Below are 56193 nucleotides of genomic sequence, written 5' to 3'. Positions count from 1 at the left end.
GAAGTAGGAGGCGGCGTAGAGCAGTCCGTCGCGCAGCCGGCCCTTGAGCAGCACCGCGCGGAACCGCATCCGCGTGCGCGGGTGGAAGAGAAAGGCGAGGACGGTCACAGAGATCGCGTTGCCGACGAGATAGTAGACGGCCCAGGTCTCGGCATCGCCGCCGCCCGCAGCCCAGAACGCCACGGCGGCGGCGGCGCGAAAGCCCACGGGAAGCGACACCACCGTGGCCGCGGCGGCATAGCGGCCGAGCCCGTTATTGACTTGGACGAGGAGTTCGATCTGGCGCCAGAGCGCCACCTCGACCACGATGATCGCGAGATAGCCGGGCAGGGCGATCACGTCCCGGAACAGAAGCGCATAGAGGGCCAGCGAGAGGCCGAGCATGATCGGCAGGGCGAGCCCGAAACAGGCATAATAGACGGCGAGATATCCCCCCATCGACGAGCGCCGGCCGGCGGCCGAGCGCATCACGAAGGATTGGAAGCCGAAACCCGCCAGGCATCCGATCATCACGCCCGCCGCCGAGACGGAGGCGAAGACACCCATCTCCGCGAGGCTCAGCGTGTTGGCGAGAACCAGGAAGTAGACCATCTGGAGCGCGAGGCGCCCGCCCGCGCCGGCCAGGAGCTGGCCGTAGCCGATCAGCACGGTGCGGTGGGTCGACCACGCGCCGGCGACGAGGCGCATCGGCGCGAGGCGCCGGCTCCCGATGCGGTGCCCCGCGCCGGGTGTCGGATTTCGGGACGATTGGGCGGTCATGGCCGATGCATCCGCAGAGCCCGTGCCACGAAACGGGGCAGGAGGAGGGTCGGCCTCGCCCGAGACGGGCGGGCCGGAACGAGGCGCCATCGAGTCCCGGCGCAGGATGCATGTCTCGATCGCCGGGCGGCGGGAGGCATGCCACAACGATCGAACGTGTCGGGAACGTCACCAGGGACGTCTATCCTCTCATGTGCGGACCTGAACTTGCAAAACCGTTCGCCATGCCCCGGCGGAGTGTGCCGTTTTGGACGAATCCCACCCCTCTGGAGGTTCCGGCATGAGACAAGGCTTTCCCCATCGCCGGGCCATCCTCGAGGCAGCCCTGGGCGGCGTGTTCGGCGCGGGAGGCATCCTCCACGACCGTCCGGCCCTCGCCGCTCCGCGAAACAAGATCCCGTTCGGCGCCGCCGTCCGGGGGAACGCGCTCATGGCAGATGCCGGCTACGGTGCCGCACTCGTGGACAGATGCCGGCTGCTGGTGCCGGAGGGCGGCCTGAAATGGCCGGTCCTGCGGCCGAACCGGGAGACGTTCGATTTTGGCGAAGCCGACCGGATCGCCGCCTTCGCCCGCCGGAACGGGCTCGGCCTGCGCGGCCACACCCTGGCCTGGTATGGCGGAATGCCGGCCTGGGCGGAGGCGATCACCAGCCGCGTCGAGGCGGAATGGGTGCTGACCGGCCATATCGAGACGGTGGTGTCCCGCTATCGCGGCTTCATCGGTTCATGGGACGTGGTGAACGAGCCGATGCCCGACAATCCGGCCTCGCCGCAGGACCTGCGTCCCTTCGTCTGGACGAGGACTCTCGGGGCCGAATACATCCCGATCGCCTTCAAGGCCGCCCATGCGGCCGATCCCGCGGCCCGGCTCGTCCTCAACGAATACGACATCGAGTATGTCGGGCCACGCTTCGCCATGCGGCGCGCCGGCATCCTCGCCATCGCGCGCTCCCTCATCGACCGGGGCATCCCGATCCATGCCATCGGCCTGCAGGCTCACCTGTTCGCCGACCGGGAGATCGACCGCGACGGCCTCCAGGGCTTCCTGCGGGAGATCGCGGCGATGAAGCTCGACGTTCTGATCACCGAGCTCGACGTGATCGATGTCGGCCTGCCGACGGACATCGCCATCCGTGACGAGATCATCGCGCGCAAAGCGGCCGACTTCCTCCGCATTGTGGAAGAGGTGACACCGCCGAGCCAGATTCTTACCTGGGGCATTACGGATCGTTATACCTGGGTGCCGATATACTTCACCCGTCCCGACGGGACGGCGAACCGTCCGCTTCCCCTGGATTCCGACCTGAGGCCCAAGCCGCTCATGAGTGTGATCGAGCGCTTCACCGGAAGCGCGTCGTGAAGGCGCGCGCCAACCCGTTCGACGCGGTGGTCTGCATCCCGACCTTCAAACGGCCGGAGCACCTCGTCCAGACCCTCGCCTCCCTGGCGCGCCAGCGGACCGGCCTGCACTTCGCCGTGGTGGTGGTGGACAACGACGCCGCGTCGCAGGCCGGATTGGCGGCGGCCGAGGCGGTCTTCGCCAAGGGCCCGCTCCAGGGTCAATGCGTGGTGGAACAGCGCCAGGGCAATTGCTCGGCGATCAACCGCGCGTTCACGACTGCGCTCAGCGTTTATCCCGAGACCCGCTATTTCCTGATGATCGACGACGACGAGCTCGCGCGGCCCGATTGGCTGGAGCGCATGGTGGCCACGGCCCAGCGCACCGGGGTCGGCATCGTCGGCGGCCCGGTGATCCCACGCTTCGAGCCGGGCTCCCGATCCGGCCTCGACAGCCACCCCGCCTTCGCCCCCGCCTACGACAAGAGCGGGCCGGTGCCGGTGATCTACGGCAGCGGCAATTGCCTGATCACGCGGCGCACCTTCGCGCTGATGGGCGCGCCGCCCTTCGACACGGGCTACAATTTCCTCGGCGGCGGCGACACCGACTTCTTCGTCCGCGCCCGCCGGGCCGGCGTGACCTTCTATTGGGAGGCGGAGGCCGTCATCACCGAGACGGTGCCCCTGGCCCGCACGCGGACGGGATGGCTCGCCGCGCGGGGCCTGCGGATCGGCGCGGTCAATTACCGGATCGAGCGCAAGCACGTGCGCGGCAGCCTCGGCCTCGTGACCCTGGCCGGCAAGTCCTTCGCGGTCCTCGGGGTCTCGTTCGGACGCGCCATCCTCGATCTGGCGCGGACGCGGGAGCCGACCATCGCCCTGCACCCGATCCTCGTGGCCCTCGGACGCTGCCTCGCGGCCCTGGGCGTCGAGCCGCAGCCCTATCGCGCCAGCACGCCGCGCCTGCGGACGCGCGGGAGATGAGGGCGGGAAACCGATGAGGACGGGCGCGTCCGGATTGCCGGCATCGGGGACCGCCGCCGGGGGATGGCACCGCGTGCGGACGGCGCTCTCCGAGACGCCCGCCAGCCTCATCGCGCGCAAGGCCGCCTTCCTCGCCTTCCTGCTGCTGACCTGGATCTCCCTCAAACCCTTTCAGGATCTGAGCAATCCGGACGTCTCAGAGCTCGCCACGGGGCGCGAGGGCCTGACCTATGCAAGTTTCGGCCTCGTCGCGCTGCTGTGCCTCGCCCTGACGCTCCCAACGCATGCCAGGGCCCTGCGCACGTTCCTCACGCCCTGGTTCCTGGCACTCGGAGCCTGGTTCGCCGTGAGCGTCGTGCTGTCGCAGGATCCCGTCACCTCGGCCAAGCGTCTAACCCTGGCGGGCTCGGTGATGCTGGCGGCCGCCTGCCTGCCGCTGCTGGCGCGCTCGCGCAACGATCTGCGCAACCTCCTGGCGATCGCGTCCCTGGTGCTGCTCGGCGCCTGCTATCTCGGCATGATGCTGGCGCCGGACCTCGCCATCCATCAGGCGAAGGATGTGGTCGAACCCATGCTGGCGGGCAATTGGCGGGGCGTGTTCGGCCACAAGAACGGCGCGGCGGCGGTCATGGCCATGCTGGTCTTCATCGGCATCGCAGTGGCGCGTTCGGGGCTCGCGACGGCGGGCAGCGCCATCGTGATCCTGTCCGGGCTGTTCCTCATCGGCTCCGAGGGAAAGAGCGCCACGGCCCTCCTGGTGGCCGCGCTGGCGATCACGGGGCTGTTCACCGTCATCCGTTCGTTTGCGGGCCGCATCCTCCTCACCCTGGTTCCGCTCTTTGCAATCAACCTGTTCAGCGTCGGCACCGTGGTGAGCGAGCCCGTGGCCGCCCTCGTGCGGCTGCTGCCGGTGGATTCCACCTTCACCGGCCGGACCGACGTCTGGCAGTTCGCCATCGAGGCCCTCGGGTCGCGTCCGCTCACCGGCTACGGCTTCTCCGCGTTCTGGAACAACGTCACCGTGCGCGCGGCCTCCGATGACGGGTCGAGCTGGGCCGGATACGCCTCGCACAGCCACAACAGCTACCTCGATACCGCCGTGACCCTCGGTCTGCCCGGGCTGGTCCTGGTGCTCGCGATCGTCGTCGTGGCTCCCTTGCGCGACGTGATGAAGATCGAGGCGCAGGGCCGGGCCGATCCGCTGGCGACGATGTTCGTCCAGATCTGGCTGTTCGGCCTACTTCTCTCCTGCATGGAAAGCTTCTTCTTCGATGGCGGAGACCCGGTCTGGGTCACCTTCCTCGTCTCCGTCTTCGGCCTGCACTACCTCGCCCGGTTCCGCAGCGCCTGACGCGCCCCAGGTTCGGGATCGCGCCGTCAGAACTCGATGATGCCGACCGCCCAGCCGCCGAGGGTCATCAGCAGGCCGCACCAGAGCACGGTCGCGACGCAGCCGGCGACCAGTCCGCCGACCGCCCAGTGTCCGGACCAGCCGGACCTGCCCATTTCCGGAACGTCGCTTGGGTCAGATTGGGTCATGACGCGTCTCCTTGCCCTTCGATCGCTGCAAAAGGGCAAGGTTCGCACCCTCGGACCGTCAGCCGAGGGCGTCCCTCAGGCTGCGGGCAGCATCAGCGAACCAGACCCGGCGGTCGAGGGCGGGGGGCAGGGTCGGTCGCGCCGAGGCGGCCAGGGCGAGATCGGCATAGGTCTCCGGTCCGGCGCCGCCCGGGGCGAGGATGATGGCCCCGCCGGTCAGGAGCGCCCGGAAGCGCGGATGGTGATCGAACTCGTCCGCACGCGCCGGCTCGGTGACGATGACCGGGCATCCGGCCTGGACGCAGGCGAGGATGCTGGCGCGCCGCGCGGTGAGGCCCTCGGGGAGCACGTAGACGAAGGCGTCGACCTCATCGAACAGACCGAAGAGGTCTTCGGGCGAGGCGACGTAGCCGGAGACCACGACGGTCTCGGCGAGGCCGAGCGCCGCGACCTTGGCTTGGAAGATCTCCTCGATCCCGTCGGAGGCACGGATGAACGAACCGATAAAGACGACGAGCGGATCGGCGCCGCGCGCCTTCAGGCTGGCCGCGATGTCGAGGATCGCCTCCGGCTGCTTGCCTGGATAGATCGAACCGAAATGACCGATGACGAGGCGCCCCTCCTCACGGGCGGCACGCATCCGCTCGGACAGAGCGCTCGGCACGGTGGTTTCGGGGCGCGTGATGTTCGGGGGCAGGGGCATCATCACCGCCCGCCGGGCGAGGCGGCCGATCACGGGGTCGGCGGCGAGTTCGTCCCGGACCTGGGGTGACAGGAGGACGATCGTGTCCGCGAGGAGGAGGAGCGGCCTCAGGACGAGGCGGCGCAGGCGGTGCATGCCGCCCCATTCGTGCAGGATCGCGATGCGCCGCCGCCGCCGCAGGAGCGCCACGGCAAAGGCGGAAGGCGGCCCGGAGAGGGCCCGCTTCCAGGCGACCACGGGCAGGTTGGCGATGACCGCGCGGCTCCTCCCCACGGCGCGCCAGACCTCGCCGAGCGGCACGCGGCCCGGCGCGAGGACGAGGGTCTCCTGAGGCTGTCCCTGAAGCCTGAGCGCCTCCACCAGCTGGCCCGCGAAATCGCCGACGCCGCAGGGCGGATGGCCCGCTCCCATGAGATGGAGGCAGAGGGAAGGCGCCTTCGTGTCTCCCGGTCCAGGGCGTTGCGTCATGCGGCGGGATTCCGGAAGAGGACGTGACCCGCCGTTCCTACCCCGCCGTGGATTGCGAAAGACTTTCGCACACGCATCCCGGCACAGACTTTCTCGGCAAATGCTTCCCCAGCAAGTGCTTCTCCGGCAAGCGCCTTTCTCGCGAAGGCTCTTTCCTGCCGGCACCATGAATGCAACGCTCACGACATCATCGGACAGCATGTCCGGAAATGGATCGATCCTATCCCGCAGGGGGACGATCCGCCTCCTTATGGCGCGGCGGGACACGATACGGATTGGCCGTCATCATGAGCGACCCGATCTTCACCTCCTGGGACGAGACCCACAGCGCCCTCTGGGGCCACCAGCCCCTGCGGCTCGAGCATCGGCTGCACCAATCCCCCCTGTTCTCGCGGGAGGCCCTGGCCGATCTGATCGATACCTATCCGCGCGACCAGTACAGCCTCGTCCATATGGGCGCGGCCGGTCAGCGCAAGTTCTGGCGCGAGGGCGAGACCGGGGGACTTCCCGGCGCACAGGTGATCGAGTCCATCACGCAGGGGCGGATGTGGCTCAACCTGCGCAATGTCGAGACCGTCGACCGGCGCTACCGCGACACGCTCGACGCCATGTTCGAGGAGCTGGCCCAACGCGTCCCCGGCTTCTCCCCGGCGAAATCCACCTGCGGCATCCTGATCTCGTCGCCCAACGCCCAGGTCTATTACCACGCCGACCTGCCGGGGCAGCACCTGTGGCAGATCATCGGCGCCAAGCGGGTCTACGTCTATCCCTCGACCCCGCCCTTCGTGACGCCGAGGCATCTCGAGGACATCGCCCTGTTCGATGTGGAAGTCGATATGCCCTACGCACCCTGGTACGATTCCCATGCCCAGGTGATGGAGCTGTCGCCCGGCCAGATGCTGAGCTGGCCCCTCAACGCCCCGCACCGGGTCGAGAATCTCGACTGCCTGAACGTGTCGATGACGGTCTCCTTCGTGGACGAGCCGATCCGCCGCAAGCAGATCGTCAACCTCGCCAACGGCATGCTGCGCCATCGCTTCGGCCGGGAGCCGGCGAGCCACGCCATCACCGGGCCGGGCTATTGGTCGAAGGCGGTGATGCAGAAGCTACTGCGCGACGGCGCCTGGGTGAAGAAGGAGCGCGCGGCCCGCCGTGCCGTCGATTTCCGCCTCGACGCAGCTCATCCGGGCCAGATCCTCGAACTCCCCGCTCCGGCGTGAGGAATACGGCGCCGGCGGCAGATCGCCGGAGCACCGCGAGTTCGGACACACCGGAGTTCGGCACCCGGGGCTATGCCGTGGCGATCACCTCCGATTGGACGGAGCAGGTCCCCGGATGGACGGGCGCGTCGACGCCCTTCCAGGATCCGGTCTGGATCGAGACCTGGTATGAATCGCTTCGAGGCCGGGCGGGTCTGACGCCCCTCCTGGTGACGGTGCGGGACGAGGCGACAGGCGCGCTCGCGCTGCATCTCCCCCTGGTGATCGACGAGACCGGGCGCCACCGCATCATCGCTTTCGCCGATCTCGGCCTCACCGACTATAACGCGCCGCTCCTCGGCCCCGCGGCCCCGAGGGACCATGCCGGCGCTCTGGCGCTCTGGCGGGCGGTCCGCCATGCCCTGCCCCGCGCCGATCTTCTCTCCCTGCGCAAGATGCCGGTGACTTTCGCCGACCGACCAAATCCGCTGTCCCTCCTCGGGGGCGCGTGCCCGTGTCCGCTCAACGGCAACGAGGTCAGGACGGGCGAGGATTGGGACGCCTACCATCGCCGCCTCGCCAAGACCGTGCGCAAGGAGTTGGAGCGAAGCTGGCGGGTGTTCTCCCGCGAGCCCGAGACGGCCTTCCGCATCGTCACGGACCAGGACGAGGCCCAGCGGGTGCTGGAGGTGATGGCACGCCAGCAGGAGGCGCGGATGCGCAGCATCGGCGCCGATTACCGCCTCGACGAGACCGAGTTCGACGCCTTCTACCGTCGCCTCGTCGGACGAGGCCTCGGCCGCGGCTACGCCGTCGTCAGCGCCCTGATGGCGGGAAACGAGGTCGTCGCCGCGCTGCTCGGCATCCGCGATGCCGACACCTATGTCATGATCCGCATCAGCAATGCCGGAGAGGGGTGGTCGAACTGCTCGCCGGGCCGCCTCGTGATCGACAAGACCATGGAGGCGCTGCATCGAAAGGGCTGCCGCTCGTTCGATTTCAGCATCGGCGACTACGATTACAAACGCCGTTTCGGGGTCGAGCCCCTGCTGCTGGTGGATCTCATCGTGCCCCTCGGCTGGCGCGGCCTGAAGGGCGCGGCACGGGCAAGGCTGGTCGCGACCCTGCGCCGCTATCCCGCCCTCGACAGCCGGGTCCGTGCCGTCGCCTGCCGGACCATCCTGCTCTGGCGGGAGCGCCGTTCATGACTGAGCGGCGTCCCAGCACGTTAATTGCCTGTCCCGGTTAAAACGAGAACCCTTTTCTCCCGCCGCTGCTGTATTCCAACGCCGTGCTTTCATCTGCCGGACGGAGATAGCCCCGCATGAGCCAACCTCGTCGCCTGCATCTTGGCGCCTTCATGCGGCCGATCGGCATCCACACCGCGTGGTGGCGCTATCCCGGCGGATATCCGGACGCGAATTTCAGCTTTCCCCATCTCAAGCGCTTCGCCCAGCGCCTGGAGGCGGCCAAGTTCGACGCGTTCTTCATGGCCGACCATCTGGCGGTGATGAACATGCCCATGGCCGCGCTGAAGCGCAGCGCCACCGTGACCTCCTTCGACCCGATGACCCTGCTGCCGGCGCTGGCCGCCGTCACCGAGCGGATCGGGCTCATCGCCACGGCCTCCACCACCCATAACGAGCCCTATCATGTGGCCCGGAAGTTCGCCTCCCTCGACCACATCTCGAACGGCCGCGCCGGCTGGAACCTCGTCACCTCGGGCAACCCGGACGAGGCCCTGAATTTCGGCCGCGACGCCCATCTCGACCACGCGGTCCGCTACGCCCGCGCCCGCGAGTTCTTCGACGTGGTTACCGGCCTGTGGGATTCCTGGGCCGACGACGCCTTCATCCGCGACGTGGAGGAGGGGGTGTATTTCGACCCCGACAAGCTCCACGTCCTCGACCATACCGGCGAGTTCCTGAAGGTGAAGGGGCCGCTCAACATAGCCCGCCCCGTCCAGGGCTGGCCGGTGATCGTGCAGGCCGGCGCGTCGGAGGCCGGGCGCCAGATCGCCGCCGCGACCGCCGAGGTGGTGTTCGGCTCCGGCTCGAAACTCGCCGCCGCCCAGGACTTCTACGCCGACGTGAAAGGCAGGATGCCGGCCCTCGGCCGCGACCCCGACCATCTCAAGATCCTGCCTGGCGCCTTCATCGTCCTCGGCGCGACGCGGGAGGAGGCCGAAGCCAAGAAGGCGCGGCTCGACGCCCTGGTGCCCACCGATAGCGGGATCGCGAACCTCTCCGTGCGCCTCGGCGTCGATGCCTCGGGCTTCGACCTCGACGCGCCCCTGCCCGAGATCCCAGAGACTAACGCCAGCAAGAGCTCCCAGGCCCAGATCGTCGGCTATGCCCGCAAGACCGGGGCGACGGTACGGGAACTCGCCCAGCGGGTCGGCGGCTATGGCGGGCTCACCATGGTGGGCACGCCCGCGCAGGTGGCGGACGAGATGGAGGAATGGCTCCACGGCCGCGCCTGCGACGGCTTCAACGTCATGTTCCCGTTCGTTCCGGAAGGGCTCGACGACGTGGTCGATACCCTGGTGCCCGAACTCCAGCGCCGGGGCCTGTTTCGCACCGACTACGAGGGAACGACCCTGCGCGATCATCTCGGCCTGCCGCGCCCGGCCAACCGGTTCTTCCCGGCCTGACGAAGGGCCACCCTCCGACCGGGGAGGGCGGCTTTATCGGCTCAGGCGGCGCGGCGGTTGACTTGGCTCTCGGCCAGACGGGTCAGGCGCTCGTCGGTGGCACGCTCCTCGTCCAGGGTCTGCTGCAGCACGCCGGCGCAATCGTCCCGGCCGAGCTGCTTGGCCCAGGCCACGAGGGTACCGTAGCGGGTGATCTCGTAATGCTCCACCGCCTGGGCGGAGGCGATGAGGGCGGCATCGAGCACGGTCTTATCGCCGATCTCGCCGGAGACTTCGTTGGTCTCCTTGATGATGCCGTCGATGGCCGGACAGGTCACCGCCTTCGGTTCCTGGCCATGCATCTTGAAGACCCTCTCCAGGCGCTCGATCTGGCCTTCCGTTTCCTTAAGGTGCTTCTCGAACCCGCTCTTGAGTTCCGGATCGGTTGCCTTGGCGATCATCTTCGGAAGCGCTTTGGTGATCTGGTTCTCGGCGTAATAGATGTCCTGCAGGGTGTGCACGAACAGGTCGTCGAGGGTCTGGATGTCCTTGGTGAAAATGCCCATGGCTCGTTGCTCCGCAGATGAATTCGTGACGTATCCGACAGCAGCGGCGCGCTTTCATCCAAAGTAACCCAGATCGTCATCCCGCGACCATTCGTACACGGCAAAGCTTGACCCAAGTGACGTCGTGATATCGGCGCGCGCTTGCTAGGCCAGATCAAGAGATTCACGCCGTGATGGTTCCGGACGACATGAGGCGGCAGAGGTCGAGATTCATCTCGTCGCCGTGACGGGCGGCACCCCTCTCACGATGTACAGGCGTCGTGCCGGAGAAGTGATCGGCACAGGGCAGGGGATTCCCTGGGGAGCCTGACTGCGGCAACGCACCATGGTTCGATGCGTGAAACAAATTAAGGCATGCTCTAATTACCGGCATGTACTGTTTTTCGCGCGTTTAGCCGATGCAAATATCAGACACGGCTCATATCATCACGAGACGTCGGGGGCATGAACGCCCAGCAGCCATCGGAGACGTCGGATCATGACTTTGAGCTCACCTCGGAATTCGGCCGAAATCTTTGCTTTTGTGCCCAGAAAGGACGCATCATCCGCACGTGCCTATTCGACGGGCACGCGGAAGGGTGTCAACGCCGTGGTTGACCTCGCAGGGCGCATCGCGCAGCCGATGGCGTTGCCGAGGATGGATTTCGGCGACAGCTGGTATCATGCCCAGGCAATCCTGGACGACGGGCGCAACCGGAAGGTCTGACGGGCGCGACGCATCACGGGACATGGTATCGCTCCGGTGCCGGAACGCGGGATGAACTCGCCTCCGGCCAGCCGGAGACCGCGATGAAGCCGCCGATCGGACGCGAGACCACCCTGTGCATGTCCCTGTCGGGACGACCGGGACATTTCGGCTCGCGTTTCCACAATCGGCTCTACGAGCTCATAGGGCTCGACTACGTCTACAAGGCCTTCACCACCACCGACCTGCCCGCCGCGATCGGCGGCATACGGGCCTTGGGCATCCGCGGCTGCGCCGTCTCGATGCCGTTCAAGGAGGCCGTGATCCCGCTTCTCGATCGCCTCGAAGCCTCGGCGGCGGCGATCGACAGCGTCAACACGGTGGTGAATGAGGCCGGGCGCCTCACCGGCTACAACACCGATTACATCGCCATCCGCCTGCTCCTCGAGAAGCACGGCATCGATCCGAGGACGCCGTTCCTCCTGCGCGGGTCCGGCGGCATGGCCAAGGCGGTGGTCGCGGCCCTGCGCGATGCGGGCTTTGCAGAAGGCACGCTCGTCGCCCGCAACGAAACGGCCGGACGGACCCTGGCAGAAAGCCATGGTTATGGCTGGCGCGCCGAGATCGGCGAGGCGCAGGCCCCGCTCCTCATCAACGTCACGCCTCTGGGCATGGAAGGACCGGAGGCCGACGCCCTCGCCTTCCCCGCCCCTCAGATCGCCGCCTGCGCCATTGCCTTCGACGTGGTGGCGCTGCCCTCGACGACGCCCTTCCTGCGCGTGGCCCAAGACCTGGGAAAGCGGCTTGTCACCGGCTACGAGGTCGTAGTGCTGCAGGCCCTGGAACAGTTCGTTCTCTATACGGGCCAGGTTCCCGGCGAGGATCAGGTGGCCGACGCTGCGGCCTTCGCCCGAACCTGACGCGTCCTCTGCTCATGAGGGCTCATGCCCCGTTCCATGAGAGAAAACTAAGGGAATCCTGCAGGATATTTCCGTCTTTTGGCTTGCTTTGGTGGGTGGCGGGCAATAGGTATCTCTCAAGCGCGGTGACCCCGCGCAACCGAAATGTCTTCTAAAGAAGACTTGCAACGCAGGAGAAACATCATGGCTTGGACTGCCCCCGTCGTTCAGGAAGTGTGTGTCGGTATGGAAGTCACCAGCTACGAGTCGGCTGAGATCGACACCTTCAACTGAGGTGGCTGGAAGCCTTCGGGCTTCCTCCGCATGACATGAGACTCACCTCTCCGCGACGAGCCGCCTCCGGGCGGCTTTTTGCGTTTTCGATACGCAAGTGACGCTCGCGCCGCTTAGCGCTGCGTGTCGGCCTCGCGCTCCCGCCGCTGGCTCAGGATGGCGTCCAGGCGAGCGACGATGATGGCGAGTTCGCTCTGGCGCCTAAGACCGAGCCGGCCGAAGATCGCCTTCAGGTGAACCCGCACGGTGCCCTCCCGGATCGCGAGCGATTCCGCCGCCTCCCGGGGCGAGTTTCCCCGGCCGATGGCCATCGCCACCAGAGCCTGCATCCGCGTCAGGCCCAGTTGCTCGAGCTGCGGAGCGATGGAGATGAGGTCCGGCGGCGTCATGTGATGGAGCAGGAGCAGGGCACCGCCCTTGGCCGAGCCGATCAGCTCGAGGCCGGGCTCCCCGGCCCGCAGGGGCATCGCCTCCGCCAGGAGGCGGGGGGACCCGTCCGACGAACGCAGGATAATGGGTTCGGCGGCGCATGGCCTGTCCTCCGCCAGGGCGGAGGCGACGAGACGGTCGAGTCTTGGGCCATCGGCCGCCACGATGGTTCTCACGGGCTGGCCCGGGGCGATCTTCAGGCAGCCGGCGACCATCCTCTCGGAACCGGGATTGACGAACCGCACGGCGCCGCCCCGATCGAGCAGGACGACGCCGATCTCCGCTCGCGCCAGGGCCGAGCCTAGATCCGCCGCCGCCCGGTGGGCGACACCGAGCCGCGCCGTCAGGTCGAAGGCCCGGGCGACATGCGGCCCCAACAGCGTGAGAAGGGCGATCTCCCCGGCTTCGAAATACCCTTTGCCGGCCTCGCGCAAGGCGCTCACCGTCATCAGCCCGCCACCCGGATCGGGAGCGAAGAAGGCCACGAGTTCGTCGAGCCCGTGCTTGGCGCAGAAATCCTGGAAGAAGGGATCCTTGCGCTTGTCCTCCGGCGTGAACAGCATCGCATCCGCCACGACGAGGCCGGGCCTCATCCCGAGCGCCCGCGCGCGCGCGATGCGGCTGTCATATTCCCACCAGCCGCCGCTATACGCGTCATGCACCTCCCGCAGGCTGTCCGAATGCAGGGTGTCGGCCGTCCGGCGAGGATCGTAGGAGACGATCACCGTCCCCCGCGCTCCGAGGCAGGCGCTCACCTGATCGAGAACCCGCGGCCAGAGCGAGGCATCGAGGGCGGCCGCGTAGCAGGCATCGACGAGGCGCAGCGGATCAGGAATGGTCATGGCGATCCGGCACAATCGAGCAGGCGACGCGCTTCATGCATGCATCTCCACGGATCGGCTCGCCTGATCCCTACGGTGCCGGCCAGTCCCCCGGGGTCGTTCCCGCGAGGAGCCCGACGAGTTCGGCTTGGCGGTTGGTTCCGGTCTTGGACAGGACGGATCGCAGCTGCGTCCGGACCGTGCTGATGGCGACGCCGGTCCGCAGGGCGATATCCTCCACCGTCCTGCACAGCGCGATCTCCCGCGCCACCCGCGCCTCGGCCACGGTGAGGTCGAATAGGCCCGACAGGACGGTGAGGTCCGGTGCGGCCCCTTGCGCGACGGGTGTGAAGATCGCGATGGCGGAGGCGGCGTTGAACAGGTCCGCCGCCGCCCGCCGGATCGGCAGCAGATGCAGGATCACCGGGCCGCGCTCGTCGGTGGCCGGGATCGGGATGGACCGGGTCGAGGTCCGCCGCTCCGTCGCCAGTCCTTCGAGGGACCGCTCCAGCAGGCGGTCCGCCTCCGGGTTGGACAGGGTCAGGCGATGCGCCTCCCGGATGGTGGCTCCGAGGAACGCCTCACAACCGGCATTGACCGCCAGGATCTGAGCCTGCTTGCCGAGGATCGCGGCGGGAATGTCGACGACATCGAGCACCTGAGCCGCCACCCTGACGGTCTGCAGCCGCAGCCTCGCCGACATGGTGGCCGCCCGGGCGAGGTGAGGGCGCAGGGCATCGAGGCGCGCCACGATCTCGCCGGTGACGGGACCGCGCGCGAATTCCCGCTCCACGTTGAAGATGAGCCGATCCCCGCTCGGAACCGCGATGGCGCTGGCGACGCCCCAGCCCAGGCCCCGCGGCCGCAGGAAGTCGCGGAAGACCGGCTCCACCGCCATCTCCGCTTCGGTGTAGACGTCGAGGTCGGTGAGGAAGCCAGCATGTTCCCTGGCGAACAACCGCGCCGGCCTGTCGGTCCGCTCCGGCCAGCCCCCGGCGACATACTCGGCGATTCCCTCCTCGAAGCCCGGGGACGTGACGTAGCGGAACTCACTGCCGACCGTCGTGAACAAAAGCGCGCCATTTCCCTCGCCGACCCGCACCAGTTCGGCCAATACACTGGGCCACATCTCGGGAATGACTGCGGCTTCGTAGATATGATCGATCAAGCTTTCGGAATTGACTGCCGCTGACATGATCCGAACTACCTCCGATACGGCAAAAAACACGGATTGACATCATTCTACAGCCTGCGACGAGGGCCGAATCGAGACCATCGGGGAATTAATGCCGAGAGGTACAATCCTTTGGCCTTGCCTATCATGACTAGAGCAATCCATCCCACTCCGCCTGCGAGTCAATGACTCGGCATACTCCATTTGGGGGATGCGCTGCATTTGATCGGGTGCTCTAACCGCGCCGGGGCAGACGAATGACCGCCGTGATGTTTTGAGCTCCGAGACGGTCACGACGCTTTTTCCAGGGAAAGACGACCATCATGGCGACGCGCAACGTTCCGGGTACCTACGCAACGATCGCCGATGCCATCGCGGCGGCGAACCCAGGCGATACGATCGCGGTCTCGGCGGCATATGGCGGGAATGAAACGGCGACGGTGACGGTCGACGACCTTCGTTTCAGCGCCCCTTCCAGCGTCACCGGCATCACGCTCCAGGCAGACGGGGTGGTCACGAAGATCACCGCCCTCGGCGCATCGCCGATCTCGATTTCGGGGGCTGAGGGCAACGAGACCCTCATCGGCAATACGGGCGCCAACACCCTCACCGGCGGTTCCGGCGACGACACCCTCAGCGGTGGTGCAGGCAACGACATCCTTGACGGCGGCGACGGCAGCGACACCCTCACCGGCGGCGACGGCAACGACACCATCGTCATGAGCACATCCGCCACCGGCACCGCCGATGGCGGATCGGGCATCGACACCGTCTAGGCGATCGCTGGTGACCTCGGCTCGGTTGCCTTCAGCAATGTCGAGGTTCTCGATCTGCAGAACAGCTATACCTACGGGAGCGTCGCACAGCTGAACGCATTCGGGTCCATCACCTCGACCACCACCGCCGCCGATGCTCAGCTCGCTTTCTATCTTGGCTCCCGCGATGAAGCGGGCGGGACGCTCGACTTCTCGAACCGAGGCCTCGGCGCACACGGCGTCAGCGTTCAGACCTCGGGCAGCGCCCTCAGCGCGGCGTTGACACTCATTGGCACGGCCAATGCCGACGCGCTCTACGGCTCGACTTACGACGACACCCTCACCGGTGGGGCCGGCAACGATACCCTTGACGGCGGCGACGGCAACGACGCCCTCGATGGCGGCGACGGCGACGACACTCTCAGCGGCAGAGCCGGCAATGATACCCTCAGCGGCGGAGCCGGCAACGACATCCTCGACGGCGGCGACGGCAGCGACACCCTCACCGGGGGTGACGGCAACGACACCATCGTCATGAGCGCATCCGCCGCCGGTACGGCCGATGGCGGATCGGGCATCGACACCGTCCAGCTGACCAGTGGCGACCTCGGCTCGGTCGCCTTCAACAATGTCGAGATTCTTGATCTGCAGAACGGCTACACCTCTGGGAGCGTCGCGCAGCTGAACGCATTCGGGTCCATCAAATCGACCACCTACGCCGCCGATGCCCAGCTCGCTTTCTATCTTGGCTCCCGCGATGAAGCGGGCGGGACGCTCGACTTCTCGAACCGAGGCCTCGGCGCACACGGCGTCAGCGTTCAGATCGCGGGCGGCGGCCTCAGTTCGGCATTGACGCTCATTGGCACCGCCAATGCCGACGCGCTCTACGGCTCGGCCTATGACGATAGTCTCACCGGGGGGGCCGGCAACGATACCTTCGACGCCGGCGCCGGCAATGACACCCTGATCGGTGGCGCCGGCAACGATACTCTCAACGGCGGAGCCGGCGACGACATCCTCGACGGCGGAGCCGGCAACGACATCCTCGACGGCGGCGACGGCAGCGACACCCTCACCGGCGGCGACGGCAACGACACCATCGTCATGAGTGCATCCGCCGCCGCCGCCAGCTCCGCCGATGGCGGATCGGGCATCGACACCGTCCAGGTGACCGGTGGCGACCTCGGCTCGGTGGCCTTCAGCAATGTCGAGGTTCTCGATCTGCAGAACAGCTATACCTACGGGAGCGTCGCACAGCTGAACGCATTCGGGTCCATCACCTCGACCACCTACGCCGCTGACACGCAGCTCGGTTTCTATCTCGGCTATTACGATGACGCGGGTGGCACGCTCGACTTCTCGAACCGAGGCCTCGGCGCACACGGCGTCAACGTTCAGATCGCGGGCAGCGGCCTCAGCGCGGCATTGACGCTCATCGGCACAGCCAATGCCGACGCGCTCTACGGCTCGGACTATGACGACAGTCTCACCGGCGGGGCCGGCAACGATACCCTCAGCGGAGGCGACGGCAACGACGCCCTCAATGGCGGAGCCGGCAACGACATCCTCTACGCCAGCCAGGGCAACGATGCCCTCGATGGCGGCGACGGCAACGATACTCTCAACGGCGGTTCCGGCGACGACAGCCTCAGCGGCGGAGCCGGCAACGACATCCTCGACGGCGGCGACGGCAGCGACACCCTCACCGGCGGCGACGGCAACGACACCTTCGTCATGAGCGCATCCGCCGCCGCCGCTAGCTCCGCCGATGGCGGATCGGGCGTCGACACCGTCCAGGTGATCGGTGCAGACCTCGGCTTGGTCACCTTCAGCAATGTCGAGATTCTCGATCTGCAGAACAGCTATACCTACGGGAGCGTCGCGCAGCTGAACGCATTCGGGTCCATCATCTCGACCACCGCCGCCGCCAACGCTCAGCTCGGTTTCTATCTCGGCTATCACGGCGAAGCGGGCGGGACGCTCGACTTCTCGAACCGAGGCCTCGGCGCACACGGCGTCAACGTTCAGATCTCGGGCGGTGCCCTCAGCGCGCCGTTGACGCTCATCGGCACGGCCAATGCCGATGCGCTCTCCGGCTCGGCCTACGACGACGTTCTCACCGGGGGGGCCGGCAACGATACCCTCAACACTGGCGAGGGCAACGATATCGTCTCCGGCGGTGACGGCAACGATTCGATCACGGTCTACGATGACGGCGTGGACAGCCTTGATGGCGGAGCCGGCAACGACACGTTCCGGATCATGACCGGCTATGGCGGCGTCGTGACCGTCGAGGGTGGCATCGGAACGGACACACTTACCCAAGTCTACGACTTGGGAAATGCCAGCTTCACAGGGGTCGAGGTACTGGACACCACGTCCGTCACCGCCACGACAGCCCAGCTCTCATCCTTCACCAGCCTCATCGACAGCACGGCCAAGACCACGCAGTTCGGAATCTCGCTGCAAGGGGCAGGCGGCACGATCGACTTCACCAGCCGCGTCACCGGCACGGATTCGGTGCTGGTGTCCAATGCCGGCCTGACCGCCGGTGTCACGATCATCGGATCGGCCAGGAACGACAGCCTCAACGGTTCGGATTTCGACGACACGCTGATCGGCGGCGCCGGCAATGACCGGCTCAATGGCGGCCTCGGCAGCGACACCCTGGAAGGCGGTCTCGGGAACGACGTAATCGTCGGAGACGATGAGGGAGATACCGTCTCCTATGCGGGAGCGACGTCCGCCGTCACGGTGAACCTGGCGACGACATCGGCGCAGAACACCGTGGGTGCCGGTACGGACACGATCAAGGACATCCCCAACCTGATCGGCTCGGCCTTCAACGACACCCTCACGGGTGACGCACTCTCGAATGTCATCGACGGCGGTGCGGGTAACGATCTCATCTACGGCTCCGGCGGAACCGACATCCTGAAGGGGAACGACGGCAACGACACCTTCACGAATTCGAGTTCGCAGAACCGGACCGGGTTGATCGATGGGGGCGCAGGCACAGATACCGTCGTTTTGGGCACATTTGGAGACTTTACATTCACAAACGTAGAGATCCTAGATTATAAGCTCTCCAGCGGTCTACTCGGAACAATTGCGCAATTTTCTGCTTTTTCGACTATCCTCGATAGCGACGTAGACAACATCGAGATCTTGGCGACTCTTAAAGGATCCGGTGGAACGCTCGATTTTTCCAGCACAATCACTGGCGACCATACGCTGAATGTCGATGCATATGGATTGACGTCTCGCGCGATAATCACCGGCTCCAAGAATTCAGACACAATATATGGCACGAATTTTAATGACATCCTGAGCGGAGATGCGGGAATCGATTACCTGGAAGGTTATGACGGCAAGGACACCTTAATTGGCGGAGACGGCAATGATTATCTCTATGGATACGATGGAGAGAAGCTATACGCCGATATTCTGCAAGGCGGAAACGGCAATGATATCTTGACGGGAGACGGATCGAAAGACACGGCCTCCTACTCCGACGCGTCTTCTGCCGTCACCGTAAGCTTGCTGAAGCAGAGCAGCGCGCAGAATACCGGCGGCGGCGGTTCGGATACTCTGCGCAGCATCACCAACCTCATCGGCTCGGCCTTCGGCGATACCCTTACCGGTAACGCCAACGCCAACCGTCTCGACGGCGGCGCCGGCAACGACATCCTGGATGGCAATGAGGGGATTGATACCCTCGCCGGGGGCGCGGGCGACGATACGTATCTCGTGAACACCACGACCGACCTCATCGTCGAGGCGACGGGCGGGGGCTTCGATACCGTCAAAACGACGCTCACCTACACCCTGGCCGCCGATCAGGAGATCGAAGCGCTCCAGACCACGAGCGACGCCGGAACCAAGGGCATCTCGCTCACCGGCAATGCCCTCGCCAACACCCTGCGCGGCAATGCCGGGGTGAACACCCTGAACGGAGGAGCGGGGGCCGACAGCCTGTCGGGCCTCGGCGGCAACGACACCTACATCGTCGACAACGCCGGAGATCAGGTCTTCGAGGCGACGGGCGCCGGCACCGACGTCGTGCAGGCGAGCGTCAGCTTCACCCTGACGGCGGGACAGGCGATCGAGACCCTGACCCTAACGGGAACGGCCGCCCTCGACGGCACCGGCAATGTCCTGGCCAACACGATCACCGGCACTTCCGGCGCCAACCGCCTCAACGGCGGCGGGGGCGCCGACATCCTCATCGGCGGCCTCGGCGACGACACCTACGTCACCGATGGCGGAGACACGATCACCGAGGCGGCGGATGCCGGCATCGACCTCGTGGAAAGCTCGGTCTCCCTGACCCTCGGCGACAATGTCGAAAACCTCACCTTGACGGGAACGGGGGCCATCGACGGCACCGGCAACGGCCTGGCCAACACGCTTCAGGGCAATGCCGGGGCCAACGTCCTCGATGGTGTCAGCGGCGCCGACATCCTCATCGGCGGTCTCGGCGACGACAGCTACGTCACCGATGGCGGAGACACGATCACCGAAGCGGCCTCCGCGGGCACCGACACCGTCCTGAGTTCGGCCACCCTGACCCTCGGACTGAACCTGGAGAACCTGACCCTCATCGGCTCGTCCGCGATCAACGGCACCGGCAACACCCTCGCCAACACGATCCGGGGCAACGCCGCCGCCAACATGCTCAACGGCGGCAAGGGCAGCGACACCCTCGTCGGCGGGCTGGGCAACGACATCTACGTCACCGATGGCGGCGACACGATCGTCGAGGCGGCCGATGGCGGCACCGACCTCGTCCAGAGCTCGGTCAGCCTGACCCTCGGCGACGACCTCGAAAACCTGACCCTGACGGGCAAGGCCGTCATCAGCGGTACCGGCAACGCCCTGGCCAACCGGATCACCGGCAATGCCGCCGCCAACATCCTCGATGGCGGCACCGGGGTCGACGTCCTCATCGGCGGGCTCGGCAACGACACCTACGTCACCGATGGCGGCGACACGATCGCCGAAGCGGCTTCCGCGGGCACCGACACCGTGCGGAGTTCGGCCTCCCTCACCCTCAGCAAGAACGTCGAGAACCTGATCCTGACCGGCATCCAGGCCATCGATGGCACCGGCAACGGCCTCGACAACGTGCTGACGGGCAACGACGCGGCCAATATTCTCAACGGCAACGGGGGCAGGGACACGCTGATCGGCGGGCTCGACGACGACACCTACGTCACCGATGGCGACGACACCCTCGTCGAGGCGTCCGGCGCCGGCACCGACCTCGTCCAGAGCGCGGTGAGCTTCACCTTGGCCGACAACTTCGAAAACCTGACCCTGACGGGGACGAGCGCCCTCGCCGGCACCGGCAACACCGCCGCCAACACCATCAGGGGCAACAGTGCCGCCAACCGTCTCGACGGCGGCACCGGCACCGACACCCTCATCGGTGGCCTCGGCAACGATACCTACGTCACCGATGGCGGCGACACGATGGTCGAGGCCCTCGATGGCGGCACCGACCTCGTCGAGACATCGGTAAGCCTGACCCTCGGCGACAACATCGAGAACCTGACCCTGACGGGGGCAACTGCCCTCGACGGCACTGGCAACGCCCTGGCCAACCGGATCACCGGCAACGCCGGCGCCAACCTCCTCGACGGCGGCACCGGCAGCGACACCCTCATCGGCGGCCTCGGCAACGACATCTACGTCACCGACGGCGGCGACACGATCGTCGAGGCCCTCGGCGCCGGAACCGATCTCGTCCGGAGTTCGGTCACCCTGACCCTCGGCGACAATCTGGAGAACCTCACCCTCACGGGAACGGCGGCGATCAAGGCGACAGGCAATGCCCTCGACAACACCCTCCTGGGCAACGATGCCGCCAACGTTCTCAATGGCGGGACCGGTGCCGACAGGCTCGTCGGCGGCCTCGGCGACGACACTTACGTCACCAATGGCGGGGACAAGATCGTCGAGGCGTCGGCGGGCGGCATCGATCTCGTCCGAAGTTCGGTGGCGTTCAACCTCGGCAGCGAGATCGAGAACCTGCTTCTCACCGGCAGCGCCGACATCAACGGCAAGGGCAACGATCTCGGCAACACGCTGACCGGCAACGGCAGCGCCAACATGCTCAATGGCGGTCTGGGCGACGACATCCTGAAGGGCGGGGCCGGGGCCGACATCTTCTTCTTCAACACGGCGCTGGGCGCCGGCAACGTCGATCGCATCGTCGATTTCGCCGCCATCGACGACACGCTCCGGCTCGAGAACGGGATCTTCACGGCACTGACCAAGGCCGGAACCCTGGCGGCGGGCGCCTTCAAGGACCTCGGAGCGGCCGGTGCCGTCCTGGATGCGGACGACCGGGTTCTCTACGATTCGCGGACGGGCGCGGTCTCCTACGACGCGGATGGCAGCGGATCGGCCGATGCCCTCCAGTTCGCCCTCCTCACCACACGCCCCGTCATCACCTTCCAGGACATCCTCGTGGTCTAAGCGATTGGGATCATAACGAACGGGGCGCTGGTCACGGGCGGGAGCCCCGTTCCCGCATGCGGCGCGCCGACACCCCGGCGGCCTGAACCCGCCCGGTGCGAGGGCTCCCCGGGGGGAGGCGGGGACCGACGCGCCATGGCACCGGAACGGATCCTCACGTTCGGCGGCGGTCCATCGCGCTCGGCGTCTTGGCCATGGCGGCACCGCCGCTGACGCTGGCGCCATCCTGGGGCGGCAGAGCCGATGTGCGCACCGGCACAGCGAAACGGATCGCGGCCAGCCATGAAGCATTCAGCCGTCATAGGCGCATGATTTCAAGGTGACGATCCGACCGCGACTCAGGCCAGGAACCCGACATGACCGTTGCACGTCCCTTCCGCTGGCTGCTCGCCCTCGTTACGCTGGTCATGCCGGCATCCCTGATCCAGAGCCGCCCCACGGTCGACGCATGCGAGCGCGGCAAGACGAAGGAACCCCAGAGCCAGGTCGTCTTCCGGCACTACATCTGATCCCGATGTGAGACCGGCAAGGGCGCCGGTCGCCCTTCAGCTACGGTTCAACCAATACGGTCTAGCTTGAGCGGCCTTACGAGACAGGCCGCCGCGGACGCCCGGCGGCGGGATTGCGCAAGGCGCGTCGCGCACCCCCGTGGAAGTCATGCTCGCTCTACCCACAACCACCCTCGGCACGCCCACCCTGCACATCCCGTCCACGATGTCGGCCCCGCCCCGCCCCGGCGCGGAGGCGTCCCACGCCTTCCTGCGCAGCACGATGCCAGCCCTCGACCGCGCCTTCGGCCTCGACTGCGCCGCCGACTTGCCCGAAGACATGGCACGGCTGATCGCCCGGCTTCATGCCGGCCCCTTGGGTGCCCCATCGCAGGACACGGCTTCGGACACCACCGGACTGTCGGCGACGGCCTACGAGCCGGCCTGATCGCGGTGACAGGACGGCAAGGCGAGGCGCTGCCCTTGGCCCGATCCCCTCGACGACGGCGGAGCGCGCGGCATGGATGGGGGCGGATGGATTCCGTTCGACGCGTTTGCCCGCGCCTTCGCGTGCATCGCTCGTCGATCGCACGATGAGACATCTCACCGAACGACGATCCGGCAGTCGATCCGGACAGGGTCCCGGCTCAATGAGGAATGCCGGGCGACCGATAGAGCCGATCGACTTATACTTTCCTGTCGAACGATCTCTGCTTTGGCATGACGACAAGACATATCGGTCTTTCAAATCCGATCCGAGCGGGTTAGTCCTGCCTTGGCCGATAATGTGCGGCGTTACGCGGGAACGTTCCGTATCGCTAAAGGACCGAAATGGACCTCGACGGCGATGTCCTCAAGACATCGTACGGGCTCACGCCTCGGGAAGCCGAGCTGTGCCACAACCTGCTGGCCGGCACAGCACCAGGGAATCAGCCGACAGGCTCGGCATGTCGATCCAAACGACACGGACGCATCTAAAGAAGATCTTCGTCAAAACCGATACGGACAGTCAGACCGAACCGATGATCGTCCTGAGCCGGCATTTCGGGCTTTAGGCTGAAGACAAACCGCCCCTTGATCTTGGCGGACGAGATGCTTTGGCCAATGGGGGATCTTGCGAGGCTGCGATGGCATCCTGCGACTCGTTCGCCCCGTCGCCGCGCCCCGTGCGGATGGGGCGTATTACCACGCGGATCACGAGGTTCTACACTCCCGCCCCTCACACGGGAGCGAGATGCATGACCGATATCGCACGAGCCGGGACCTACGCCCTCGGAGACCGCACGGTGAAGCGCCTGGGCTACGGCGCGATGCAATTGGCGGGGCCCGGTGTCTTCGGCCCACCGAAGGATCGGGCCGGGGCCATCGCGGTGCTGCGCGAAGCGGTGGCGCGCGGCGTCGACCATATCGACACCAGCGACTTCTACGGACCGCACATCACCAACGAGATCATCCGCGAAGCGCTCCACCCCTATCCCGACGACCTCGTGATCGTCACCAAGATCGGGGCCCGGCGCGGTGCCGACGCGTCCTGGAACCCGGCCTTCTCCGCCGAGGACCTCACGGGTGCCGTCCACGACAACCTGCGCAACCTCGGCGTCGAGGCTCTCGACGTCGTCAACCTGCGGATCATGCTCGACGTGCACGGGCCGGCCGAAGGATCCATCGAAGCGCCGCTCTCCGTCCTCGCCGATCTCCAGCGCCAGGGGCTCGTCCGCCGGATCGGGCTGAGCAACGTGACGGCGCGGCAGGTGGCGGAGAGCCGGTCCATCGCGACGATCGTCTGCGTCCAGAACCAGTACAATCTGGTGCATCGGGCCGATGACGCCCTGATCGACGACCTGGCGGCATCCGGCACCGCCTATGTCCCGTTCTTCCCCCTGGGCGGCTTCAGCCCGATCCAGTCGGCGGCCCTGAACGAGATCGCCGAAGGGCTCGGCGCGACGCCCATGCAGGTGGCGCTGGCCTGGCTGCTGCGCCGTTCTCCCAACATCCTGCTGATCCCCGGCACGTCGTCGGTGGAGCACCTGCGCGAGAACCTGGCCGCGGCGGACCTCAACCTGTCCGACGACACGATGGCGGCGCTCGACCGCATCGCCCCGCGGCCCGAGAAAGGCTGACGCGGCGGGGAAGGGAAGGCACTTGGGAATTGAGCGTCCCGGATCGAGGCGACCGGGGCGGCCTGTCTCGATATCGGGCCGTCGGCACAGGCCCTTCCGTCACGAATGGCCCTGCGACACTCATTCCCGAGAAGGGCCGGGATTATAAGAACAACACCCCGCCATATGCTTGTCGAACCAAAGCACATGGCGCTGGCATTTGTTATAATTTATCCCCCTGACCTATCCGGCATCTTTAATCCACGGCGCCATGTGCGTGCCAGCACGCCGGAGATGACATTATTACTTCATATTGGCTTCAAGCAGAAGAAGCAGCCAAGACGCGGCGGCTTCACGAGACAAGAAAGCTGTTGCTCACATGAAGACTTACATTGCCGCCCTTTCGACCGCCCTCGTCATGGGCTTGGCCTCGATCGCGCCCACGACGGCGATGGAGCGCCCTTCGCGTTACACCACGTTCAACCCCTATGACGTCGACACCACGAACTCGATCCAGGCCGATCGTCGGGCACCCTCGTCGTTCGGTTGTCCGATGAGTTCGGCAGCCGAGGGCAACGCCAACCAGCAGACCCGCGAGGTCATGCAATATGGCCAAACGTCGGGCGGAAGCCGCTGCTGAACCAGTCAGGACAGCGCCTTGGCATCGATGCTGAAAATCTTTTCTTACTTCATGGTCGGCATTGCGTCGGTGATGTTCGCAGCAACCATCGTTGGCTCCGCCAACATACTGATGAGCTCGTAGCGCGTCGTCCCGGATCACGATCCGGATCGGCTTCTTCCCATGCAGCGACATCCGCTGTGGGGAAGGAGCCGATTCTTCGTTCGCTCGAATGAACCGCGCGGGAAGCCAGTCCCGGCAGACCTTCGCCGTCCGGCCTCAGGGCCGGCGCATCTGCTTGCCGGCGTAGGCCACGAGCTGGGAAAAGGCCAAGGCCGCCGCCGAGGCCTGGACCCGGCTCGGATACGGCATCGGAGAATGGGCGACCTCCTGGCCGTAGGCATCGCGCAGGGACCAGCCCCAGCGCCCGACCCGTTCCTCCAGCACGTCGAAATGCATGGTCCGGTCTCCGCTCGTGCGGGGCGACGGCGCGCTTGCCGCCGAACCGGCACTGCTGGCCCGCCTCGCCATGCCCGAGGGCAGGCCGGCGGGAGCGAGATTCCCCGATATCCACAGGTCGGCCGTCTGCATCTTGACCTCCGCGCTTGAACTCTATGTTCACTCTATGTTCTTATTCACGGAGTGTCCACCATGCTAGCGAACCCTGAGGCGCGGATCGCCGTCATGAGAGGACCCAGTGTGCCGGGCGTTGCCTATGACGTGGTGGCCGGCAGCAACGCCACCCGTGCCTCTCGCTCGTCCGCCGAGGGCGTGCCATGGGGCTCCGTCAGGGGCGCATCGCTCCTTTCGGCAGCCTGACATGGAGCGCCTCTGTGACGTGAGGGCCTCGCACCTCGTCATCGCCTGCGGCCCCTGCGAACGTCGGGGCGTCTACCGTGTCGCCCGCCTGCGCGAGCGTTTCGGCGATCACGCCTCGGCCCTGGACGTCTATCTGCAGCTGACGCAAACCTGCCGCTGGCAGCGCGAAGTCGGCAGCCGGCCGCCCAATGTCTATGCGGCAGGATGCCGGGCCAAGCTCGACACGTCGGGCGGGGCCGTCGCGAACGGCCTGCCCTCGCGGACATAGGCGAAGGGCGATCTCCCGACGCCACCGGGAGGGGGCGGGCGGATTCAGGCGTCGTCCTCGCGGCCGAACACCTCGCCCTGTTCGGCGAGCCGGGCATCCGCCTCGTCCGTCCGCAACTCCCGCAGGGCGCGGTACTCCTGCAGCCGCTGCCGAAGCTGCGTGCCCGCCTCCGTGCCATCGGCCGGCTCATCCGTCTCGAGGGCGCCCCTCTCGATCGCCTCCGAGGTCTGCCGGTCGAGCGCTGCGCGGTCCGCCTCGCTCAATCCAGCCGGGTCGCCGAGGCCGAGCTCCGCCGCGATCAGGGCCGCGATCTCCTCGCGCTTCTCAACCAGCTTCGACATCGCCACCCCCATCCCATCGAATCCGATGCCCCGATGATCGGGCACCTTGCCGCCGGGGAGCAAGGGGAGGGGCGCCGGAAGACGGGTGGGGCGCTGGTCAATCCGCCAAGGCCCTGTCATGGCTGGCCGGTGACCGATGATCCCAGCAACGCCCATCCCCTGCGGCCCTCCCGTCTCGGATGGTCCGATTTCTTCGAGGAGCAACGTGAACCGGCCGAGGCCGGTCTCGTGCCCATGCGGATTGCGACGGTCCACCGCTCCCGCCTGACCGCCCTGTCCCTCACGGGGCCGGTGGGGCTCGTGCTCCCGGTCCATACCCAGACCGGCGATTTCGCCGTGGGGGATTGGGTCCTGGTCGAGCCCGAAACTGGGACGATGCGCCGCCGCCTGCCGCGCAGGAGCGTGCTGCAGCGGCGCAACGAAGGCGGAGGCCCGCTGCAGCTGGCCGCGGCCAATGTCGATACCCTCTTCGTCGTCACGTCCTGCAACGCGGATTTCAACATCGCCCGGCTGGAGCGCTATCTGGCACTCGCCAATCAGGGTGGGACGAACCCGGTGATCGTCCTGACCAAGGCCGACATGGCGCCCGATGCCGAAACCTATCGGCGGCAGGCCGCGGGCCTGCAGCGCGACCTCGCCGTCGTCACGGTCAACCCGCGCCTTCCGGACGCCGTGACGCGCCTCGCCCCCTGGTGCGGCGAGGGTCTGACCGTGGCGGTCGTCGGCTCCTCGGGGGTGGGGAAATCGACCCTGGTCAACACGCTCGCCGGCCCGGGCCAGGACCTCCCCCAGGAGACCGGCGGGATCCGCGAACACGACGCCAAAGGGCGCCACACCACCACGTCACGATCCCTCCACGCCATCGCGGGCGGGGGCTGGGTCATCGATACGCCGGGGATGCGCACGCTGCATGTGAGCGACGCGGCGGAGGGCATCGACACCCTGTTCGCCGAGATCGTCGAGCTGGCACCTTCGTGCCGGTTCCGCGACTGCACCCATGCCCACGAGCCCGGCTGCGCGGTTCAGGCGGCCGTCGCGGAGGGGGCACTCGATCCCGAACGTCTGACCCGGTGGCGCAAGCTCCTCGACGAGAACCGGACCAACACCCCGGTGGTCACCGGGCCGCGCAGCAACCGTCGACGCTGACCCGCACCCCGCCTTCACCCAACCTCCTGCGGACACCGCTCCCCGAATGCCCTTTCCCGACCAAACCCTCGTCATCGTCCGCCACGGGCAGAGCCTCGACAACGAGCGCGACCTCTTCTCCGGCATCCGTGATCCCGATCTGACGGAACAGGGCGTCGGCGAGGCGCTGAGCTGCGGGCGCCGAATGAAAGAGGTCGGGCTCTCCTTCGACCTCGCCTTTACCAGCGAGCTGACGCGGGCCCGACGTACTCTCAGCCTCATCCTGTCGGAACTCGGGCAGCCCGACCTTGCCGTCCACCGGAGCGCGGCGCTGAACGAGCGCGATTATGGCGAGCTCGCCGGGTTGAACAAGCGGGAATCCCAGGAGCGCTGGGGGGTCGCGCAGGTCCGCGCCTGGCGAAAATCCTACGATGCGGTGCCGCCGGGCGGCGAGAGCCTGGCGATGACCGCCGACCGGCTGCTTCCCTACTATCGGGACGAGATCGAATCCCGGGTTCGCGGGGGCCAGCGGGTTCTCTTGGTGGCGCACGGCAATTCGTTGCGGGCGCTGATCATGCATCTCGACGGGATCAGTGCCGACGCGGTCGCCGACGTGCATCTCGCGACGGCCCAGACCCTGGCCTATCGCCTCGACGAGCAGGGCAGGGTGGTGGAGAAACGGTCGATCTCCGCCTGAGCCCGGAGGTAGACCGGAAGGCGCGCCTGTGAATCAGCGTCAGCGGGCTCTCACGGCGTCCCGGTCCCGCGCGAGCTGGCGCCGCGTCCGCATCGGCTCCAGGTTCGAAAGGGACATCAGTCGATACCCGAAGGCGAACAGACCGAGCGCCACGGCGGCAAAGGCGCCGCCCACGATCAGCGACGCGATCGCCTCCGAACCGATGAGGAGCCCCAGCCCTTTGACGATCGCCACCAGGAGCACGAACAATCCGATCAGGACGAAGAGGGCCGCCATCAGGAACAGGATCAGCGGACGCGCCACCTGCCCGACCGCCGATCCGACCTCGGCCTGGAACAGGGCGAGGTGCTTGGAGAGGAGGATCTGGGTTTGCCCGATCGCATCGCCGACGAGGAGCAGAAGGCTCTTGTCATCCCGGCGGCTCATGCATCCCCTCTCATCGACGTGTTCCGATCAGACCCGGCCGGTCCCTGCGCAGACAAGCCAGATAGGGCCGCCGGGGTTGCGCGGCAATCGCCGCACATTCCTGCCCGGTACCTGCATCAGATCGCGAGGCCGAGCTGGCGCGGTCCCTCAGCCTCGCCCTGCTGCAGGCCCGACAGGGAGACACCGAGCAGGCGAACGCTGCGGCGGAGCGGGAACACCGTGCGGAGCAATCCCAGCACCGACTGCATCATCGCATCGCGGCCGGCCACCGGGACCTCGAAGGACTGCGCCCGGGTGATCTGGACGAAATCCGAGAACTTCACCTTCAGCGTGACGGTGCGTCCGAAGACGCCCTTGGCGGTGCAGGAGGTCCAGACCTTGTCGATCAGCGGCGCCAATCGCGCCGCCATGGTGTCGAACTCGGTGAGATCCTCCGAGAAGGTGGTCTCCGCCCCCACCGATTTGCGGATGCGGTGGGCGCGCACCTGCCGCTCGTCGATGCCGCGCGCCACCGAATGATAATAGGCCGCCGAGCTGCCGAAGGCCGCCTGCAGCTCCTCGAGCGAGCGGGCCTTCAAGTCGCGGCCGGTGAGGATGCCGAGGCGCTTCATCTTCGCCTCGGTGACGGGACCGACGCCGTGGAACCGGCCGATGGCCAGATCCTCGACGAAGCCCGGCCCCATCACCGGCGTGATCACGAACAGAGCATCGGGCTTGCGGAAGTCCGAGGCGACCTTGGCGAGGAACTTGTTGTAGGAGACGCCCGCCGAGGCGACGAGGCCGGTGCGCGCGAGGATCTCCGCCCGGATCACCCGCGCCACCTCGGTAGCGGTGGCCAGCCCCTGCAGGTTCTCGGTGACGTCGAGATAGGCCTCATCGAGGGCCACCGGCTCGATGATCGCAGTATGCTCGGCAAACACCGCGCGGATCTCCTCGGAGATCGCCCGGTAGACCTCGAAGCGCGGCTTGACGAAGACGAGGTCGGGGCACAGGCGCCGCGCCGTGACCGAGGGCATGGCCGAGCGGACCCCGAAGACCCGCGCCTCGTAGCTGGCGGCGGCCACCACGCCGCGCTCGCGCGACCCGCCGACCGCGAGGGGCCGCCCCCGCAGGGCCGGATCGTCGCGCTGCTCGACGGAGGCGTAGAACGCATCCATGTCGATATGGATGATCTTGCGGACAGGGCTATCGTCGCCGGAACTCGACATCGGATCGGGCTGTCACATCGGTGCGTGGGCAATGAGCGGGCGTCGTTCAGCAATCATCGTGGGGAAGGCGCTATGTTCGGTTTTTGTTCCTCGCGGTTTCAGGGGTTCCGGTCAACCCGGCTGCGGCTGGCCAGGGCGATCGCTCGCAGCCGTGTGAGCGGCTTCGCGGCGCGAAAGCCTGAGCCCGCGGAGGCGGGCGCCGGCGACTGAGGCCAGCGAGCCAGAGCAATCGCTTCAAGCGATTGCCCTGATCGAATGGCACCGCAGTCTGGACTTTCCCATGATGGGGCGCATGATGATCCCCCCCCGGCTCGCCGGTTCTCCCGTGCCTTGCGGGGAACGACCACCCTGATGGAGGAGGACGCCATTCCCCTGCACCCTGGCGCTGCCTCTCTCGAACCGGGCACGGGAGACCGACGATGCCGAGTGATTCACGAAGTGTCTCTCCCGGAGCTCCCGCTGCGCCGTCGTCCTTCGAGCGAGAGCCGACCGTGACGGGGCGTCTCGTAAGGCCCTCCAGGCGGGCCCTCCGGGGACGGCGCATCCTGGTGGTGGAGGACGAGTACTTCCTGGCCGATGAACTGGCGCGGGGCCTGGCCGAGGCCGAGGCCGAGGTGATCGGTCCCATCGCCACCGCGGAAGGCGCCCTTGACCTCCTCGAAGGCCCGGCTCCCCCCGACGCGGCCATCCTGGATGTGAATCTCGGAGGCGAGGACGTGTACCCGGTGGCCGATGCGCTCCTCGCCCTCGGCGTCCCGTTCCTGTTCACCACCGGCTACGATCAGGCGACGATCCTCGGCCGCTACGCATCGGTCCGGCTGCTGGAGAAGCCGATGGATACCGCGATGGTGTTGCGCGAACTCGACCTCATCCTCGACGATCGGGCATCACGGACGGGCGCGGCCGGATAGAGTTCGCTCGGCCCCGGAAAAGACATCGGCGGTCATCGGCGCAGGAATTTGATCGAAACCTTGCGCGAGAGTAGGCTTCATGACGCCGTCGGTCCGCCTGACTGCCGCGACTTCAAGCGAACGGCGAGCATCAGAGACATGACACCGACGGTGCTGCCGGATGTGTTCGCGGGCCTGGATGAGGTCTTGATCACCGACGCGCTGGCGACGCGTCCCGTACGTCCTCCCGACTACGAGGCGGAAGCCCGCGCGCTGGCCGAACTGGCCCGGGAGCTCGCCGTCAGCCCGGCCACGGTCCTGCAACGCCTCGTGGACATCCTCGTCGGGATGGGCATGGCCGGATCGGCCGGTATCAGCATTCTCACATCGGGGAAGACATCGGGGGAGGGGGCGAAGTGTGTCCGCGGCCGGGCGATCGCAGGATCGTGGGCCGCGCATCCCGGCGGCGTCATCCCCTTCGATGCAAGCCTCTTCGATGAGAGCCTTTCCGGCCTCGCGGTCACCCGCGACACCCCCCTGCTGTTCTCGCGCCCGCATGCTCGCTTCCCGGCGGCCAAGGTCGAGCCGCTCATCCGGGAACTCCTGCTGGTGCCGTTTCATGCCGGCGACGAGCCGGTCGGCACGCTCTGGGCGATCGCGCATGACCGCGATCGCGCCTTCGACGGCGAAGACCTCCGCCTGTTCACGGAGCTGGCGCGCTTTGCCTCCGCCGCCTACGTCATGACCGGCGCCCTCGATGAGGCGCAGGCCGCCAGGACGGAGCTGGGCGAAATCGAGGCCCGGCATCGCGCCGAACTCGAGCGGGAAGTGGTGGAGCGCACGGCCGGGCTGCGGCTGAGCTGTGACCTGGTCCAGGCCACGCTGGACAGTTCCGCGGACATGATCCAGGTCTTCGAGGCCGTCCGGGATGCCTCGGGCGAGATCGTCGATTTCCGCTGCCGGCTGAACAACCACACCTCCGAGTGCCGCTTCGGCGAGATGCGCGGACAAAGCCTTCTCGCATGCGATCCAGGCGTGGTCCGGGACGGCATCTTCGACGCCTTCCGGCGGGTCGTGGAGACAGGCCGGCCCGCAGTGGCCGAGCGCCGCCATGCTTATGGGCAGTGCGACGGCTGGTTCCATCAATCGGTGGTGAAGCTCGGCGACGGCGTGGCGACCACCACCAAGGAGATGACCGCCTGGAAGGAGGCGCAGGAGGAGATCCTGCGTTTGCGCGACGCGGTCGCGCAAGTAAGGCTGGAGGAGAGCGAGGCGAAGTACCGCCACCTGTTCAACTCCATCGTCGAGGGCTTCTGCATCGTCGAGCTGATGTTCGACGACCGGCAGCAGCCGGTCGACTACCGGTTCCTCTCCGTCAACCCTGCCTTCGATCAGCAAACCGGGCTCGGCGACGTCACCGGCCGGACGATGCGGGACCTGCTCCCCGGGCTGGAAGCGAACTGGTTCGAGACGTTCGGCCGGATCGCTCTGAACGGCGTGGCGGAACGGTTCGAACGCCGGTCCATCGCTCTCGGATCCTGGTACGAGGTCTACGCCTTCCGCCTCGGCACCGCCGAGCAGCGGCAGGTCGCCATCCTGTTCAAGGACATCCAGCCTCGCAAGCGCACCGAGGCGGCGCTGCGCGAGAGCGAGGAGCGGTTCCGTGCCTTCGTCACGGCCAGCTCGGACGTAGTCTATCGGATGACCGCGGACTGGTCCGAGTTGCAGCGGCTGGAGGGGCGCGCCTTCGAAAACGCCCCGGACCAGCCGAACGGGACTTGGCTGGACCGCTACATCCGTCCCGACGATCAGGCGGAGGTCCGTGCCGCCATCGACCGGGCGACCGCGACGAGATCGATCTTCGAGCTGGAACACGCGGTGATCCGCAGCGACGGTTCGCTCGGCTGGAGCGTGTCACGGGCGGTCCCGATCCTCACCGAGACGGGCGAGATCAAGGAATGGCTGGGGGCGGCCAGCGACGTGACGGCACGCAGGAAAGCCGAGGCGGCTTTGCGCGAGAGCGAGGAGCGCCTCAGCCAATTCGGTGAGGCCTCGTCCGACGTCCTCTGGATGCGCGATGCCGCGACCTTCCAGTGGATCTATCTCACCCCGGCCTTCGAAACGATCTACGGCCTCGACCGCACCACGGCCCTCTCCGGCGACCACATGGTGAGCTGGGTCGAATTGATCGTGACGGACGATCGCGAACGGGCGGTGGAGAGCCTGCATCGCGTCCGGGCGGGCGAGCGCATCACCTTCGAGTATCGCGTCAGGCGGCCCCGCGACGGCGGTATCCGCTGGATACGGGACACCGGCTTCCCCATGCGCGACGCCGACGGCGCGGTGTGCTGGATCGGCGGCCTGGGCCGGGACATCACCGAGGAGCGGGAGATCGCCGAGCATATGAGCGTGCTCGTGGCGGAGTTGCAGCACCGCACCCGCAACCTCATGGCGGTGGTGCGCGCCACGGCCGACCAGACCCTGCGGAACAGCAGCGGTCTCGCCGACTTCCGGGAGCGCTACGGCACGCGTCTGGCGGCCCTCGCCCGCGTGCAGGGATTGCTGTCCCGCCTCGCGGAGGGCGAGCGGGTCAGCTTCGACGAGTTGATCCGAAGCGAAGTGGCGGCGCTCGACGGCGAGGCGTCGCGGGTCAGTCTGAGCGGACCGAAGGCGGTGGCGCTGCGCTCGTCGACGGTCCAGATCTTCGCGCTGGCCCTGCACGAACTAGCGACGAACGCACTAAAATACGGGGCCCTGGCACAACCGCAGGCGCATCTCGAGATCCGCTGGCACGTGGAGCATGCGGAACCGGAGCGGGCTCCCTGGCTGCATGTGGATTGGCGTGAGCGCGGCGTGCGGATGCCGGCGCGGGATGGCCTGCCACAGGGGAACGGCTCCGGCCGCGAACTGATCGAGCGGGCGTTGCCCTACCAGCTCGGCGCCAGAACGACCTTCGCGATGGAGCCCGACGGCGTTCACTGCACCATCGCACTGCCCGTGTCGGGACATACGATCCGGGAGAGAGCCAAAGCCGCTGCACGGCGGAGGCCGGGGCCGGCCGATCCCGATCGCGGAGGATGAGGAAGCCTGCCCGATCGCATGCGCCGCCGGGAGACGCCCCGAAAGTGAAGCCCCGGACGGGGCGGCGGCGATCGAGACACAGCGCGACGGCGGGCACCGCGCTCCGCAAGGTATTACCCCTCCATCCGATGAGGTTAACCGACGACGATCGAGACTTTGATGCAGGTGAATGACCATACGCTGGCAATTCCCTATTCGTCTCATGTGTGCGATAAAGAATGCATGCCGCACTACTTCCTCCGCAAGCTTGATCAGTTCACGAAGCTCTCGCATGACGACCGGCAGGCCCTGGAAAGCGCGGCCGGCAAGCGGCGGACCATTGCGAAGCACTCAGACCTCATCAATGAGGGCGACAATCCTCATCACGTCAACCTGATCCTGGACGGATGGGCATGCCGCTACAAGCAGCTCGACGATGGCCGGCGCCAGATCATCTCCGTCTTCGTGCCCGGCGATCTCTGCGACAGCCATGTCTACATCCTGCGCGAGATGGACCATTCCATCGTGGCCCCCACCCCGTCAGGCTGGCCGAGATCTCGCGCGCCACGCTGGAACGGATGGCCGACGACAACGGGCGGGTGATGAGGGCGTTATGGTGGGACACCCTGGTGACGGTGGCAGTTCAGCGCGAGTGGACGGTCAATCTCGGCCAACGCACCGCCCTGGAGCGTCTCGGCCACCTCTTCTGCGAATTGTTTCTGCGTCTGCGCGGGGTCGGCCTGACGGATGGCGCCACCAGCGACCTCCCCCTGACCCAGGTGGAACTGGCGGATGCGCTCGGTCTCTTGAACGTGCACATCAACCGCACGCTTCAGGAATTGCGGCGTGCCGGCCTGATCGTGCTCAGGGGTGGGCGCCTGACCATTCCCGACTTCGATGCCCTGCAGGGGGTATCGCTGTTCAACCCGAACTACCTGCACCTCGACCACGAGGGTCGTCAGTTCGATGCCGACGGATCGGTGTGATGCCGAACCGGTCTTCTCTCCAGCACGCCGTGGAACTGCGATGACGATGGGATCCGACCCGACGGGCGCCGAGGAACGGGTGGTGCTGCTGGCCGAGTTGCAGCACAGGGTGCGCAACACCCTGGCGACGATGCGGCTGATCGCGCGGCGCTCGGCGGAATTCAGCGAGAGTCTGGAGGACTACACCGCGCATCTCGACGGGCGGCTGGCCGCCCTGGCACGGGTGCAGAACGTCATCATCCAGAATCCCACGGCCGGGGTCGATCTCGACCGCCTCGTTACCGATGAGCTCACGAGCGCGCTCGCCTACCAGGATGGGCGCACGCGCGTGGACGGACCGGATCTGAGGCTGCATCTGCGTGCCGCCGAGCCCCTCGCGCTCGCCCTGCACGAACTCTCGACGAACGCCCTCAAGTTCGGAGCCCTGGCCACGCCGACGGGCCGCATGACGGTGATCTGGCGGATCGAGGAGCGGGACGGCGGCCCCCACCTCGTCTTCGATTGGTTGGAGCGTGGCGTGCCCCTGGACGAGCAGGCGTCTCGGCGCAGGGGGTTCGGCACGGTCGTGCTGGAGGAGATGCTGGCGTACAGCCTGCAGGCCGCGACGAGCCTCACCTTCGCGCCCGACGGCTTGCACTTTCGCCTGACGCTGCCCCTCACCAGCCGGACCTTGCACGACGGGACCGGCGACCCCTCGCCCCTCCTCCACCCCCTTGACGGCCAACTCTGAGCAGGTTTCGCAGAAGTACCTCCCCCGGTTCTGGGATCAAACCCTGCTGAGCGGGCCATGGAACGATGCCTCGCGCCGGGAAGGCGCGGTGTTCTTCCCCTCCTCGAGAGCGCGCCCCTGGGCCATCATGACAGACCCAGAGCCGTCGCGAGGCGTTCGCGAGCCCGGCTGACCCGGCTCTTCACGGTGCCGACAGGACAGCCGAGGATGGCGGCCGCCTCCTCGTGCCTGAGCCCGTCCACCGCCACCAGCAGCAGGGTCTCCCGCTGCTCCGAGGGGAGGGCATCCAGGGCGCCCTGCAACGCGACGAGCGCGACCCGGTGCTCCTGGTCGGGGGCCGAGGACAACGCTCCCGCGATGACCCCGTCGACGTCCTCGATCTCGCGTCGCAGGCGCTTGCGCTGGTTCAAATGGGTGTTGCGCAGGATCGTGAACAACCATGCGACGAGGTTGGTGCCGTCCTTGAAGCGGGACCGGTGCTCCCAGGCCCGCATCAAGGTCGCCTGGACCATGTCGTCGGCCTCCGCGGCGTTGCCGGTACGCAGGAGGGCGAAGCGGCGCAGGCGCGGCACGAGGGCGATGAGGTCGTCGCCGAACGCCTTCGTAACCTGTCGTTCCGCTTCCGCGTCGAGGAGGGCGGCCCTCAATCGAAGCAGGACCCGGCCGAGCCGCGTATCGGCATTGACCGCGTCGACTTTTGGAATGAGTTCGTCCAGTCGCTGTCCGATCCGGTCCTGGACATGACGGGGCAATCCCTCACCCGGCGAAGGTTCCTCGGAGATTATGTTGACGTGCATAGGGAGAATGCGCCCTTCTTCCGGGCAATGACCGGGCGTGTCCGCCCCTCTACGGTGGAACATGCGAGGCTGGTTGTGGCTGATCGCTCGCGCTCACGTCAATGATACAGATATACCAGACATGATCTTGTCCGGCCCGGAACCCGTCGGGTCACTGCACCTGCTACGGCTTGGCTTCACCCAAACGGCAACCCGAGCTGCCTCGCCCTCATCCTGAAGGACGTATCGGGGCGGTTCGAGGCCGAGGAGCGGTTCGAGGCCACCTTCAACGCCGACCCCGCGCCGGCCGTGATCTGCCGGCTCTCGGACCTGCGCCACGTCAAGCAGTTCGGCCGAATGCGGGCTGCGATGGGACATGATCCCATCTGAAAACTACGATTTGACCGGGTTCTCGATAGCGTAAGCTCGGAATGGGGCGGGGTCATACGTCGAGGCCGCTCCACAACCCGGGATGGGGGTTAGTCAGTCCGCAGGAATCGCTCGGCACAGGGCGAGACCGACCTCGGCGCACCCGAGGGGGCAGCCTGGATGAGCGTCCCTGGGCATCCGCACTACCGGGTCGAACGGTCGGCCCGGACGACGCCATGGGTCTGGTGCGGATGCGTGACCATGTCGAGACGGACGTTGCCGATCAACGGCCCGTGTCCTGTGCCGCCTCCATCACGAGGCGGGTCGCGAGGTAGAGCCGCGGCGTGATGCTGGCGAGGACCGCGAACTCATCGGTGCTGTGATAATGGCCGCCGACGATGCCGAGCGATTCGAGGATGGCGGGTTTTGCCGGGCTGTCGGGCTGGAAGGCATAGCCCGCATCGGTGCCGCCGCCGATTTCGGCCAGCGCGAGGTCGCCGCCGATCTCGGCGTAGATCGCCTTCGCGCGGTCGCCGAGCGACGTCGTTGCGGGATTGCGCGGCAGCGGCGGACGGCCTTTGGCGAGATCGAAGGTCACCTGCGTGTCGGGAACGCGATGCACGCCGACGATCCTGCGGGCGTCAGTCAGGATGCGGTCGTACTCGCTCGGCACGAAGTAGCGCATATCGCCCTCCGCCTTGGCGGTCTCGGGGATGATGTTCGGCTTGGTGCCGCCCTGGATCATGGTCCAATGCAGGCTGGTCCCTTTGCTCGGGTCACCGAGGTCCTGCAGTTGGAGGATCTGGTGGGCGAGTTCGACCACCGCGTTGCGGCCGGCTTCCGGCGCGCCCCCGGCATGGGATGCGCGTCCCTTCACCGTCAGGCTCACGTAGTTGATGCCCTTGGTTGACACCGTGACGGCGTCGACGCCGGCCTCGGCGAACGAAGGCTCGAAGGACAGGACCACGTCCTGCTCGCGGGCGATCCTGGCGATCTCGTCACGTGACCCGCGCGAGCCGCGCTCCTGTCCGGATTGAACACCACCGTGAGGGTGCCGTAGCCGTCGAACCGCAATGTCTCCAACGCATTGAGGACATGCAGGATCATCGCGACGCCGCCCTTGGCATCGGCAACGCCCGGTCCGTAGGCGCGGCCGTCGCGCTCGGTATAGGGGCGCCTGGCCGCGTCCCCTGTGCCGAACACGGTGTCGTAATGCACCAGCAGCAGGATTTTGCGCGTGCCCTTGCCGGATCGTGTGCCGATCAGGGTGTTGCCGCCGAAAGCCGGGGCGGTCCGGGTGCTCACGGTCAGCCCCGACGCTTCGAGGCGCGCCGTCAGAACCGCTTCGACCTTGGACAGACCGGGCACATCGCCGGTTCCGGTATCGACGTCGACGAGCCCCTTCAGAGTCTCGCGATACGGGCCATTCTGGGCCTCGGCCGCTGCCAGCACGGCCTTGTCCGGCGCGGACAGGGCGGGAACGGGCGCCAGGGCCGCGAACAGCGTGAAGGCGAGCGAGGAAGCAAGCGTGCGCATGGAGATCCTGGTCATCGGCGGCCAACCCAGCGCGGCCCGTCATGCAGCACGCGCCGGGTCCGCGTTCCTCGGAAGGTGGCGTATCAATGCTCGCAAAACGCCGACGCATCAATTCGACGCCCGGGATCGATCGGCGCGCGCTCGACGCGGAACCTGAGCAGGTTCAGCAAAAGTGGTCACCGGTTTTGCGTCCTAAAACCTGCGACACTTCAAAAAGCCCAAGCGGAGTGAAGCGTTGGCTTGCCAATGCGAACCCGCTGGGCATCGGGCGCTCCCCGTCTCATTCCTCGCCCGCGGACAGCGTCACCACGAAGACTGCGCCCCCCTGCGTCGCGGGCTCGCACCGCACCGCGGCACCCATGCGGTCGGCGAGGGTCGCGACGATGAACAGCCCCATGCCCGTGCTCGGCGCCCCTTCGGATCGCGCCCCGGCGGCCTGATGGAATTTCTTGAACAGGAGATCATACCCGGCCGGATCGATGCCCGGTCCGCGATCCCGGACCTCGATCGCCACGGATCCGCCATCCCGGGTGGCGCCGATCGTCAGGATGCCGCCCGTCGGGCTGAACCGAACGCCGTTGCTGAGCAGGTTATCGAGGATTTGTGAGAGGGCGCCCGTGTCGAGGGTGGCGATCAACGGCCGGTCCGGCAGATCCGCCTCGATCCGGACGTCGGCGGATTGGGCGAGCGGCTGGATCCGGTCGACGGCGGCCAGCACATGCCTGCGCACATCCTCATTCGCGAGGCGCGCGAGGGGCCGGTGCTCGGCGGCATGCGCCTCGAGCAGACGCGTGGCGAGACCGAGCATCGCGTCGATGCTCGCTTTCGCCTCTCGCAGCACCACGAGCGGTAGTTCCGGCTCCCGTGGCGCGCGCCGGACGGCGAGGTCGAACAGGTTGCGCAGCCCGTAAAGCGGACTGCGCAGGTCATGCGCGGTGATCGCCATCAGGGTGTCGAGTTCGCTGTTCCTTTCCGTCAGCCGATCGTTCTGGAGACGGATCGTCCGCTTCTGCTCGTAATCGCTGCGCCGTCCGGAATGGATCAGCGCCGCGGCCACGACGGCGATGACCGAGACGATCGCCGCATTGACGATGGCGATGACCTGCTCGGCGGGAAACGTCGCCGTGGCGAGCACGATCCAGCAATAGCTGAGCAGCAGCGGGATCAAGGTCAGCGCGAAGGCGAGGGGCGGCAGCACGAACAGCAGGGTCAGAGACAGGAGCATCATGGGATATCCGCTGGTCAGCCGTCCCTTGGCGCCCATCGCGGCGATCGCCCATTGGGTATCGAGCAGGGTCAGGACCAGAAAGATCGCGACGAAGCCGCGCAGGAGCCATGATCCGCCGCCGCGCCGCAACGCCAGCGAGGCGATGAGGAAGGCGAACGCCAGCACGATTTCCACGACGATCTGAACGGTCCTGAGCCCGGTGGCAAACTCGATCGCCTTGGTGAACAGCCCCAGCATGCAGGCGATCTCGACCCGTCGGATATTGACGAGGGTCAGCACCTCTCCGAACGTCAAGCCGGCCTGTTCGGCAGGGGTCACGTCCCAGCGTGCCAGCCAGCTCTTCATGATGGCCTGTCCTTCATGACGGATCGAGACGCCCCGCGACGTAATCCGCCGCATGGCGTTCGAGCATCCTCACGCTGTCCAGCCCGAGCTTGATCTTCAGGCGCTCCCGATAGGTGCCGACCGTCTTGACGCTCAATCCGAGTTCCTTGGCCAGGGATTGCAGCGTCGCCCCGCTGCCGATCAGCCGGAGAACCTGTAGCTCGCGGCCGGACAGGTCGCCGATCTCCGTCCGACGGTCGCGTCGCCGCGCGAGATCGCCCATCAACAGCTGCTGCACCGGCTCGCTGACATGGATGGCGCCCGCCATCACCCGGTCGAGGGCCACGGCGACGGTTTCGAGCGGCTCGGATTTGGCGACATAGCCATGCGCGCCAGCATAGATCACATGTGGTCCCCAGACCGTCTCGTCGCGGCTGGAATAGACGATGATCCTGGCTGTCGGCAGCATGGCACGCAGATCCTCGATCAGCGCGAGGCCGTCGCCCTCTCCCATGATCAGATCGGTGATGATGACGTCGGGCTGCAGCCGCTCGGCCTCAATGAAGGCCGCCTGTGCCGATCGGGCTTCTCCACTCACGTCGAAACGGCCGTCGCCATGGAGCAGCAGCTTCAGGCCCGCCAGCACGATCGGGTGGTCGTCGACGATCAGCAGCCGAAAGAAGGACATGTCTACCCCGAGCGAGCCGGCCAACCAGGGTCGTGCTCGCTAAAATCCCTGCCGCTGCTGTCGGTCATCGACCTACAGCAGATTCCGGCCAGTGCCCATCGCTCGCGATCATGGAGAGCGAGCCTTCGAACGGGGATCGAAACGCGCAGGACAGCCGGACAAGGCGGCATTGATTGCAGACAACCCGTTTACCATCGCTGCGATCATGCTCGTCGCGGCAATAAATCAGAACCGACGCGGCGCATTCCGTTTACAGTTCTCGACGTAGCTGACGATGTGCCTTCGAAAGAGGCGTGAGGATCGAACTCTTGTAGGTCATCGACCTACGGGGCGGCATCGCAGGTCACGTATTCTGTAAGCTGCCAAGGGAAGGGCTTCGTCGACGATGTACGAACCGGATGCCATCGAGATCCCGAATGCGGGCGAAGCTCCGGGCTCTCGCCGGGATTCGGCACGTTCGATAAAAGTCGGGGCGACGAAAGCCGTCGCGACGAAGCTCACCGTGCCGCCCGGCATGGAGGCGCGCTTCGCCGCGTGGCAGGCCGAGTTCACGCGGGTCGTCTCGGCGGCTCACGACTTCGTCAGCCTGGAAATCATCCCCGCCTTCTCCGGCTCGTCCGAGTGGCAGATCATCCAACGGTTCCGCTCGCCCGAAGCGCTGACCCGCTGGATCGAGGACGAGGCGCGCACGGCGCTCCTCGCCGACCTCTCGGCCCTGGACGGCGACGGCAAGACGTCCCGTGTCGACGAGGCGGCGCCGGATTACCATTCGACGACCACCGTCACGGAGGTCATCACGACCATCGTGAAGGCGGGCCAGGAGGAGGCTTTCCGGCGTTGGGCCGAGCGCATCCAACAGGTCCAGGCCCGCTTTCCCGGATACATGGGCACCCTCGTCCAGGCGCCCCTGTCGTCGGACGTCCCGTACTGGACCACGCTGGTCCGCTTCGAAGGCCCGGCCTTCCTCGATGCCTGGCTGCAATCGGCGGAGAGAAAAGCCATCCTGGCCGAGGCGACGCCTCAGGTCTCGACCTGGCAGAGCCACCGGATGAGCAACCCGTTCGCCGGCTGGTTCGCCAACGAACAGCGTATCGCTCCGCCGCCGGCCTGGAAGCAGACCTGCCTCGTCCTGCTCGTCCTGTTTCCCGTCGTCATGCTGGAAATCCGCTTCCTCAGTCCTCTGCTGAACGGATTGCCGCTCGCCGTTTCCACCTTCATCGGCAATGCCATCAGCGTCTCGCTGGTGTCGTGGCCCTTGATGGCGGTCGCGATCCTCGGCCTGGGCTGGTGGCTGAGACCGGATCCGCAGAAGCGCTGGCGCACGGAGGTGCTGGGTATGACGGCTCTGGCCGCCTTGTATGCCGTCGAGCTGTTCGTGTTCTCCCGCTTCATGTGACGACAGATTACCAACCATGACAGCGAAAGCTGATCATCATCATCGAGGAAGACTGGACATGGCTCACGACCACAATGATTTCATGGCTCGGGCAATCGCCCTGTCCGAGAAGACCTCTCTGGTCGAGAGTGCCGGCGGTGTGTTCGGATGCGTGATCGTTCAGGATGGCGAGATCATCGCCGAGGGAGCCAATCGCGTCGTCGCGGAAAACGATCCGACCTGGCACGGAGAGATCGAGGCCATTCGCAAGGCCTGCAAGTCACAAGGGACGTTCAAGCTCCGCGACGCGACGCTCTATACCAGCGCCGAGCCCTGCCCGATGTGTATGGCGGCGGCCTATTGGGCCGGCATCAAGCGGGTCTATTATGCTGCCCAGGTGGAAGACGCCCTGGAATACGGCGGCTTCGATGACAGCATGATCTATGCCGAGCTCAAGAAGGACGTCACCGAGCGGTCCATCCCGACCACGCAGATCATGCGCGCGGAAGCCGTCGAGGTCTGGAAGAAATACGCCCAGAAAGCGGACCGGGTCCCTTACTGAAAGCAGTGCGGACCTCATCGTGAGCCCATCTCCGTCCGGGCGGTTTTCGCCCGGGCGGCCTCTTCTTCTCAGGTCGCTTGCAAAGCGCCGCTTCGCCCTCGTGCTCCGAGCGAGACCAGGCCGTGGCGGTGAGTTTTCGTGAGCCACTCCTAGACTGCGTGACGCCATGAACATCGATGGTCTGAGGGCAGCTTGCAAAGGCGAGGTCTTCACTGCGGAGGACGAACACTTTCTCGAGGCGATCCACGGGAATCTCTGGAACAGGCTGATCCCGGACCGTGCTCCGCAGGCCGTCGTGAAGGCCTTGGACGAGGACGACGTCATCGCGGCCGTGCTGTTCGCCCGCGCGAGCGGGCTGCAGGTCGTCGTACGCGGAGGCGGCCACAACTGGTGCCAGCCGAGCTTGCGTCACGGCGGTATTCTGATCGATCTCGCGAATTTCACCGAGATCGTCTCCATCGATACCGACAACCGCAGGGCGATCATCCAGCCGATCGTCAGCAACCGAGACATTCAGAGGGCCCTCAATCCCCTCGGGCTGGCCTTTCCGACAGGCCATTGCCCGCAGGTGAAAGCCAGCGGCTATCTGCTCGGGGGCGGCATGGCCTGGAACCCCACCGTCTGGGGCTCCGGAGCGGAGAGCGTCGAGGCCATCGAACTCGTCACCGCTCAGGGCGAACTGATCACGGCGAGCGCGACGGAGAACGCAGAGTTCTTCTGGGCCGCCCGAGGGGCGGGGTCTGGATTCTTCGGTATCGTGACGAAGTACTATCTCAAGCTTCATCCGCTGCCAAAAGCCATGCATGGCAGCACGTATTACTATCGCCTGGCAGACGCTCGGGCGATCGGGACCTGGCTCGGCTCGTTGGCCCCCGGCATCTCCCCCGCGGTCGAGTTGAGCCTGTTCATCGTTCAGGCTCCGCCGGAGTTGAGCGGACAGGTCGCCGCTGAGAACGGCTGGCTGTGCATGGTGACGGCCACGGTGTTCGAGGACGCGCCGGACGCCGCGAAAACCGCCTTGCGGGTGCTGGAGCGCTCTCCGATCCCACCCCTTTCGTCGTCCTTCGCGACGCCGCTCACCTTCGAGCAGCTCTTCGATGCGTCGGGATCCTTCTGGCCGGAAGGCGCCCGCTCGCGCGTGGAAGCGACCTATTCCGATCACAGTCCGGGAGAGTTGGTCCAGGCCATCCTGCCCCTGTTGCCCGATGCGCCATCCGCCACCTCCGTCTTCCTGCTGACCATCTTCTGCGGCCCGGATGTCCCGGCCGCGCAGAAGGACATGGCCTATTCCGTCTCCGCCAAGGTCTACGGCGGCCCATGGACCATGTGGTGGAAGGCCGAGGACGACGACGCCAACACCAAGTGGCACCGCCAAATCACGACGACGTTACGGCCCTACAATACGGGTTACTATATCGGCGAGACGAATACGGTCGAGCAGCCCACCAACGTGCCGCAGGCTTTCACGCCCGAGAAGTGGGAACGGCTTTGTGCGTTGAGACGCAAGCACGACCCGGATCGGGTGTTTTTCGATTACGAAACCGGATTTATCGATAAATGAAATATACTACATGTGTAATATTATAGTCCGGAAAACCAGTTATAACCCTGGTCTTCCCAGTACCCTCCCGGGTATTGGTTGGTGATTGTGATCGCCACGATGTGTTTGGGGTTCTTGAAACCGAGCTTGGTCGGAATCCGCAGCTTGACGGGGAAGCCGTATTTCGGCGGCAACGGTGCGCCGGCATAGTCCAGAGCGAGGATCGTCTGCGGATGCAGCGCGCTCGGCATGTCGATGCTGGTCCAATAATCGTCACCGCAGGCGAACCGGACGTAGCGGGCGCTCGTATCGGCCCCGATCCGCTCGAGGAAGGTCCGGAACGGGACCCCCGACCATTGTCCGATGGCGCTCCACCCCTCCACGCAGACGTGGCGGGTGATCTGGCCCTCCTGCGGCAAGGCCCTCAGGCGATCGAGGGTCCAGGGCGTCCTGTCGTTGACGAGGCCGGTGAGTTCGAGCTTCCAGGCGTTGCCGTCGATCTCCCGGATCTTGCTCGCCGGATAATAGGCGTTGAACGGGAAATCTGGAGTGATGTCGGAGGCTGCGAAGGTCGGCGCCAGGCGCGTGCCGCCGAAGAGCGCGGCCTGGACCCGATCGTTCAGCCGGGAGATCCCCCCGAGTACGCCGTCACCTGCGGGTTGCCGGTCAGATCGCAGCCGCCGAGGGCGAGGCTGCCGGAAGCCACGAGACCGCCGCGAAGGAACAGGCGTCGGTCCGGCCGGATCAGGCACGCCTCGGAGGTCGCGACATTCACGTCGGGTCGGCAGAGACGGTCGAAGGTCTTCATGGCTTCACCACACGATGACGGCCGAGATGGACCTTGCGGCCGACGATCATCGTCGGCAGCGTCCTCGGGACGAGGAGCACGAGGGCGAGGTGCACCCCTACGAAGCCGGCGATGCCAGCCATGGCGAGGAAATGGACGATCCGCGCCGTATCGTAGCCTCCCATCAGGGCCGTGAGCGGGGCGAACTGGACCGGCTTCCGAATCGCGAGGCCGGAGAGCACGATGACGATGCCGATCAGAAGGACAGGGCCGCGACGAAGTCGTGCCAGATCTCGCGCGGGCGTAGCGGTGTGAGGCGCTGGCGCAGATGGCCGGAGGCTAGACCATAGGTGAGGTAGACGAGGCCGTTGGCGACGAGGAGCCAAATGGCAGCAAAGTGCCATTGCAGGGCGCCGCCGAGCCAGCCGCCGAGGGTGATCGCTTTCGGAAAGGACCAATCGCCGACGATCGGCGAGGCATTGTAGATGCGCCATCCACTGGTGATCATGATCAGCATAGCGAGCGCGTTCACCCAGTGGGTGATCCGCACGACAAGGGGGTGGATCGGGCGCTCGGCGCGATGGGAAGCGGATGTCACGAAGCATTCCTGACGTGGTGCCGGGCCTCGGGCGGGATGGCGGACTACGAATGCGGGGCCGATCCGACGCTTCCGTCGAAAAGGCAGATGCCGGGACGCTGTTGGCGCCGAACCGGAAGGGAAGCGGCACGATTGCCAAAGGCTGGGCCGCACCCTGATATTTTGCCCGTCGAAATTGGGAAGAAGTCGGCAGGAGGCCCGAAAAACCTCCTGCACCATATCTATAGAGACTGGGTCACTTCTTCATCGAATCCTTGGCCATTCCGTCCTTGGCCATCGAATCCTTGAACATGCTGTCCTTGGGCATCGCCTCGGCTGCGAATACCGGCGTCGCCGTGACGGCCGTAGCAAGGACGAGGGAGGAGGCGATGCGCGAGAGTGCGTTCATAGGATCTATGCTTGGTTTGCATGCCGGGACTTGCAGAAAACCTGCGGCTTGCCTGTCGTTCGTTATCCATGATGCAACCGGTTGCAATGGACGACGTTATCAGTCTAACGCTCTGAATTCGGGTTAACCGCGGTTTACGGATTGTGCTGAGGCTGACTCTGTGGGCGACGCTGCGCCGGAGCCCCTTCGATGAGCCTTGCGATCCCGGAAAACCTGCCGGAGCGGCGCCTGACGGCGCTTCTGGAGCGTTTGGAAAGATCGAGGACCCGCGTGCGCCCTGGCGGGGCGCCGTCTCATGACCGAAGGTTCTGCTGCTGATGGTCTGCAGCACGAACTGCGACTGCGAGGACTATGACCTGATCGCCGCCTGGGGCGAAACGCACCTGCCGGTGCAGCTACGCGACCCTGCCGTATCATCATGGCGTGGACGTGGTCTTCAAGGAAGACCTCCCGCATGCAGTGCGGCCACGGCCCCCTCAACAGGGAATCGTACGGCGCGTCGCCTTCACCATCGTCTGCGCAGGACGCGGAAAGCGCTCCCTAGAAACGACCAGAAAAGCCACAGGATGGCAAACCTTCCCCCTCAACGACCGCATCAGACCAAACCATTACCCTGGACTCGTTGCGGTGACTGCAAAACCATAGTAACAGCGCGTCATCGCTGCGACAGATCGACTTTGTAACGCTTCTTGAACATCTCTATCGTGAGTTCCGGGACCTTGACCGGAGGCGGCTCCTCTTCTTGAAGATCATCGGCATCGGACCTGTCCTTGTCGGCACGGCGTGAGAACATCCGCAGTTCCTGCCTGTCCTCGTCCCGCGAGAGTTCGATCGCCGCGTGGGATACGATGGTCACCGTCCAGGCCTGAATGATGTCGCCGGTACGCAGGCGATGGATCTTTCGGTCGGCGAGATCACGGACGATGGCGAGATCGCTGCCGTCGATCTGGAGAAGTCCCAGCAGCTGCAGGTTCGGGGCGGGCGTCGGGGCAGGCGCGGCTGGCACTTGCGTTACGGGCACCGGTTCCGGCGCCGCCCGGGGGGCGACGAAGCGTCGGCGGGACGCCTCGAACAGGGGCTTGTCGCGAAAAGCCGTGAGTGATTCCGGGTCGATGGACCGGAGCGGGTTGATGGCGGATTCCTGCATGGCAGGGTCCGTCGGCTCGGCCCGCGCGGTGCGCCCGGAGAGACCGGCGAGGCACAGCGCCGCCAGCGTCGCCGACAGGAGCAGCGGTGCGGGATGTCGCTTTCCGCGGATCATGTGGGTTTCGTCTTCCAGTAGCCATGGACCACGAGGCTAACGCGCAACAGCGTGGGCCCGGACCGCTCCCCACGCGGCGCCCGCGTGACGGTGACCTCGTGCACGTTCAGCACCGGGAGCCCGGTCTCGATCGCATACAGCAGATCGGCGAGGCCATCGTTGCCGATATCGAAGGTGGTTTGGAGCACGATGCCCTCGATCGGGCCGGCGCCCTGCTCGGACACGATCTGGGTCTCGACGAGCCGACCGTCCGCCGCGTCGATGAGACGGCCGAGAAGGCTCAGGAGTTCCGCCCGTGCCAGGCTGGCACTGGGGCTCGCCAGGTAGATCGGCGTGACGTCCCGCACGGCTGCGCGGCCCGACAGGCGCGCCCTCATCTGCGTCTGCATCTGGGCCAGGATGTCCGCCTTGGCCGTGGTCTCCTCGGACCAGGCCAGGGTTTGCATCAACGTCGTCACGGTGACGCCACCAAGGAGAACCGGCAGGCCGAGAAAGACAAGGAGCGCCGCGGCCCGCCGAAGATCGGGCCGGTCGAGGCTGCGCAACAGGGCGTTGCTCATCGTCCGCCCTCCGGCACCGGGGCTGCCCCCCGATCCGCGACGATCTCGAAACTGTCGATGCCGTCCTCCTCGCGCGTCACGGGCGCGGAGAAGCGCACGTTCGTCAGCCCGGAGGCTTCGAGGAGGCCGATCAGGTTGCCCGCGTCGCGGGACTGGCCGACCAGCCGGATCGTCCGGGCTGCGATCTGCAACTCGCGCAGGTGGCTGTCCTCCGGCAGGATCCTCGCCACGCGGTCGATCAGGAGCATCGCCGAGGTTTCGGGCGTCTTGCCCGCGAGGATCACGGCCTCCGGAGCGGCCTCCCGCCCCACCATGCCGCGCAGCGTCCTGCGGATCTTCGCCAGATCGAAGGATACGTCCTCGAACCGTGCTTCGACCACGGACGACCAGATCAGGCTGCCGAGGGTGAGAGCGGCGAGGCTCGCCGTGGCGCCCCCCCAGGCCAGCATGACGTGCCGCCTGAATCGGTGAGGCGAAGACGGAACGCCGCCGCTTCCCAGGTCGATGAGCAGGGATTGCCCGGTCGCGGCCGGCCGCGGCCCGAGTCCGGTCAGAGTGAGGCCGAGGGCTTCGATGACCGTCTGGGGGCCGGCGACGGCATGCTTGGGTACCGCTGCGAACTCGATGCCGATCGCCTCGGCATCCTCGCTGACGATACGATAGCCATAGAGGATCCGGTCCGGCCGCCACGGGGTGAGACGTTCCAGGCGATGCGCCAGAATCGGAGCGAGATAGAGGCGCCCGGCGGCCGGCAGTTTCAGACTCCGCTGCAGTACCGCCTCCGGCGGAAGGTGAAGTTCTACCGCGGACCAGGACGACGCGGCAATCTCGGCACGGGAAGCGTCGCTCAGGGCCGCGAGGGGGCCGAGATCGGAGACCGCCTCGCCCGTGACCCGGTGAACCCCCAGATCGCCGGCGCCGTCCAAGAGGAAGACGAGCCGCCGGGTTGGCATCCAGCGCGTGCAGAGAGGTTGGATCAGGGCGACAAAGCTGTCGAGCAGGAGCGCGAAGATCCGCCGTAAGGGTGTGAGACCCTGCCACAGGCGCGGGAGGACCGGAATTTCAGCCCACCGCACGGAACACCTCGTCGATGCAGGTGAAGCCCTCGGCGGCCTTGATCAGGCCGTCTTCCAGCATGGTGGTCATCCCGCCGAGGCGGGCGGCCGCCAAGAGGCGCTGCGGGTCGGGCCTCTCGCGGATCAGCGCCCGGATGTCCGGGGTCGCCGCGAAGACCTCGAAGACGCCGACCCGGCCATGGAAGCCGCTGCCGCCGCAGGTTGGGCATCCCACCGCGCGGTAGTAGTCGGCACGCACCGGTACGGACAGGCCGCGGGTGCGGCACAGGTCACGCGCCTCGGCATCGCGTTCGGGAGCCGGTCTGCGGCAGCGTTCGCACAGGCGCCGGACCAGGCGCTGGCCGAGGACGCCGCGCAGGCTCGCGGCGATGAGATAGGGTTCGACGCCCATATCGGCGAGGCGGACCACCGCGTCGGTGGCCGAGTTGGTGTGGAGGGTCGTGAGCACAAGGTGGCCGGTGAGCGCAGCCTGAATGCCGATGCTCGCGGTCTCGCCGTCGCGCATCTCGCCCACCATCATCACGTCGGGGTCGTGACGCAGGAAGGCACGCAGGGCCTGGGCGAAGCCGAGACCGATGGAGGGCTTGATCTGGGTCTGGTGGATGCCGGCGATCTGATACTCGATCGGGTCTTCCACCGTGACGATCTTGCGGGCGGGATCGTTGAGCAGCGACACCGCCGTCGCCAGGGTGGTGGTCTTTCCGCTGCCCGTGGGACCGGTGACGATGATGATACCGTGGGGCTCGGCGAGCAGGCGCTCGAACGCCGTCCGGTTGACCGCATCCATGCCGATGCGGGCGAAATCCAGCAGCCGCGCGTCTTTCAGCAGGATGCGCGCCACCGCCGTCTCGCCATAGAGGGTGGGCATCACCGCAATGCGCAGATCCGCCTCCACATGGCCGATGCGGATGTTGGCGCGCCCATCCTGCGGCAGGCGCCGCTCGGCGATGTCCAGGCCGGCCAGGATCTTGATGCGGGAGATCACCGCCGGAGCGAGGCGCTTGGGAAGCGACTGGTCGAGGCGCAGGATCCCGTCCACGCGCAGGCGGATGCGCAGGGCCTCCCGCCCGGTCTCGAAATGGATGTCGGTGGCGCCTGCTTCCAGTGCCCGTTCCAGCACCTGGTCCACCGCGCGGACGATGGGCGCGCCGCGCGCCAGATCCTGCAGCGCCTCGGGATCGTCCCCGAGCGCGAGGTCGAGGCCCTCAAGGGCGGCGTCCGGTCCGTCGACGCGTGCCGCCTGTCCCTCGTGCTCCTCCTTGCCGATCTCGGCGAACAGGCGGTCGAAGGCGTCGAAGGGCAGGACCGTCAGGGCCTCCGCGCCAGGGAGGGCGAGCCGCACCGCATCGATCTCCTCGCCGGAACCGGGATCGGCGACAGCAAGGCAGAGGCCATCCTTGCCGGCATAGGGCAGGAGAAAGGTCTCGCCCAGGAAGCGCAGGGAGAGATCGGCACCGACGACCATCCCGGCCGCCACCTCCGCCGGCTGGGCGAGGGGAAGCCCGTGGAACTCGGCCACAAGGACGGCGAGATCGGCAGCACTCGCATGGCCCCCGCGCCAGAGGCTTTCGAGCGGGCCGCCCTCACTGCCGATGCCCGGCGGGACCGCCACGCCCCGGCCGCGCAGGAACATAAGGATGTCGCGGGAGGGCGCGCCGCGCTCCATCGACGACGGCCCGGCCGTCAGGACGTCGCCATTCTGGATATTCGTCATTCCGACCAGTCCAGGACGTGGAAGGGTGCCAGTTCGGAGTTCGCAGAAGCGATCACCGCGCTCACGCTCTTGGCGCGGGCCGTGTGACCGCGGGCGGTGACTTCCACGCGATAGGCCGGCCCGGGCTCCGTCTTGATGCTGTCCCCCAGGGCGCCGAGGGAGGCCTTCAGGGCAGAGACACTCTCCGGCGTCGGATCCTTGCGCCGCGCAAGGATGTCCTCAAGCGCCGGCCGTGAGAGACCGGGCAGAGCTTCGAGAACGGCGCGGCTTGCGCTCAGGACATTCACCTTGCCGTCCGGATTGTAGACGGTGACGAGGGGGGCGAGGGCCCGGACATCGCGCGGGCTCAAGCCGAGACGGGAGGCTGCCTCGTCGAGGGATCGCAGGGGGCGGCCCGAAGACGACCGCTTCCCGCCGCGCCCGGCTTCCGTCTTGCCCGGCGCCTCCTGCACCTTCGTCTCGTCGCGCCAGGCGAAGAGACGGGCCGCGAAGGTGTCGGGCGCCACGCCGGATGCGCCGCTCGCCCGGAATGCGGAGGCGAGAAGATCGGGCGGGGATCCGTTGAGATCCACGAGACCGGCCTCGTCGCGGACCGAGGCGACGAACCGCCCGCCCGGGAGGGACAGGCTGCGGCCGTTCAGCTCGTCGGCGCTCTGCTGCTCCAGCAACAGCCGGTAGGCGGTCAGGGCGATCCCGGCATGGGCGAGCCCCGTCAGCGCCACGTCCTCGTCAGCGAGGGCGACGCTCTCCACCGCGGAGCGCAGGGCGAGAAAGGCGCTCCCGGTCAACGCGGCGATGAGGGTGAGGATGCCGATCACCGCCACGAGGACGAAGCCCTGCCGGTCCGCGGGGGGCCTCACAACCGGCCCTTCTCGGGGGAGAGCCGGGGCGCGATGGCGGCGGTCTCACCCCGCTCCTGTCGGTCGGGCAGCCCGCACGGTCCCTGACCACCTTGCAGGCAGCCGATGTCGCTGTCGACCATCAGGCGCGTGCGGGCAGACAGGACGACGCGGCCGGATTCGGGATCGACCATCTCCACCAGGACCACCTCGGGAAGGTCGGGACCGCTCGGCCACTCCGTCTGCGGCAGCGGGAGAGCCTTTCCCTGTCGCGACGGTGCGAGATAGGCGAAGCGCAGGCGGGCGCGTCCGGCGTGAAGCTCCTGTCCATCCCCGAAGGCGAGGTCCTTGAGGCCGCCCATGCCGGGGCGGAGCGGCGCCTCGCTGCGGAGGATACGCCCACCCTGCGCGCTCGCCTGGCTGGAGAGGGACACGACGCGCTCGCAGAAGACGGGACGATCGCCGCGCTTGTCCGACCCCGCCTGGGCGAAGACGAGACGGGTCGTCTTGCCCTCGAAGATGAAAGGCTGCGGTCCCCGCCCATCCCAGCGGGCCCGCACCAAGCGGCGCAGGTCGCGCCCGATCGCGGTCACGGCCCGGTCGAGGGATTCCACCTCGTGGGCTTGGGCGACGCTGCGGTCGAGAACGCGCAGGAACAGCCCCGAGGTGGCGACGAGGCCAGAGAGGACGAGGGCGCTGAGCGCGAACGTCGTCAGCGTCTCCACGAGAAGCGAACCCTCGCCTCCGCGAAGCCGCTTGGGAGCCTTGGAGGGGCCGCTCACGATGCGGCCTTTCGGGCAAGGGCGATGGTATCGATCCGGAGGGGTCGGCCCGTGGTCTCCACGCGGATGGTGACACCCACGGGCATCCACGCCACCTCCTCGCCGTCCGTCCGGTCGGCCTGTCCGGAAGTGCTGTCCGCCTTCGGAGCCCCGTCGCGGGGGGCCTTGCGGGTGGCGTCGGGGCGTAGCCCGGCCCCGGCGAGGACGCGCCGCACATCGTCACCGAAGGGGCGGGCTTCCACGCTCCAGCGCCGTCCGTCGGTGCTGCCGGACAGGCTGTATTGAGCCGCGTCGCGCCGTCCCAGCGCGGCATCCAGCAGGGAGCGGGCGACGATCTCGCTGCGGGTACGATCGTCGATCGCCTCGGTTCCGGCCCGTAGCATCACGGCCATGCGGAACAGGGGCGGCGAGACGGCGGCCAGCACGGTGAGGGCCACCAGTGCCTCGACGAGGGTGAAGCCGGCATTGCCACCGGCGCGGCACCCCGCCTTCGAATGGGGGCGATCAATGGACAAGGGCGATCGCTCCCGTGTCGCGACTCACCCGCAGGTCGATGCGGCGCCCGGCCGAGGACAGGATGAGATCGCCTCCGGAGGACCGCCCGTCGGGATAGAAGCGGATCGCGTCGGGCAGGGATGCGCTGAGATCGACGCGCATGCCCGGCCCGGTGGAGAAGCCGGCGCCACCCCGTTCCGAGCGGACGATCCCGGCGCGGGAATCGACCAGGGTGGCGCTCGGACGGCCGGACGCGAAGGCGGCGTTGCGGTCGCCGCGCAGGAGCGCCGAAACCTGATAGGCGCTGGCCCGGAGGGCGGCCGGCCCCGGACCGCCGCGCAGGAACGGAAGCGCCAGCCCCGCGAGCAGGCTGATGAGCAGGAGCGCCGCGATGGTCTCGATGAGGGTGAACCCCGCCCGTCGGGCCGCCGGGCCGCCTCGTTGTGGAAGGGTCAAACGAGCCATGGCAGCTCACTCCTCCTTGGCGCCATCGGTTCCACGGCCGTTGGGGCCGAGGGAGACGATGGTGTAGGGAGCGTTCTTGCCGGGGACGCGATACTCGTAGGGCCTGCCCCACGGGTCGGCCGGCAGGGTCGATTGCTTGAGATAGGGCCCCGCCCAGCGGTCCGCGCCGGCCGGGCGCGCCACCAGGGCGGCGAGCCCCTCGTTGGCGGTGGGGTAGCGGCCGAAATCCAGGTAGTAGAGGTCGAGGGCCGAAGAGAAGGCCTCGACCTGGAGCTTGGCCGCTTTCTCGCGCGAGCTGCCGAGATAACCCAGCACCCTCGGGCCGGCGAGGCCCATCACCAGCCCCAGGATCACGAGGACGACGAGAAGCTCGACCAGGGTGAACCCGCCGCCGCGGTCGCGCCGCCCGCGGTGGTCGGACAGTCTGTTCGGGATCGTGTTCGAGAACATCCGGGCCTCTTACTTCAGGAGATCGTTGACGCTCATCAGCGCCGTCATCACCGAGATGATGAGCCAGGCGATCATCACGCTGACGACCATCATGGTGGCGGGGCCGATGATGGCGATGGCGCGCCCCAGAGCGGCGTCCAGGCGCATTTCGTAGAAGCCCGCCACCCGCCGGGCACTGTCGGCGAGATCGCCGGCCTCCTCGCCCACGCGGAGCACCTGGACGACATGGGCCGGCAGGACGCCGCGCGTCGCGAGCGACTGCGACAGGCGCTGGCCCTTGCGGACATCGGCGATGACGGTGTCGATCTCCCGGGACAGGGTCGGCAGACGGACGACGTCGCGCAGCAGACGCAGGGTGGTGGAGATGTCGATGCCGTTCGAGACCAGCACCGCGAGGGTCCGGCAGAAGGTCAGGGTTCCCGCGTAGAGGAAGAGGGTGCGCAGCACCGGCACCCGGAAGGCCAGCCGCAGGCCGAGGCGATGCCGGGCGGTCACGCGGCTCACGACGAACAGGCCGAGCACGAGGGCGGCGAGCGCGACGAGGATCGCCTCGCCGTTGTGGCGCAGGAACGCGGAGGCATCGAAGACGAGGAGGGCGGAGGGATCGAGCTTGTCCTTGAAGCCTTCCAGCGCGGTCTCGAATTGCGGGATCACGTAGACGAAGATGAAGGTCATCGCGCCGAGCGCCGCGAGGATGAGGAAGACCGGGTAGCTGATCGCTCCCACCAGCCGCTTGCGCAGGCGTTCGGTGCGCTGGCGTTCCTCGGCCAGGGTGGTCAGGGCCTCCTCGAGTCGACCGGTGGCCTCTGCGACCTCCACCATCTTCACGTAGATCGGCGGGAACAAGCGAGGATGCTCGGACAGGGCCTGCGAGAAGCTGTTGCCGCCGGCGAGCGCCGCGTGGAGATCGCGCAGCACCTGCTTCTGCCAGCGCCCCGCGCCCATCTGCGTCAGCAGCTGCAGGGACTGACTCAGGGTGACGCCGCCCTTGAGCAGCATGACGATATCGAGGGTCAGGGCCGTGACCTCCTCGCCACGGGGCTGCGGCGTCAGCCACTGGCGCCAGTCCCGGCGTGCGCGTCCCCCCGCCGCGGTGAGGGCCGCGATCGGCACCAGGCCGGCCCGGTCGAGTTCCTCCAGGATCTCGGCCGGCGAACCACCGTCCATCACGCCGGAATGGATGCGTCCGCCCGGATCGATCGCCCGATACGTGAAACTCGGCATCAGAACCCCGTGGCGGCGAGGGACGGGACCATCATGCCCAGCGCCCAGACCAGCAGGATCGCGGGAGCCAGGAAGGCGCCCAGGGCGATGCGGTCCCGCGCGCCCATCGGCCGCCCCGCGCCCCTGCGGACCAGAACTAGCAGGAGGGCCAGGGCGCAGGCGCCGCAGGTCGCCCAGGCGAAGCCCTGGGCGCCCACGAGCACGCCCCCCGCGAGGGCGAGCTTGACGTCCCCGAACCCCAACCCGTCGTAGCCACGCCGGCGGTAGAACAGCTCCCGCAGAAGGAGCAGGGTTCCGGCGCAGATGACGGCGTCCACGACGAGGCCCGCGATGACGAGCCTGGGATCGTGGAGAGCCTCGAGCCCATCACCGAGGCGCAGGGCCGCCCCCACCATCACGATGCCGGCGACGGCGCCGTCGGGGATCGTGAACGTCACCGCGTCCTGCCAGGTGATCCAACCGACGAGGCCGAAGATCACCACGGCGGCGAGGAGGCGCGACAGGTTTTCCGCCGGCAGAGCCGCGAGCAGGGCGGCCGCGACGAGACCGACGGCGACAGCCGCCCGATCGGGATGCGGAACGAGGCTGCGGGCGATCATTGCTTGTAGACGGCCGCCCGGGCGGGGGCATCGGCCCTCGGCCTGCCGGACAGCTTCAGACGCGAGCGGAATTCCTCGGCCACCGAAGCCGCGTCCTCGCCGTTGCGCACCACGACCGGGCGGATGAACATGACGAGCTCCTTGCGGTCGAAGCCCTTGTCGGTGGAACCGAACAGGTCGCCGATCAGCGTGCGGGCGAGATAGGGAATGCCGTCCTTCACCGCGTGGCGGCTTTCGCTGATCATGCCGGCCAGGAGCACGGTCTGGCCGTTGTTGATCGTCAACGAACTCGACACCCGGCGTCGTGAGATCGTCGGCGTGAGCGTATCCTCGCCCTTGGAGACGTTGGAGATCTCCTGTTCCACGTCGAGGGTGACGGTGTCGCTCTGTCCCACGCGGGGAATCAGCTTCAGGATGATGCCGGTATCCTTGAATTCGACTTGGTTCAGGACGGGCGCGTCGACGTTGACGACGCTCTGCCCTTGTCGCGTGGTAATCGGCACCTGATCGCCCACCTGGAGCACCGCCGGCTTGTTCTCCATCACGACGAGGGAAGGCGAGGACAGCACCTGTACCTTGGAGATGCTGTCGAGGGCCGAATCACCACGTCGGGACTGTTGCCGCCGCCGACGAAGTTGAAGCCCGGCAGCTTGCTCTTCAGGATCTGCTCGGCGGTGTCGCCGAGACCGATGGAGCCCTTGTTCGCGCCCAGCCCCACCCTGTTGCTGCGCAGGTAGAACTGGATGCCGTATTTGAGGGCGTCGTTGAGCTGCACCTCGGCGATGATCACGTTGATCGCCACCTGGACCGGGGCGACGTCGAGGCTGCGCATGACGGCGAGGACCTTTTGATAGGTCTCCCCGTCCGTGTACGCGACCACGGTGTTGTTGGCAGGATCGGCATTCACCGACAGGGACAGCCGGCGGCTCTGCCCGCCGCGGCCGGATTCGCCCTCGCTCTGGACGGGATCAGGGGTGAACGCCTCGGCCGAAGCCGGGGCGGTAGGAAACCCGCCCGAACGTGTGGCGCTCACCGGCTGGGTCAGGGACGGCTGCATCCCTCCCGGATTCGAG

General features: G+C 67.0%; 53 protein-coding genes and 5 pseudogenes (1 of these 58 only partly in view). 27 read left to right on the top strand and 31 right to left on the bottom strand.

What is annotated here, in order from left to right:
* Positions 1–759 carry the 5' portion of a lipopolysaccharide biosynthesis protein gene (locus tag FPV16_RS17105; protein WP_227439579.1) on the bottom strand. It extends 573 nt beyond the left edge of the window, so the window shows 759 of its 1332 coding nt (coding positions 1–759); it begins with the start codon at positions 757–759; its stop codon lies off the left edge, out of view.
* A gap of 280 nt (positions 760–1039) precedes the next feature.
* On the opposite strand from FPV16_RS17105, the gene FPV16_RS17100 reads away from it, so the two are divergent.
* From FPV16_RS17100 to FPV16_RS17090, 3 genes are read left to right on the top strand one after another with little or no spacing between them, the layout of a single operon-like run.
* Positions 1040–2119, top strand: coding sequence for an endo-1,4-beta-xylanase (locus FPV16_RS17100; protein WP_227439578.1), 1080 nt, complete (start codon positions 1040–1042; stop codon positions 2117–2119).
* Positions 2116–3081: a glycosyltransferase family 2 protein gene (locus FPV16_RS17095; protein WP_227439577.1), complete on the top strand. Its 966-nt coding sequence runs from the start codon at positions 2116–2118 to the stop codon at positions 3079–3081. The genes FPV16_RS17100 and FPV16_RS17095 overlap by 4 nt, the downstream gene beginning before the upstream one ends.
* Positions 3082–3094: 13 nt before the next feature.
* Positions 3095–4432 (top strand): O-antigen ligase family protein, encoded by a 1338-nt coding sequence (locus FPV16_RS17090; protein ID WP_227439576.1) that lies wholly within the window; start codon positions 3095–3097, stop codon positions 4430–4432.
* Positions 4433–4458: 26 nt separating this feature from the next.
* Here the strand turns inward: FPV16_RS17090 and FPV16_RS17085 are convergent, their stop codons facing one another.
* Both FPV16_RS17085 and FPV16_RS17080 read right to left on the bottom strand, forming a co-directional pair.
* Positions 4459–4620 (bottom strand): hypothetical protein, encoded by a 162-nt coding sequence (locus tag FPV16_RS17085; protein WP_227439575.1) that lies wholly within the window; start codon positions 4618–4620, stop codon positions 4459–4461.
* 58 nt (positions 4621–4678) lie between these two features.
* On the bottom strand, positions 4679–5791 hold the full coding sequence (locus tag FPV16_RS17080) for a hypothetical protein (protein WP_227439574.1): 1113 nt from the start codon (positions 5789–5791) through the stop codon (positions 4679–4681).
* 287 nt (positions 5792–6078) lie between these two features.
* Here FPV16_RS17080 and FPV16_RS17075 point away from each other — a divergent pair, with 287 nt between their 5' ends.
* The 3 genes from FPV16_RS17075 to FPV16_RS17065 all read left to right on the top strand — a co-directional run bounded on the left by FPV16_RS17075 (position 6079) and on the right by FPV16_RS17065 (position 9643).
* Positions 6079–7011: a hypothetical protein gene (locus FPV16_RS17075; protein ID WP_227439573.1), complete on the top strand. Its 933-nt coding sequence runs from the start codon at positions 6079–6081 to the stop codon at positions 7009–7011.
* Positions 7012–7088: 77 nt separating this feature from the next.
* Positions 7089–8198: a GNAT family N-acetyltransferase gene (locus FPV16_RS17070; protein WP_227439572.1), complete on the top strand. Its 1110-nt coding sequence runs from the start codon at positions 7089–7091 to the stop codon at positions 8196–8198.
* 116 nt (positions 8199–8314) lie between these two features.
* Complete coding sequence (locus tag FPV16_RS17065) at positions 8315–9643, top strand: LLM class flavin-dependent oxidoreductase (RefSeq protein ID WP_227439571.1); 1329 nt, start codon at positions 8315–8317, stop codon at positions 9641–9643.
* Positions 9644–9684: 41 nt separating this feature from the next.
* Here the strand turns inward: FPV16_RS17065 and FPV16_RS17060 are convergent, their stop codons facing one another.
* Positions 9685–10188: a ferritin-like domain-containing protein gene (locus tag FPV16_RS17060; RefSeq protein WP_227439570.1), complete on the bottom strand. Its 504-nt coding sequence runs from the start codon at positions 10186–10188 to the stop codon at positions 9685–9687.
* A 478-nt stretch (positions 10189–10666) separates the two neighbouring features.
* On the opposite strand from FPV16_RS17060, the gene FPV16_RS17055 reads away from it, so the two are divergent.
* The 3 genes from FPV16_RS17055 to pqqA all read left to right on the top strand — a co-directional run bounded on the left by FPV16_RS17055 (position 10667) and on the right by pqqA (position 12066).
* A complete protein-coding gene (locus tag FPV16_RS17055; RefSeq protein ID WP_227439569.1) occupies positions 10667–10894 on the top strand; it encodes a hypothetical protein in 228 nt (75 codons plus the stop codon).
* Positions 10895–10977: 83 nt separating this feature from the next.
* A complete protein-coding gene (locus FPV16_RS17050) occupies positions 10978–11793 on the top strand; it encodes a shikimate 5-dehydrogenase (RefSeq protein ID WP_227439568.1) in 816 nt (271 codons plus the stop codon).
* 183 nt (positions 11794–11976) lie between these two features.
* Complete coding sequence (pqqA, locus tag FPV16_RS17045; RefSeq protein WP_018043773.1) at positions 11977–12066, top strand: pyrroloquinoline quinone precursor peptide PqqA; 90 nt, start codon at positions 11977–11979, stop codon at positions 12064–12066.
* A 113-nt stretch (positions 12067–12179) separates the two neighbouring features.
* On the opposite strand, the gene FPV16_RS17040 is transcribed toward pqqA, so the two are convergent.
* Both FPV16_RS17040 and FPV16_RS17035 read right to left on the bottom strand, forming a co-directional pair.
* Entirely contained in the window at positions 12180–13337 is a 1158-nt protein-coding gene (locus tag FPV16_RS17040) for a helix-turn-helix transcriptional regulator (protein ID WP_227439567.1), read from the bottom strand.
* Positions 13338–13407: 70 nt separating this feature from the next.
* Positions 13408–14511 (bottom strand): helix-turn-helix transcriptional regulator, encoded by a 1104-nt coding sequence (locus tag FPV16_RS17035; protein WP_227439566.1) that lies wholly within the window; start codon positions 14509–14511, stop codon positions 13408–13410.
* A 302-nt stretch (positions 14512–14813) separates the two neighbouring features.
* Here FPV16_RS17035 and FPV16_RS17030 point away from each other — a divergent pair, with 302 nt between their 5' ends.
* From FPV16_RS17030 to FPV16_RS16985, 6 genes are all read left to right on the top strand, one after another.
* Complete coding sequence (locus FPV16_RS17030; RefSeq protein WP_227439565.1) at positions 14814–15266, top strand: calcium-binding protein; 453 nt, start codon at positions 14814–14816, stop codon at positions 15264–15266.
* Positions 15267–15524: 258 nt separating this feature from the next.
* Complete coding sequence (locus tag FPV16_RS26315) at positions 15525–21728, top strand: calcium-binding protein (RefSeq protein ID WP_319802250.1); 6204 nt, start codon at positions 15525–15527, stop codon at positions 21726–21728.
* 356 nt (positions 21729–22084) lie between these two features.
* A complete protein-coding gene (locus FPV16_RS17000; protein ID WP_227439564.1) occupies positions 22085–22237 on the top strand; it encodes a hypothetical protein in 153 nt (50 codons plus the stop codon).
* A 148-nt stretch (positions 22238–22385) separates the two neighbouring features.
* On the top strand, positions 22386–22664 hold the full coding sequence (locus tag FPV16_RS16995) for a hypothetical protein (protein ID WP_227439563.1): 279 nt from the start codon (positions 22386–22388) through the stop codon (positions 22662–22664).
* A gap of 790 nt (positions 22665–23454) precedes the next feature.
* Complete coding sequence (locus FPV16_RS16990) at positions 23455–24336, top strand: aldo/keto reductase family oxidoreductase (RefSeq protein WP_227439562.1); 882 nt, start codon at positions 23455–23457, stop codon at positions 24334–24336.
* 358 nt (positions 24337–24694) lie between these two features.
* Positions 24695–24955 carry a hypothetical protein gene (locus tag FPV16_RS16985; RefSeq protein ID WP_227439561.1) on the top strand — a complete coding sequence of 87 codons (261 nt, stop codon included), beginning with the start codon at positions 24695–24697 and terminating at the stop codon, positions 24953–24955.
* A gap of 258 nt (positions 24956–25213) precedes the next feature.
* Here the strand turns inward: FPV16_RS16985 and FPV16_RS16980 are convergent, their stop codons facing one another.
* Positions 25214–25525, bottom strand: a complete 312-nt coding sequence (locus tag FPV16_RS16980) for a hypothetical protein (RefSeq protein WP_227439560.1) — start codon at positions 25523–25525, stop codon at positions 25214–25216.
* Positions 25526–25618: 93 nt separating this feature from the next.
* On the opposite strand from FPV16_RS16980, the gene FPV16_RS26125 reads away from it, so the two are divergent.
* Positions 25619–25753: a hypothetical protein gene (locus tag FPV16_RS26125; protein ID WP_264483896.1), complete on the top strand. Its 135-nt coding sequence runs from the start codon at positions 25619–25621 to the stop codon at positions 25751–25753.
* A gap of 19 nt (positions 25754–25772) precedes the next feature.
* The gene (locus FPV16_RS16975) at positions 25773–26021 is read left to right on the top strand and encodes a hypothetical protein (protein WP_227439559.1); all 249 of its coding nucleotides are present in this window, start codon (positions 25773–25775) and stop codon (positions 26019–26021) included.
* Between the two features lie 44 nt (positions 26022–26065).
* Here FPV16_RS16975 and FPV16_RS16970 read toward each other — a convergent pair whose 3' ends face one another.
* Positions 26066–26362: a hypothetical protein gene (locus FPV16_RS16970; RefSeq protein ID WP_227439558.1), complete on the bottom strand. Its 297-nt coding sequence runs from the start codon at positions 26360–26362 to the stop codon at positions 26066–26068.
* A 33-nt stretch (positions 26363–26395) separates the two neighbouring features.
* On the opposite strand from FPV16_RS16970, the gene rsgA reads away from it, so the two are divergent.
* A complete protein-coding gene (gene rsgA, locus FPV16_RS16965; protein WP_227439557.1) occupies positions 26396–27508 on the top strand; it encodes a ribosome small subunit-dependent GTPase A in 1113 nt (370 codons plus the stop codon).
* 46 nt (positions 27509–27554) lie between these two features.
* A complete protein-coding gene (locus tag FPV16_RS16960) occupies positions 27555–28184 on the top strand; it encodes a 2,3-bisphosphoglycerate-dependent phosphoglycerate mutase (protein ID WP_227439556.1) in 630 nt (209 codons plus the stop codon).
* A 39-nt stretch (positions 28185–28223) separates the two neighbouring features.
* On the opposite strand, the gene FPV16_RS16955 is transcribed toward FPV16_RS16960, so the two are convergent.
* Both FPV16_RS16955 and dinB read right to left on the bottom strand, forming a co-directional pair.
* Positions 28224–28610 (bottom strand): phage holin family protein, encoded by a 387-nt coding sequence (locus FPV16_RS16955; protein WP_227439555.1) that lies wholly within the window; start codon positions 28608–28610, stop codon positions 28224–28226.
* 116 nt (positions 28611–28726) lie between these two features.
* Complete coding sequence (gene dinB, locus FPV16_RS16950; protein ID WP_227439554.1) at positions 28727–29818, bottom strand: DNA polymerase IV; 1092 nt, start codon at positions 29816–29818, stop codon at positions 28727–28729.
* 491 nt (positions 29819–30309) lie between these two features.
* On the opposite strand from dinB, the gene FPV16_RS16945 reads away from it, so the two are divergent.
* From FPV16_RS16945 to FPV16_RS16930, 4 genes and pseudogenes are all read left to right on the top strand, one after another.
* On the top strand, positions 30310–30729 hold the full coding sequence (locus FPV16_RS16945; RefSeq protein WP_227439553.1) for a response regulator: 420 nt from the start codon (positions 30310–30312) through the stop codon (positions 30727–30729).
* A gap of 138 nt (positions 30730–30867) precedes the next feature.
* Positions 30868–33789, top strand: a complete 2922-nt coding sequence (locus tag FPV16_RS16940; protein WP_227439552.1) for a PAS domain S-box protein — start codon at positions 30868–30870, stop codon at positions 33787–33789.
* Positions 33790–34011: 222 nt separating this feature from the next.
* Positions 34012–34754 (top strand): annotated as a pseudogene (locus FPV16_RS16935) (Crp/Fnr family transcriptional regulator).
* A gap of 40 nt (positions 34755–34794) precedes the next feature.
* Complete coding sequence (locus FPV16_RS16930) at positions 34795–35484, top strand: sensor histidine kinase (RefSeq protein WP_227439551.1); 690 nt, start codon at positions 34795–34797, stop codon at positions 35482–35484.
* A 125-nt stretch (positions 35485–35609) separates the two neighbouring features.
* Here the strand turns inward: FPV16_RS16930 and FPV16_RS16925 are convergent, their stop codons facing one another.
* The 5 genes from FPV16_RS16925 to FPV16_RS16905 form a co-directional block, all read right to left on the bottom strand.
* Entirely contained in the window at positions 35610–36281 is a 672-nt protein-coding gene (locus FPV16_RS16925; RefSeq protein ID WP_413629315.1) for a sigma-70 family RNA polymerase sigma factor, read from the bottom strand.
* A gap of 631 nt (positions 36282–36912) precedes the next feature.
* The gene (locus FPV16_RS16920) at positions 36913–37596 is read right to left on the bottom strand and encodes a peptidase dimerization domain-containing protein (protein ID WP_227439549.1); all 684 of its coding nucleotides are present in this window, start codon (positions 37594–37596) and stop codon (positions 36913–36915) included.
* Entirely contained in the window at positions 37515–38165 is a 651-nt protein-coding gene (locus FPV16_RS16915; protein ID WP_227439548.1) for a M20/M25/M40 family metallo-hydrolase, read from the bottom strand. The genes FPV16_RS16920 and FPV16_RS16915 overlap by 82 nt, the downstream gene beginning before the upstream one ends.
* A gap of 280 nt (positions 38166–38445) precedes the next feature.
* Positions 38446–39738, bottom strand: coding sequence for a sensor histidine kinase (locus FPV16_RS16910; protein WP_227439547.1), 1293 nt, complete (start codon positions 39736–39738; stop codon positions 38446–38448).
* Positions 39739–39751: 13 nt separating this feature from the next.
* The gene (locus FPV16_RS16905; RefSeq protein WP_227439546.1) at positions 39752–40405 is read right to left on the bottom strand and encodes a response regulator transcription factor; all 654 of its coding nucleotides are present in this window, start codon (positions 40403–40405) and stop codon (positions 39752–39754) included.
* Between the two features lie 385 nt (positions 40406–40790).
* Between FPV16_RS16905 and FPV16_RS16900 the strand changes: the two genes are divergently transcribed.
* The 3 genes from FPV16_RS16900 to FPV16_RS16890 all read left to right on the top strand — a co-directional run bounded on the left by FPV16_RS16900 (position 40791) and on the right by FPV16_RS16890 (position 43903).
* On the top strand, positions 40791–41801 hold the full coding sequence (locus tag FPV16_RS16900) for an antibiotic biosynthesis monooxygenase (protein ID WP_227439545.1): 1011 nt from the start codon (positions 40791–40793) through the stop codon (positions 41799–41801).
* Positions 41802–41859: 58 nt separating this feature from the next.
* Positions 41860–42342, top strand: coding sequence for a nucleoside deaminase (locus FPV16_RS16895; RefSeq protein WP_227439544.1), 483 nt, complete (start codon positions 41860–41862; stop codon positions 42340–42342).
* A gap of 166 nt (positions 42343–42508) precedes the next feature.
* The gene (locus tag FPV16_RS16890; RefSeq protein WP_227439543.1) at positions 42509–43903 is read left to right on the top strand and encodes an FAD-binding oxidoreductase; all 1395 of its coding nucleotides are present in this window, start codon (positions 42509–42511) and stop codon (positions 43901–43903) included.
* 20 nt (positions 43904–43923) lie between these two features.
* Here the strand turns inward: FPV16_RS16890 and FPV16_RS16885 are convergent.
* The 3 genes and pseudogenes from FPV16_RS16885 to FPV16_RS16875 form a co-directional block, all read right to left on the bottom strand.
* A pseudogene (locus FPV16_RS16885) lies at positions 43924–44690 on the bottom strand (molybdopterin-dependent oxidoreductase).
* Positions 44687–45177 (bottom strand): annotated as a pseudogene (locus tag FPV16_RS16880) (cytochrome b/b6 domain-containing protein). The pseudogenes FPV16_RS16885 and FPV16_RS16880 overlap by 4 nt, the downstream one beginning before the upstream one ends.
* Positions 45178–45502: 325 nt before the next feature.
* A complete protein-coding gene (locus tag FPV16_RS16875) occupies positions 45503–45655 on the bottom strand; it encodes a hypothetical protein (RefSeq protein ID WP_227439541.1) in 153 nt (50 codons plus the stop codon).
* Positions 45656–45844: 189 nt separating this feature from the next.
* On the opposite strand from FPV16_RS16875, the pseudogene FPV16_RS16870 reads away from it, so the two are divergent.
* A pseudogene (locus tag FPV16_RS16870) lies at positions 45845–46081 on the top strand (transposase family protein); the annotation flags it as partial.
* 229 nt (positions 46082–46310) lie between these two features.
* On the opposite strand, the gene FPV16_RS16865 reads toward FPV16_RS16870, so the two are convergent.
* From FPV16_RS16865 to FPV16_RS16805, 13 genes and pseudogenes are all read right to left on the bottom strand, one after another.
* Positions 46311–46916 (bottom strand): hypothetical protein, encoded by a 606-nt coding sequence (locus tag FPV16_RS16865; protein WP_227439540.1) that lies wholly within the window; start codon positions 46914–46916, stop codon positions 46311–46313.
* The gene (gene gspM / locus FPV16_RS16860; RefSeq protein ID WP_227439539.1) at positions 46913–47476 is read right to left on the bottom strand and encodes a type II secretion system protein GspM; all 564 of its coding nucleotides are present in this window, start codon (positions 47474–47476) and stop codon (positions 46913–46915) included. The genes FPV16_RS16865 and gspM overlap by 4 nt, the downstream gene beginning before the upstream one ends.
* Entirely contained in the window at positions 47473–48552 is a 1080-nt protein-coding gene (locus FPV16_RS16855; RefSeq protein ID WP_227439538.1) for a PilN domain-containing protein, read from the bottom strand. The genes gspM and FPV16_RS16855 overlap by 4 nt, the downstream gene beginning before the upstream one ends.
* Positions 48539–50266 carry a GspE/PulE family protein gene (locus FPV16_RS16850; protein ID WP_227439537.1) on the bottom strand — a complete coding sequence of 576 codons (1728 nt, stop codon included), beginning with the start codon at positions 50264–50266 and terminating at the stop codon, positions 48539–48541. The genes FPV16_RS16855 and FPV16_RS16850 overlap by 14 nt, the downstream gene beginning before the upstream one ends.
* Positions 50263–51126 carry a general secretion pathway protein GspK gene (locus tag FPV16_RS16845; RefSeq protein ID WP_227439536.1) on the bottom strand — a complete coding sequence of 288 codons (864 nt, stop codon included), beginning with the start codon at positions 51124–51126 and terminating at the stop codon, positions 50263–50265. The genes FPV16_RS16850 and FPV16_RS16845 overlap by 4 nt, the downstream gene beginning before the upstream one ends.
* Positions 51123–51887: a hypothetical protein gene (locus FPV16_RS16840; RefSeq protein WP_227439535.1), complete on the bottom strand. Its 765-nt coding sequence runs from the start codon at positions 51885–51887 to the stop codon at positions 51123–51125. The genes FPV16_RS16845 and FPV16_RS16840 overlap by 4 nt, the downstream gene beginning before the upstream one ends.
* On the bottom strand, positions 51884–52402 hold the full coding sequence (locus FPV16_RS16835) for a prepilin-type N-terminal cleavage/methylation domain-containing protein (RefSeq protein WP_227439534.1): 519 nt from the start codon (positions 52400–52402) through the stop codon (positions 51884–51886). Before FPV16_RS16835 ends, FPV16_RS16840 begins: the two co-directional genes overlap by 4 nt.
* A complete protein-coding gene (locus tag FPV16_RS16830) occupies positions 52392–52847 on the bottom strand; it encodes a prepilin-type N-terminal cleavage/methylation domain-containing protein (protein ID WP_227439533.1) in 456 nt (151 codons plus the stop codon). The genes FPV16_RS16835 and FPV16_RS16830 overlap by 11 nt, the downstream gene beginning before the upstream one ends.
* A gap of 6 nt (positions 52848–52853) precedes the next feature.
* Positions 52854–53297, bottom strand: coding sequence for a type II secretion system major pseudopilin GspG (gene gspG / locus FPV16_RS16825; protein ID WP_227439532.1), 444 nt, complete (start codon positions 53295–53297; stop codon positions 52854–52856).
* A 9-nt stretch (positions 53298–53306) separates the two neighbouring features.
* A complete protein-coding gene (locus FPV16_RS16820) occupies positions 53307–54521 on the bottom strand; it encodes a type II secretion system F family protein (RefSeq protein ID WP_227439531.1) in 1215 nt (404 codons plus the stop codon).
* Complete coding sequence (locus FPV16_RS16815; protein ID WP_227439530.1) at positions 54521–55120, bottom strand: prepilin peptidase; 600 nt, start codon at positions 55118–55120, stop codon at positions 54521–54523. Before FPV16_RS16815 ends, FPV16_RS16820 begins: the two co-directional genes overlap by 1 nt.
* Positions 55117–55689, bottom strand: a complete 573-nt coding sequence (locus tag FPV16_RS16810; protein WP_319802249.1) for a type II and III secretion system protein — start codon at positions 55687–55689, stop codon at positions 55117–55119. The genes FPV16_RS16815 and FPV16_RS16810 overlap by 4 nt, the downstream gene beginning before the upstream one ends.
* Positions 55662–56193, bottom strand: a pseudogene (locus tag FPV16_RS16805) (hypothetical protein); the annotation flags it as partial. The pseudogene FPV16_RS16805 and the gene FPV16_RS16810, both read right to left, overlap by 28 nt.

The sequence above is a fragment of the Methylobacterium sp. W2 genome (assembly GCF_020662345.1).
Taxonomy (GTDB): domain Bacteria; phylum Pseudomonadota; class Alphaproteobacteria; order Rhizobiales; family Beijerinckiaceae; genus Methylobacterium.
The sequence above is the reverse complement of the archived record's forward strand: the minus strand, read 5'-3'. Positions and strand labels throughout refer to the sequence as shown.

Bases quoted from the DNA above. Each gene is read 5' to 3' on its own strand.
- FPV16_RS17100 (WP_227439578.1), top strand. From the start codon at position 1,040: ATGAGACAAGGCTTTCCCCATCGCCGGGCCATCCTCGAGGCAGCCCTG.
- FPV16_RS17090 (WP_227439576.1), top strand. From the start codon at position 3,095: ATGAGGACGGGCGCGTCCGGATTGCCGGCATCGGGGACCGCCGCCGGG.
- FPV16_RS17085 (WP_227439575.1), bottom strand. From the start codon at position 4,620: ATGACCCAATCTGACCCAAGCGACGTTCCGGAAATGGGCAGGTCCGGC.
- FPV16_RS17080 (WP_227439574.1), bottom strand. From the start codon at position 5,791: ATGACGCAACGCCCTGGACCGGGAGACACGAAGGCGCCTTCCCTCTGC.
- FPV16_RS17075 (WP_227439573.1), top strand. From the start codon at position 6,079: ATGAGCGACCCGATCTTCACCTCCTGGGACGAGACCCACAGCGCCCTC.
- FPV16_RS17065 (WP_227439571.1), top strand. From the start codon at position 8,315: ATGAGCCAACCTCGTCGCCTGCATCTTGGCGCCTTCATGCGGCCGATC.
- FPV16_RS17060 (WP_227439570.1), bottom strand. From the start codon at position 10,188: ATGGGCATTTTCACCAAGGACATCCAGACCCTCGACGACCTGTTCGTG.
- FPV16_RS17055 (WP_227439569.1), top strand. From the start codon at position 10,667: ATGACTTTGAGCTCACCTCGGAATTCGGCCGAAATCTTTGCTTTTGTG.
- FPV16_RS17050 (WP_227439568.1), top strand. From the start codon at position 10,978: ATGAAGCCGCCGATCGGACGCGAGACCACCCTGTGCATGTCCCTGTCG.
- pqqA (WP_018043773.1), top strand. From the start codon at position 11,977: ATGGCTTGGACTGCCCCCGTCGTTCAGGAAGTGTGTGTCGGTATGGAA.
- FPV16_RS17040 (WP_227439567.1), bottom strand. From the start codon at position 13,337: ATGACCATTCCTGATCCGCTGCGCCTCGTCGATGCCTGCTACGCGGCC.
- FPV16_RS17035 (WP_227439566.1), bottom strand. From the start codon at position 14,511: ATGTCAGCGGCAGTCAATTCCGAAAGCTTGATCGATCATATCTACGAA.
- FPV16_RS17030 (WP_227439565.1), top strand. From the start codon at position 14,814: ATGGCGACGCGCAACGTTCCGGGTACCTACGCAACGATCGCCGATGCC.
- FPV16_RS17000 (WP_227439564.1), top strand. From the start codon at position 22,085: ATGACCGTTGCACGTCCCTTCCGCTGGCTGCTCGCCCTCGTTACGCTG.
- FPV16_RS16995 (WP_227439563.1), top strand. From the start codon at position 22,386: ATGCTCGCTCTACCCACAACCACCCTCGGCACGCCCACCCTGCACATC.
- FPV16_RS16990 (WP_227439562.1), top strand. From the start codon at position 23,455: ATGACCGATATCGCACGAGCCGGGACCTACGCCCTCGGAGACCGCACG.
- FPV16_RS16985 (WP_227439561.1), top strand. From the start codon at position 24,695: ATGAAGACTTACATTGCCGCCCTTTCGACCGCCCTCGTCATGGGCTTG.
- FPV16_RS16980 (WP_227439560.1), bottom strand. From the start codon at position 25,525: ATGCAGACGGCCGACCTGTGGATATCGGGGAATCTCGCTCCCGCCGGC.
- FPV16_RS26125 (WP_264483896.1), top strand. From the start codon at position 25,619: ATGAGAGGACCCAGTGTGCCGGGCGTTGCCTATGACGTGGTGGCCGGC.
- FPV16_RS16970 (WP_227439558.1), bottom strand. From the start codon at position 26,362: ATGTCGAAGCTGGTTGAGAAGCGCGAGGAGATCGCGGCCCTGATCGCG.
- rsgA (WP_227439557.1), top strand. From the start codon at position 26,396: ATGATCGGGCACCTTGCCGCCGGGGAGCAAGGGGAGGGGCGCCGGAAG.
- FPV16_RS16960 (WP_227439556.1), top strand. From the start codon at position 27,555: ATGCCCTTTCCCGACCAAACCCTCGTCATCGTCCGCCACGGGCAGAGC.
- FPV16_RS16955 (WP_227439555.1), bottom strand. From the start codon at position 28,610: ATGAGCCGCCGGGATGACAAGAGCCTTCTGCTCCTCGTCGGCGATGCG.
- dinB (WP_227439554.1), bottom strand. From the start codon at position 29,818: ATGTCGAGTTCCGGCGACGATAGCCCTGTCCGCAAGATCATCCATATC.
- FPV16_RS16940 (WP_227439552.1), top strand. From the start codon at position 30,868: ATGACACCGACGGTGCTGCCGGATGTGTTCGCGGGCCTGGATGAGGTC.
- FPV16_RS16930 (WP_227439551.1), top strand. From the start codon at position 34,795: ATGACGATGGGATCCGACCCGACGGGCGCCGAGGAACGGGTGGTGCTG.
- FPV16_RS16925 (WP_413629315.1), bottom strand. From the start codon at position 36,281: ATGCACGTCAACATAATCTCCGAGGAACCTTCGCCGGGTGAGGGATTG.
- FPV16_RS16915 (WP_227439548.1), bottom strand. From the start codon at position 38,165: ATGCGCACGCTTGCTTCCTCGCTCGCCTTCACGCTGTTCGCGGCCCTG.
- FPV16_RS16910 (WP_227439547.1), bottom strand. From the start codon at position 39,738: ATGAAGAGCTGGCTGGCACGCTGGGACGTGACCCCTGCCGAACAGGCC.
- FPV16_RS16905 (WP_227439546.1), bottom strand. From the start codon at position 40,405: ATGTCCTTCTTTCGGCTGCTGATCGTCGACGACCACCCGATCGTGCTG.
- FPV16_RS16900 (WP_227439545.1), top strand. From the start codon at position 40,791: ATGTACGAACCGGATGCCATCGAGATCCCGAATGCGGGCGAAGCTCCG.
- FPV16_RS16895 (WP_227439544.1), top strand. From the start codon at position 41,860: ATGGCTCACGACCACAATGATTTCATGGCTCGGGCAATCGCCCTGTCC.
- FPV16_RS16890 (WP_227439543.1), top strand. From the start codon at position 42,509: ATGAACATCGATGGTCTGAGGGCAGCTTGCAAAGGCGAGGTCTTCACT.
- FPV16_RS16875 (WP_227439541.1), bottom strand. From the start codon at position 45,655: ATGAACGCACTCTCGCGCATCGCCTCCTCCCTCGTCCTTGCTACGGCC.
- FPV16_RS16865 (WP_227439540.1), bottom strand. From the start codon at position 46,916: ATGATCCGCGGAAAGCGACATCCCGCACCGCTGCTCCTGTCGGCGACG.
- gspM (WP_227439539.1), bottom strand. From the start codon at position 47,476: ATGAGCAACGCCCTGTTGCGCAGCCTCGACCGGCCCGATCTTCGGCGG.
- FPV16_RS16850 (WP_227439537.1), bottom strand. From the start codon at position 50,266: ATGACGAATATCCAGAATGGCGACGTCCTGACGGCCGGGCCGTCGTCG.
- FPV16_RS16830 (WP_227439533.1), bottom strand. From the start codon at position 52,847: ATGGCTCGTTTGACCCTTCCACAACGAGGCGGCCCGGCGGCCCGACGG.
- gspG (WP_227439532.1), bottom strand. From the start codon at position 53,297: ATGTTCTCGAACACGATCCCGAACAGACTGTCCGACCACCGCGGGCGG.
- FPV16_RS16820 (WP_227439531.1), bottom strand. From the start codon at position 54,521: ATGCCGAGTTTCACGTATCGGGCGATCGATCCGGGCGGACGCATCCAT.
- FPV16_RS16815 (WP_227439530.1), bottom strand. From the start codon at position 55,120: ATGATCGCCCGCAGCCTCGTTCCGCATCCCGATCGGGCGGCTGTCGCC.